This window comes from Streptosporangium nanhuense (genome assembly GCF_059358815.1).
On sequence record NZ_JCADBG010000022.1, the window covers coordinates 114666 to 170506 of the forward strand.

At 70.9% G+C, this 55841-nt stretch carries 53 protein-coding genes, 1 tRNA gene and 2 pseudogenes (2 of these 56 cut by a window edge); 27 read left to right on the forward strand and 29 right to left on the reverse strand.

Annotation, left to right across the window (positions count from 1 at the left end; all coding sequences use genetic code 11):
• The 5 genes from AC5L38_RS33965 to AC5L38_RS33985 form a co-directional block, all read left to right on the forward strand.
• Positions 1-470: the end of a helix-turn-helix transcriptional regulator gene (locus AC5L38_RS33965; RefSeq protein WP_495246889.1), read on the forward strand. The gene continues 490 nt to the left of window position 1, outside the view; 470 of the gene's 960 nt are visible here — the last part of the coding sequence; the start codon falls outside the window, past its left edge; the stop codon is at positions 468-470.
• An 88-nt stretch (positions 471-558) separates the two neighbouring features.
• Positions 559-1362: an inositol monophosphatase family protein gene (locus AC5L38_RS33970; protein WP_495246890.1), complete on the forward strand. Its 804-nt coding sequence runs from the start codon at positions 559-561 to the stop codon at positions 1360-1362.
• Between the two features lie 307 nt (positions 1363-1669).
• Positions 1670-1966, forward strand: a complete 297-nt coding sequence (locus tag AC5L38_RS33975) for a hypothetical protein (protein ID WP_495246891.1) — start codon at positions 1670-1672, stop codon at positions 1964-1966.
• A gap of 89 nt (positions 1967-2055) precedes the next feature.
• Entirely contained in the window at positions 2056-2613 is a 558-nt protein-coding gene (locus AC5L38_RS33980) for a DUF6461 domain-containing protein (protein ID WP_495246892.1), read from the forward strand.
• A gap of 246 nt (positions 2614-2859) precedes the next feature.
• Complete coding sequence (locus AC5L38_RS33985; RefSeq protein ID WP_495246893.1) at positions 2860-3594, forward strand: hypothetical protein; 735 nt, start codon at positions 2860-2862, stop codon at positions 3592-3594.
• Between the two features lie 244 nt (positions 3595-3838).
• Here AC5L38_RS33985 and AC5L38_RS33990 read toward each other — a convergent pair whose 3' ends face one another.
• A complete protein-coding gene (locus tag AC5L38_RS33990; protein ID WP_495246894.1) occupies positions 3839-4429 on the reverse strand; it encodes a hypothetical protein in 591 nt (196 codons plus the stop codon).
• Between the two features lie 1102 nt (positions 4430-5531).
• Between AC5L38_RS33990 and AC5L38_RS33995 the strand changes: the two genes are divergently transcribed.
• On the forward strand, positions 5532-6167 hold the full coding sequence (locus AC5L38_RS33995; RefSeq protein ID WP_495246895.1) for a DUF6461 domain-containing protein: 636 nt from the start codon (positions 5532-5534) through the stop codon (positions 6165-6167).
• A 292-nt stretch (positions 6168-6459) separates the two neighbouring features.
• Here AC5L38_RS33995 and AC5L38_RS34000 read toward each other — a convergent pair whose 3' ends face one another.
• Complete coding sequence (locus AC5L38_RS34000; protein WP_495246896.1) at positions 6460-6930, reverse strand: hypothetical protein; 471 nt, start codon at positions 6928-6930, stop codon at positions 6460-6462.
• Positions 6931-7265: 335 nt separating this feature from the next.
• Here AC5L38_RS34000 and AC5L38_RS34005 point away from each other — a divergent pair, with 335 nt between their 5' ends.
• From AC5L38_RS34005 to AC5L38_RS34015, 3 genes are all read left to right on the forward strand, one after another.
• Positions 7266-7787, forward strand: coding sequence for a hypothetical protein (locus tag AC5L38_RS34005; protein WP_495246897.1), 522 nt, complete (start codon positions 7266-7268; stop codon positions 7785-7787).
• Positions 7788-8006: 219 nt separating this feature from the next.
• Positions 8007-8840, forward strand: a complete 834-nt coding sequence (locus AC5L38_RS34010) for a HEAT repeat domain-containing protein (protein WP_495246898.1) — start codon at positions 8007-8009, stop codon at positions 8838-8840.
• Between the two features lie 321 nt (positions 8841-9161).
• Positions 9162-10100: a hypothetical protein gene (locus AC5L38_RS34015; RefSeq protein WP_495246899.1), complete on the forward strand. Its 939-nt coding sequence runs from the start codon at positions 9162-9164 to the stop codon at positions 10098-10100.
• A 78-nt stretch (positions 10101-10178) separates the two neighbouring features.
• Here the strand turns inward: AC5L38_RS34015 and AC5L38_RS34020 are convergent.
• The 3 genes from AC5L38_RS34020 to AC5L38_RS34030 all read right to left on the reverse strand — a co-directional run bounded on the left by AC5L38_RS34020 (position 10179) and on the right by AC5L38_RS34030 (position 11868).
• Positions 10179-10248: transfer RNA gene (locus AC5L38_RS34020), tRNA-Ser, on the reverse strand.
• Positions 10249-10339: 91 nt separating this feature from the next.
• Entirely contained in the window at positions 10340-10465 is a 126-nt protein-coding gene (locus AC5L38_RS34025) for an MFS transporter small subunit (protein ID WP_495246900.1), read from the reverse strand.
• A complete protein-coding gene (locus tag AC5L38_RS34030) occupies positions 10465-11868 on the reverse strand; it encodes an L-lactate MFS transporter (protein WP_495246901.1) in 1404 nt (467 codons plus the stop codon). Before AC5L38_RS34030 ends, AC5L38_RS34025 begins: the two co-directional genes overlap by 1 nt.
• A gap of 354 nt (positions 11869-12222) precedes the next feature.
• Here AC5L38_RS34030 and AC5L38_RS34035 point away from each other — a divergent pair, with 354 nt between their 5' ends.
• Entirely contained in the window at positions 12223-12618 is a 396-nt protein-coding gene (locus tag AC5L38_RS34035) for a VOC family protein (RefSeq protein ID WP_495246902.1), read from the forward strand.
• Between the two features lie 126 nt (positions 12619-12744).
• Here AC5L38_RS34035 and AC5L38_RS34040 read toward each other — a convergent pair whose 3' ends face one another.
• Together AC5L38_RS34040 and AC5L38_RS34045 are read right to left on the reverse strand one after the other, a co-directional pair.
• Positions 12745-13602 (reverse strand): alpha/beta fold hydrolase, encoded by an 858-nt coding sequence (locus AC5L38_RS34040; protein WP_495246903.1) that lies wholly within the window; start codon positions 13600-13602, stop codon positions 12745-12747.
• Positions 13599-14048, reverse strand: a complete 450-nt coding sequence (locus tag AC5L38_RS34045; protein ID WP_495246904.1) for a hypothetical protein — start codon at positions 14046-14048, stop codon at positions 13599-13601. Before AC5L38_RS34045 ends, AC5L38_RS34040 begins: the two co-directional genes overlap by 4 nt.
• Between AC5L38_RS34045 and AC5L38_RS34050 the strand changes: the two genes are divergently transcribed.
• Positions 14031-14969: a sigma-70 family RNA polymerase sigma factor gene (locus AC5L38_RS34050; RefSeq protein WP_495246905.1), complete on the forward strand. Its 939-nt coding sequence runs from the start codon at positions 14031-14033 to the stop codon at positions 14967-14969. The two genes, AC5L38_RS34045 and AC5L38_RS34050, sit on opposite strands and share 18 nt — an antisense overlap.
• 198 nt (positions 14970-15167) lie before the next feature.
• Here AC5L38_RS34050 and AC5L38_RS34055 read toward each other — a convergent pair whose 3' ends face one another.
• From AC5L38_RS34055 to AC5L38_RS34065, 3 genes are all read right to left on the reverse strand, one after another.
• The gene (locus AC5L38_RS34055; protein WP_495246906.1) at positions 15168-15458 is read right to left on the reverse strand and encodes a DUF1905 domain-containing protein; all 291 of its coding nucleotides are present in this window, start codon (positions 15456-15458) and stop codon (positions 15168-15170) included.
• Positions 15459-15758: 300 nt separating this feature from the next.
• Complete coding sequence (locus tag AC5L38_RS34060) at positions 15759-17555, reverse strand: ABC transporter ATP-binding protein (RefSeq protein ID WP_495246907.1); 1797 nt, start codon at positions 17553-17555, stop codon at positions 15759-15761.
• Positions 17556-17697: 142 nt separating this feature from the next.
• Positions 17698-19647, reverse strand: coding sequence for an ABC transporter ATP-binding protein (locus tag AC5L38_RS34065; RefSeq protein WP_495246954.1), 1950 nt, complete (start codon positions 19645-19647; stop codon positions 17698-17700).
• Positions 19648-19964: 317 nt separating this feature from the next.
• Here AC5L38_RS34065 and AC5L38_RS34070 point away from each other — a divergent pair, with 317 nt between their 5' ends.
• Positions 19965-21125 (forward strand): BUD32 family EKC/KEOPS complex subunit, encoded by a 1161-nt coding sequence (locus AC5L38_RS34070; RefSeq protein WP_495246908.1) that lies wholly within the window; start codon positions 19965-19967, stop codon positions 21123-21125.
• Between the two features lie 69 nt (positions 21126-21194).
• Here the strand turns inward: AC5L38_RS34070 and AC5L38_RS34075 are convergent, their stop codons facing one another.
• The 3 genes from AC5L38_RS34075 to AC5L38_RS34085 all read right to left on the reverse strand — a co-directional run bounded on the left by AC5L38_RS34075 (position 21195) and on the right by AC5L38_RS34085 (position 25301).
• Entirely contained in the window at positions 21195-24458 is a 3264-nt protein-coding gene (locus tag AC5L38_RS34075) for a S41 family peptidase (RefSeq protein WP_495246909.1), read from the reverse strand.
• A gap of 55 nt (positions 24459-24513) precedes the next feature.
• Positions 24514-24708 carry a hypothetical protein gene (locus tag AC5L38_RS34080; protein WP_495246910.1) on the reverse strand — a complete coding sequence of 65 codons (195 nt, stop codon included), beginning with the start codon at positions 24706-24708 and terminating at the stop codon, positions 24514-24516.
• 137 nt (positions 24709-24845) lie between these two features.
• Entirely contained in the window at positions 24846-25301 is a 456-nt protein-coding gene (locus AC5L38_RS34085) for a hypothetical protein (protein ID WP_495246911.1), read from the reverse strand.
• Positions 25302-25622: 321 nt separating this feature from the next.
• Between AC5L38_RS34085 and AC5L38_RS34090 the strand changes: the two genes are divergently transcribed.
• Entirely contained in the window at positions 25623-25913 is a 291-nt protein-coding gene (locus AC5L38_RS34090) for a DUF3040 domain-containing protein (protein ID WP_495246912.1), read from the forward strand.
• A gap of 33 nt (positions 25914-25946) precedes the next feature.
• Here the strand turns inward: AC5L38_RS34090 and atpB are convergent, their stop codons facing one another.
• The 3 genes from atpB to AC5L38_RS34105 all read right to left on the reverse strand — a co-directional run bounded on the left by atpB (position 25947) and on the right by AC5L38_RS34105 (position 29342).
• Positions 25947-26804, reverse strand: coding sequence for a F0F1 ATP synthase subunit A (gene atpB, locus AC5L38_RS34095; protein ID WP_495246913.1), 858 nt, complete (start codon positions 26802-26804; stop codon positions 25947-25949).
• A gap of 184 nt (positions 26805-26988) precedes the next feature.
• On the reverse strand, positions 26989-28620 hold the full coding sequence (locus AC5L38_RS34100; RefSeq protein WP_495246914.1) for a penicillin-binding transpeptidase domain-containing protein: 1632 nt from the start codon (positions 28618-28620) through the stop codon (positions 26989-26991).
• Between the two features lie 71 nt (positions 28621-28691).
• Complete coding sequence (locus AC5L38_RS34105; protein ID WP_495246915.1) at positions 28692-29342, reverse strand: lysophospholipid acyltransferase family protein; 651 nt, start codon at positions 29340-29342, stop codon at positions 28692-28694.
• 1062 nt (positions 29343-30404) lie between these two features.
• Here AC5L38_RS34105 and AC5L38_RS34110 point away from each other — a divergent pair.
• From AC5L38_RS34110 to AC5L38_RS34120, 3 genes are all read left to right on the forward strand, one after another.
• Positions 30405-31868 carry a sugar ABC transporter ATP-binding protein gene (locus tag AC5L38_RS34110; protein ID WP_495246955.1) on the forward strand — a complete coding sequence of 488 codons (1464 nt, stop codon included), beginning with the start codon at positions 30405-30407 and terminating at the stop codon, positions 31866-31868.
• 79 nt (positions 31869-31947) lie between these two features.
• Entirely contained in the window at positions 31948-32970 is a 1023-nt protein-coding gene (locus tag AC5L38_RS34115) for an ABC transporter permease (protein ID WP_495246916.1), read from the forward strand.
• The gene (locus AC5L38_RS34120) at positions 32960-34027 is read left to right on the forward strand and encodes an ABC transporter permease (RefSeq protein WP_495246917.1); all 1068 of its coding nucleotides are present in this window, start codon (positions 32960-32962) and stop codon (positions 34025-34027) included. The genes AC5L38_RS34115 and AC5L38_RS34120 overlap by 11 nt, the downstream gene beginning before the upstream one ends.
• On the opposite strand, the gene AC5L38_RS34125 is transcribed toward AC5L38_RS34120, so the two are convergent.
• The 5 genes from AC5L38_RS34125 to AC5L38_RS34145 all read right to left on the reverse strand — a co-directional run bounded on the left by AC5L38_RS34125 (position 34001) and on the right by AC5L38_RS34145 (position 37890).
• Positions 34001-34702 carry a hypothetical protein gene (locus tag AC5L38_RS34125; RefSeq protein WP_495246918.1) on the reverse strand — a complete coding sequence of 234 codons (702 nt, stop codon included), beginning with the start codon at positions 34700-34702 and terminating at the stop codon, positions 34001-34003. The genes AC5L38_RS34120 and AC5L38_RS34125 overlap by 27 nt on opposite strands.
• A 13-nt stretch (positions 34703-34715) precedes the next feature.
• Positions 34716-35096: a DUF302 domain-containing protein gene (locus AC5L38_RS34130; protein WP_495246919.1), complete on the reverse strand. Its 381-nt coding sequence runs from the start codon at positions 35094-35096 to the stop codon at positions 34716-34718.
• Between the two features lie 103 nt (positions 35097-35199).
• The gene (locus tag AC5L38_RS34135) at positions 35200-36480 is read right to left on the reverse strand and encodes an Nramp family divalent metal transporter (protein WP_495246920.1); all 1281 of its coding nucleotides are present in this window, start codon (positions 36478-36480) and stop codon (positions 35200-35202) included.
• Positions 36481-36878: 398 nt separating this feature from the next.
• Entirely contained in the window at positions 36879-37298 is a 420-nt protein-coding gene (locus AC5L38_RS34140) for a GNAT family N-acetyltransferase (protein ID WP_495246921.1), read from the reverse strand.
• A gap of 49 nt (positions 37299-37347) precedes the next feature.
• The gene (locus AC5L38_RS34145; RefSeq protein ID WP_495246922.1) at positions 37348-37890 is read right to left on the reverse strand and encodes a hypothetical protein; all 543 of its coding nucleotides are present in this window, start codon (positions 37888-37890) and stop codon (positions 37348-37350) included.
• Between the two features lie 468 nt (positions 37891-38358).
• On the opposite strand from AC5L38_RS34145, the gene AC5L38_RS34150 reads away from it, so the two are divergent.
• Complete coding sequence (locus AC5L38_RS34150; RefSeq protein ID WP_495246923.1) at positions 38359-39156, forward strand: GNAT family N-acetyltransferase; 798 nt, start codon at positions 38359-38361, stop codon at positions 39154-39156.
• Positions 39157-39448: 292 nt separating this feature from the next.
• The gene (locus AC5L38_RS34155) at positions 39449-40561 is read left to right on the forward strand and encodes a winged helix DNA-binding domain-containing protein (protein ID WP_495246924.1); all 1113 of its coding nucleotides are present in this window, start codon (positions 39449-39451) and stop codon (positions 40559-40561) included.
• Between the two features lie 178 nt (positions 40562-40739).
• On the opposite strand, the gene AC5L38_RS34160 is transcribed toward AC5L38_RS34155, so the two are convergent.
• Both AC5L38_RS34160 and AC5L38_RS34165 read right to left on the reverse strand, forming a co-directional pair.
• The gene (locus tag AC5L38_RS34160; protein WP_495246925.1) at positions 40740-41306 is read right to left on the reverse strand and encodes a TetR/AcrR family transcriptional regulator; all 567 of its coding nucleotides are present in this window, start codon (positions 41304-41306) and stop codon (positions 40740-40742) included.
• A complete protein-coding gene (locus AC5L38_RS34165) occupies positions 41299-42120 on the reverse strand; it encodes an alpha/beta fold hydrolase (protein WP_495246926.1) in 822 nt (273 codons plus the stop codon). The genes AC5L38_RS34160 and AC5L38_RS34165 overlap by 8 nt, the downstream gene beginning before the upstream one ends.
• Positions 42121-42470: 350 nt before the next feature.
• Between AC5L38_RS34165 and AC5L38_RS34170 the strand changes: the two genes are divergently transcribed.
• The 6 genes from AC5L38_RS34170 (at position 42471) to AC5L38_RS34195 (ending at position 47858) form a co-directional block, all read left to right on the forward strand.
• Positions 42471-42860: a hypothetical protein gene (locus AC5L38_RS34170; protein ID WP_495246927.1), complete on the forward strand. Its 390-nt coding sequence runs from the start codon at positions 42471-42473 to the stop codon at positions 42858-42860.
• Positions 42861-43452: 592 nt separating this feature from the next.
• Entirely contained in the window at positions 43453-44448 is a 996-nt protein-coding gene (locus tag AC5L38_RS34175) for a patatin-like phospholipase family protein (RefSeq protein WP_495246928.1), read from the forward strand.
• On the forward strand, positions 44445-45671 hold the full coding sequence (locus AC5L38_RS34180; protein WP_495246929.1) for a macrolide family glycosyltransferase: 1227 nt from the start codon (positions 44445-44447) through the stop codon (positions 45669-45671). Before AC5L38_RS34175 ends, AC5L38_RS34180 begins: the two co-directional genes overlap by 4 nt.
• A 3-nt stretch (positions 45672-45674) precedes the next feature.
• A complete protein-coding gene (locus AC5L38_RS34185; protein WP_495246930.1) occupies positions 45675-46169 on the forward strand; it encodes a hypothetical protein in 495 nt (164 codons plus the stop codon).
• A complete protein-coding gene (locus tag AC5L38_RS34190; protein WP_495246931.1) occupies positions 46166-47143 on the forward strand; it encodes a hypothetical protein in 978 nt (325 codons plus the stop codon). Before AC5L38_RS34185 ends, AC5L38_RS34190 begins: the two co-directional genes overlap by 4 nt.
• 70 nt (positions 47144-47213) lie before the next feature.
• Positions 47214-47858, forward strand: a complete 645-nt coding sequence (locus AC5L38_RS34195; protein WP_495246932.1) for a LysE family translocator — start codon at positions 47214-47216, stop codon at positions 47856-47858.
• Positions 47859-47872: 14 nt separating this feature from the next.
• Here the strand turns inward: AC5L38_RS34195 and AC5L38_RS34200 are convergent, their stop codons facing one another.
• The 3 genes and pseudogenes from AC5L38_RS34200 to AC5L38_RS34210 all read right to left on the reverse strand — a co-directional run bounded on the left by AC5L38_RS34200 (position 47873) and on the right by AC5L38_RS34210 (position 49239).
• Entirely contained in the window at positions 47873-48463 is a 591-nt protein-coding gene (locus AC5L38_RS34200; RefSeq protein WP_495246933.1) for a DUF4865 family protein, read from the reverse strand.
• A gap of 77 nt (positions 48464-48540) precedes the next feature.
• Positions 48541-48849 (reverse strand): annotated as a pseudogene (locus AC5L38_RS34205) (GNAT family N-acetyltransferase); the annotation flags it as partial.
• A gap of 18 nt (positions 48850-48867) precedes the next feature.
• The gene (locus AC5L38_RS34210; protein WP_495246934.1) at positions 48868-49239 is read right to left on the reverse strand and encodes a VOC family protein; all 372 of its coding nucleotides are present in this window, start codon (positions 49237-49239) and stop codon (positions 48868-48870) included.
• A gap of 306 nt (positions 49240-49545) precedes the next feature.
• Between AC5L38_RS34210 and AC5L38_RS34215 the strand changes: the two genes are divergently transcribed.
• Positions 49546-51249 carry an FAD-dependent monooxygenase gene (locus tag AC5L38_RS34215; protein WP_495246936.1) on the forward strand — a complete coding sequence of 568 codons (1704 nt, stop codon included), beginning with the start codon at positions 49546-49548 and terminating at the stop codon, positions 51247-51249.
• A complete protein-coding gene (locus AC5L38_RS34220; RefSeq protein ID WP_495246937.1) occupies positions 51246-51404 on the forward strand; it encodes a hypothetical protein in 159 nt (52 codons plus the stop codon). The genes AC5L38_RS34215 and AC5L38_RS34220 overlap by 4 nt, the downstream gene beginning before the upstream one ends.
• A 163-nt stretch (positions 51405-51567) precedes the next feature.
• Here the strand turns inward: AC5L38_RS34220 and AC5L38_RS34225 are convergent, their stop codons facing one another.
• Together AC5L38_RS34225 and AC5L38_RS34230 are read right to left on the reverse strand one after the other, a co-directional pair.
• A complete protein-coding gene (locus AC5L38_RS34225; RefSeq protein WP_495246956.1) occupies positions 51568-52770 on the reverse strand; it encodes a cellulase family glycosylhydrolase in 1203 nt (400 codons plus the stop codon).
• A 51-nt stretch (positions 52771-52821) separates the two neighbouring features.
• A pseudogene (locus AC5L38_RS34230) lies at positions 52822-53223 on the reverse strand (cellulose binding domain-containing protein); the annotation flags it as partial.
• Positions 53224-53408: 185 nt separating this feature from the next.
• Between AC5L38_RS34230 and AC5L38_RS34235 the strand changes: the two are divergent.
• Positions 53409-54410: a carbohydrate-binding protein gene (locus AC5L38_RS34235; RefSeq protein ID WP_495246938.1), complete on the forward strand. Its 1002-nt coding sequence runs from the start codon at positions 53409-53411 to the stop codon at positions 54408-54410.
• A gap of 237 nt (positions 54411-54647) precedes the next feature.
• Here the strand turns inward: AC5L38_RS34235 and AC5L38_RS34240 are convergent, their stop codons facing one another.
• Positions 54648-55841: the 3' portion of a leucine-rich repeat domain-containing protein gene (locus AC5L38_RS34240; RefSeq protein WP_495246939.1), read on the reverse strand. 33 nt of this gene lie beyond the right edge of the window; 1194 of the gene's 1227 nt are visible here — the last part of the coding sequence; its start codon lies off the right edge, out of view; the stop codon is at positions 54648-54650.

Genomic DNA, 55841 nt, shown 5'->3' on the forward strand with positions numbered 1-55841 from the left:
GCGGCGACGCCTCCGAGCGCGACCTGGACCCGTACGGCATCGTCTTCCACTCCGGCCGCTGGTACGTCGCCGGGCTCGACCACGGCAGCGGGGAGATCAGGACGTTCCGGGTGGACCGGGTGGCGGACGCCACGCCCACCGAGCGGGGCTTCCAGGTGCCCGGCGGCTTCGACCCGGTGGCCCACGTGGTCGGGTCGCTGTCGGCGGTGCCGTACCGGCACGAGGTCAGGGTGGTGCTGGAGACGACCCTGGAGGAGGCCTCCGCGCGGATCCCGGCCGCCACGGCGACGCTGGCCGAGACCCCCGACGGGGTGCTGCTGACCACCAGGGCCGAGCGGCTGGACGGGATGGCACAGATGCTCGCCGGGCTCGGCTGGCCGTTCACCGTGATCACCCCCGCCGAGCTGCGCGACGAGGTGAAAGCCCTGGCCGCCCGCCTCGTCGCCTTCGCCGACGCCTCCCCGCCCTGACCCCGGCGCCCGGCCGCGGGCAGCCACATGTCCGCCGACCCGTCGACCCCGTCGATCAAGTGGTGGAGATCGCGTCTATCCTGTCCACATGCCGATCACGGACGAGGAGGTGGCCCTCGCGGCAGCGGGATCAGGAGCCGCCGTCGTGAGAGCCATGTACGGTGCGTCGCTGGAGCGCTTCGCGAAGACCGCGACCGACTTCGCCACCTCCGCCGACATCGACGCGGAGAACGCCGTCATCGACGTCATCCGCGCCGCCCGGCCGGACGACGCCGTGACGGGCGAGGAGAGCGGCCGCGCCGGCTCCGCCGGAGCGGAACGCATGTGGCTGGTCGACCCCCTGTGCGGCACGCTGAACTACGCCGCGCGCACCACGCTGGTCGCGGTGAACGTCGCCCTGCGCGTCGGCCGGGACCTCACGGCGGCCGCCTCGGCCGACCCGTTCGCCGACGAGGTGTTCTGGACGGACGGCGGTCGCGCCCACGTCCGCCGCGACGGCGTGGACGAGGAACTCGTGCCGTCGGCCGAGTCGCGGCTGGTGGACCTCAACCTCGACCCGCCCTTCCCGAACGAGCCGGGCTTCCAGGTGGCTCGTCTGCTCACCGATCCCGGCTTCACCGAGCGCTTCCACACACGTGTCCTGTCCACCTCCCTGGCGCTGGCCTGGGTCGCCGCCGGCCGGCGAGCCGCGTACGTCACCGACGGCCACGCGCACGACAACGTGCACTTCGCCGCCGGGATCGCGTTGTGCCGGGCCGCCGGGTGCGTGGTGACGGGCATCCACGGCCAGCCCCTTCACACCGGCGCGGGCGGCCTCGTCGTGTCGGCCGACCATGAGACGCACGCCGCACTGCTCGAACTCATCGGCGATCAGTTCCCAGCGGCTCCGTGAGCACCGGTTCGTGCCATGAGAAAGGATCAAGGCTTGTCGATACAGGGATCGGCCCGCGAGTCCTGGTCACAGATGGATGAGCCGTGGCGGGCTGCTGCGGGCTCGATGCCGTCGCGCCCTCGGGGTTCGAGCCGCGCAGCGTGGTGATACTCGACGAGATCCTGCCGCACCCCGATGGGTGCAGCCACGAGATCGCCCTCCGGCAGGGAACGGTCATGGTGGTCTGCCGGGAGCTGACCGCTACGTGGGTGGAGTCCGAACTGGCCGGCGGTCGGCATGATGACTCGGAGACCTGGAAGGTGATGCCGTGGAGGACCACGAACGAGCTCTCATCAGCCAGATGGCCGCGCGGCTCGACCTGTACGACTCGGGTGGGATCTCCTTGCCCAAGCTGGCCGAGGACCTTCGCGGCCTGTTCGAGGCCGCAGATCCGCGCGAGCCGGGCGTCAGGGACTCGTTCGAGGAGATCTGGGCCGAACTCGACGCCGAGAGCGAGCTCAGAACGGAGGCATGGGCACCTCCAGGCCTCGCCGACGACGCCCACCTGCGCGAGATCCTCCAGCGGCTGCGCTCCTGGATCGAGCCCCTGGCATCCGCTCGGTGAGCCGTACGGCAACGCGTCAGGGCACCGGCGCGGCGACGGCGTCTCGGAACCCGGCGGGTCGTGTCGGTGGGCCCTGCCATGATCGTCGCATGATCACACCCCTTGACGACCACGCCTGGTTCTACGATTCGGGCTTCGCGGAGGCGTACAGCCTCATCTTCGTCCGCGGGCTCACACCCGAGCAGCTCACGGCTCGGACGGGTGGCCCAGGGGAAGGCCTCTCCTGGACGACGCTCGACGCCGGTGCCGGCCACGACCACGAGCCCGGGTCCGGGGCCGGTGGGGTGACGACCGCCGGTGGCTGGGCGTTCGCCGCGCGGTACAACAGCTGGCTCGGCGCCGACGACGAGTTCCTCGGGCCGCTGTCGGCGGGCACCCGCCTGGTCTCCCTGTACCGCCTCGACATCAAGGGCCTGGAGGACTTCCGCTGGATGGAGGACGGGGAGCTCCGGTTCGCCTTCTGGGCTCAGGAGGGCTACTCCGAGGAGGTTCCCGACGAACTCGCGGAGACCATGAGGCGGATCGACCACGACTACGGGCAGGACAAGTACGAGCTCTACCGGGGGCCAGGGCTTGTCCTGATCGAGCGTCTCACCGGGATCAGGCTCACCCCCCGGATCCTGGAGGGGGCCGCTCACCTGTCATGAGCCGTCTCCGAGCCGCCGGCCACCACCGCGTCCAGATCCGTCGCTCCTCCCCGCGATCGCGCTCCAGGCGGTGGCAATGACTCTCACCAGGGTGAGAGTCTCTCCCCGGACCTCGACCACCGAAGATCACCCCGCACATGTTCCGCAACGGCCGTCGATCACAAGGGGCTGCCACGGTACGCATTGCGGCATCCCGAAGTCACCGACAGAGTGATCCGTACGTGTGAGATAGATGGAGGCCAGGGCGTGACCGAACGCGAGCGTGTCAGGGACCTGTTGTCCGTCGCGATCGCCGTCGGGGTCCTGGCCTGGGGCGCCATCGGCGCGTGGACGGCCATCACGGTCGACAACTACCCGTGGAACAAATGGATACCGTTCGCCAACGGGGCCGGCAAGGGTGTGGTTCTCGGCCTGCTCGCCGCCGTCGCCGTCGTCATCGTTTCGGCGAAGGGTTCCCGGACCGGGTGGAGATGGGCCGTGTTCGTCAGCGCCTTCGTCGGCGGCAGCCTGCTGGGCACACTCCGGGATCTTCTCGGCGCACCGACTCCCATGATGTACTTCGCGGAGCCGCTTTCGGACGAGCGGTGGTACGGGACGACGATGTTGCTGCATTGGGCGGGCAAGGTGGCCCTGCCCGCCGTCGTATGTGCCGTCACCCTGACCCTGCTGGCGGCTCGCCCCTATCGGCGGGGGCAGTCGATCGCATCTGGCACGGCGCTCGTCCTCGCGGGTATCGCAGTGCTCCTGCTTCCGGTGATCGCCTCGAACCTCGCGCCCGAGATACAGGGCAACGGCGAGCACACCAACGCGGAGGTCTGGGCGTTCCTGCGTTGCTGGATCGTCGGGCTGCCGACGTTGGCATTCGGGCTGCTCCGAATGCTCTCGCTCCTCCTCAGCCGAAGTGAGTCGCCGTCGGTCCCCTTCCCCTACGGAAACGCTCTTCCAGCGTCGGCTTCCCGGAATCTCCGGCCTGGTTCCTGAGGAGCGGCGAACCGGGAGGTGCTCATACGGAGCTTCTTTGATGTGAGGAGACTCGGATTTGCACGGTTCCGGACTTGCCTGGGCCGCAGCTGACCTTCTGATCCGTGGATTCCCGAACGAGGGAGGCCCGCCTACGTACCTGCTTGGTGAGCCGTACGGCAACGTGTCAGGGCACTGGCGCGACGACGGTGTCTCGAAACTCAGCGGAACACCCAACATACGGACCAGAAGATCAATCTGACGCCTACTCCACCCACCACCAACCGTCTCCGAGATCGTGTGTGGCATTGCCGAGGTCACCGCTTGCCGTGTGGACCGTCGTGCCTCGACCATCCGGACCCGGTATGTGGGCGATGCCCCTGCCGCTCTCCGCTCGCCAGTCCTCGAACACCGGCAGATAGAGAACGTCGCGTTGTGGCCGTACCTGACCGTCTATCGACAGATACCTCATCCACCCGGGCACGGTGAGCGGCCGGTGGTGTTCGTGGTCGGCGGCGAGTTCGGCGAACGCGTCCCGGTGCGACCGGACCAGGCCCTCCGCGTACAGGACTTCCCAGTCAGCGGTTCTGACCACCGCTCCGGCACCGAGGGCGAGCAACAAGGCGGCGACACACCGGCCGTAGTCCCTGGAGGACAGACAGGTCATCACCACCGCGGTCGACCGGCTGATCACCCACAACCAGGCCGCCGTGATCGCAAGCCAGGCGAACAGCTCGGACACCCTGAACACCGGAATCCAGAAGTACTCCAGCGCCACCAGCACGAACCACGCGAGTGACGCCACAGTAAGCGCCCGCCGGCTCATGGGCTTCTTCTCGCTGGATGCGGTCGACACGGCGTGAAGTCTTCTGGGACGACCGGCGGTCACGCTACGTGTGGACAGGTAATTTCACACCGTTTGCATGATTTCCCTACATATCTCCAGTGCTGCTGATCATCCTGTCCACCAATCGCGGAACACTGGTCCGGAGGATCCGCTTCCGGCACTCGGAAACCGTCCGGCCGCACTCCTCTGGGGCCGCCTTCCCGGGCCCGCGCCTGACGCCGGATGGTTGGCGTGTGAGCTCATCGAGGCCGGTCTCGATGCGACCGCGGTCTGGGAGCTTGCGGGCCACGCGTTGTCCGCCGGGCCGATGTCCGGCGTCGAGCCGCTGGTTCGCCAGGTGCCGGTGGAGAGTGGCCGCGTTCGATCTGGTTACCGGCGGGCCGGACGAGGCTGAAAGGGGCGGTTCGCGATCGTTGCATGCTTGGTGCGCGGTGGTCGTTGGGCAAGCCTCCCAGGCCTGAATCCGGAACCTGCGGACTGAAGGTGGAGCGCTGCTCTTTCATCGGATTCGTCGGACAAGGTCTCGGCCTGCGGTCAACGCATGTGATCACCCTTGGTGAGAAGCCGGCGTTCCGCGCATGTTCCGGATCTTGCTCTCGTTTGATCAGCCTCATCACCCGAAGGCACTGCCCAAATGCAGCCAGGTTGGAGCGACCGGTGCTCCGCCACCAAGAGGCTTCGTTGTCCTCTGATCTCGGCCATCTCGCTGATGGCCGGCTCCATCTGAGCGCCGATGATCGTGATTCTGTATCCGTCTCGTCGCCGGAGTTCAAGGGTCTCGCCTGGATTCCAGTCTCCGGAACGCCAGTGACCATGGATTCTGACATTGTCCCCCGGCCCTGCGCTCATCCACATCGCCCAGAAGTGAAACGGCCGGCCTTCCCCGCGAGAGCCCACGCGGTACCGCTCTCCGCACTCGCGGCACACCCGCTCGTAGGACCAAGGCGGGTCATGAGCTATTGGGTCTGCCTCGTGCTGGGTCATTTGTCTGAATCATAGGTGCGCGAATCAGAGATCCGGTCCACGACCATGGAACCCGAGAGCGGTGTGATTGTCGGAACCGCTCGTTACTGTGGCGGCGCATCCAGGAGAACGGTAGGAAGCGTGCAGCATGGAGATCACTCGTGACGATGTCGCCTGGCTTGCCCGTGACTATGCGCTCCTTGGCGTATGGTGTCTGACCTTTGTTCGAGGGCTCGACGAGGCCGAGGCGTTTCGGCGTGTGGGCGTCGAAGAGGGGAGCATCCGGTCACTCACCCATGAGGAGCTGATGAATGAGTGGCCCTTTCCCCCCATCCCCAACAAGATTCTGGCGAGGCATCTGGATGGCTGGACCGTGCTCATCGAGGTGTTCGGCAGAAAGTCGCTGGACGCCTTGCAAGCGCTGTCGGTGGGGACGGAGGCGGTGTCAGTGCAGCGGCATGATGACGCGGCCAACTGTTTTGCGTATGCCGTCGACGGAGAACAGGTAACCGCCTTCGATCCGATAGATCCCACTGAGCGGTATGGGAGTGATCCGGATCGTCTGGTGGACCTGATGAGGGACGTGGGCTTTGATCCTGCGTACGAACTGAGCATCGAAGACGATGAGGAGGACGAGGAGAACGAGGAGGAGAGATTCGATCGCCCGATAGTGGACGGGGCTCTGATGCTCGCGGCGCGGTTGACCGGTGTCATGTTGACTCCAGACGCCTTGAACGGGCCGTTGTCGGGAGCCGATGTCACGGTTCATCGATCTCGGAACTGATGTGGCGGCGTGCCGGTGGTCGGCGAGTTCCTCGGTACGGCGAGTGCGTGGGTCGGTGGACGCCCCGGGTCGCCGCCTGCCGGGACCGGCGCCCACGCCGCACGCCCGGGCGGCGGGCGGCGGAGGACCGGGTACGACGGCGCGGTACGGCGCCGTGCTCGCTACCTGTGAGAACAATTCGGCAACGCCGCTGCGTTTGAGGACGAGACTGTATGTCAAGGAGGGCCGAACAAGGCGGCAAGACGATGCTGGAGCAGCGTAGGACCAGGCTCGTTCGCCAGTCGATTGTGTTCTACGCACGCCAGAACTGCATGCGGAACTCTTCGATGTTGTCCGGCGGGTACTCATCTGTCGGGCCGTGACCGAGCGGACGTACGCTGGCGCGAACGTTCCACTCCTGTCCGCGGGCCTGAAGATTGAGCATTCTGCCCGAGGGCGGGAATCCGCTTCCCGTGACATACACCACGCTGGAACTCAAGAACATGGTCGCATCAACGACCTTGGCCCATCCCTCGTCCCGCGGTGGCTCGCCGTCCCAGCGTTCCAAAAAGACGGTCGCCTTGTGGAAGCCGTATTCGCCGACGACGAAGGCGACGTTCCCACTGGTCAGGAACCAGGCCCCGGAACTCCTCGCCTGGTCGGCAAGGTCGAAGGGCGAAAGGCCACCTTCTGCCTGCCCGTTCCCGCCGTCCCAGTCCAGCAGCATGAACTCACCATGATCGACATACACCTGATCGGTGAGCTCGACGACGCGTTCCGCCACGATGTTCCTCCTCGGCGGCGGACTCCTCACCCGGATACGGATCCCGAGCTCATGCCGCGATTCGATCATGCTAGCAAGCTGTTCCTTACCGCGGTTCGGGTGGATTTTCCCGGTCAGCGGCGTGGGCGCGGCGCGAACCCCTTCTCCATGACCATGACCTCAGTGCGCAGAGTGTATGTCCGCGTGGACGCGGGGTGCTTGCCGAAGTTGGGGGACATACTTGCTGACTTCCGCCCGGGAAGCATCATGGTGGTCTGCCGGGACCTGACCGCCACATGGGTGGAGGCCGACTGCTCCGAGGAGTCCCAAGCGACGGCATCGGGCACAATCGCTGGATGTTCAACTTCGGAATTCCCGGATACCAGCCGGAGTGGTTAAGCGGACGCTCGGCGATCGCTGCCGTTCACGGAGCGAGGCTTGCCCGCCTCGTCGGCCGGCGGCTGACCCGTACGCTGTTGATGTGGGATCTCGACGAGGACGAGTGGTTCGCTGACTGCCCGGTTCTCCTGGATTTCGAAGGCGAACAGGTCGAGATCAATCATTGGAAGTTCGACGAGCTCTCCATCACCTGGAACACCATCAATCCGGCACACGCACCGGACTGGCCGGAATTCCACCTGGCATGGCGAGACGACGTACCGGACGAACTCACCGCACTGGCTGGGCAACCTTGTTCGGCAGTGGAACTACTGATGTGGAGAAACAGGGATTTTGTGGAGGAACCGATCGTGTCCCTGGGGTTCGGCTTCCCGAACGGCCAGGTGACGATACACAACGCGCTTGATGAAAACGGTATGGAGTTCGTGCCGCCTGGCGACCACTACACGCGGTACAGGCTCGGAACATCTGATTCATAGCCTCCCGAACGATGTGCAGAACCGTTCGCTCTGCTGCTCGCCCGGACTTCGGCCGTTCGGATCCGTCCGACCCAGTTCATGATCGTCCCTGTGGGTGGCTCCCAAGGTGGCTCCCCGAAATGCGATCGACTTCTCCCGTCTCACATCGGCATACTCCTAGTCCCGCCTGGGATGTCCGTTCGGTCACTGTCTCCGGCACCGGTCATGGAGGGCGAAGACATGTCGACACCGCAGCTCCCTGACAGCCTGCTCACCGAACTACTCGACTGGGACGAAAGCTCTCACCGTGAGCATTTCGACGCGATGGACCGGCTGTTCGAGTCCCTCTCCAGCCCCGAGGAGATCATCGCCCTGGCCCAGGCCTGGTGGGCTGATGCCGACCATAACGTGCGGGCACTCGGATTCGACCTGCTGGCGGTTCAAGCGCTCGACTTCGCCTGGCACGTCCCGCCCCTGATCGAAGCGGCGAACACCCTCAATCTGGACACAGCCCACGAGGACGTCCGGTGGTCCGCCGCCCACGCGCTCGCCGCGATCTGTGACGACGAACGCGTCTTGTCCTCGCTCCTGCGGTTCGCCGGTGACCTGGACCCTGATGTCCGCCGGCAGGTGGCATACGGGATTCCGGCCGGGATCGATCCGCTTCCCGAGGATGCGGTCCAGGTCCTGCTGAAGCTGATGCGCGACCCGGACGCCCAGGTGCGGGACTGGGCCACCATGGCGCTGGGCGGCCGTGAAGACAGCGACTCCCCAGCGATCCGAGACGCCTTCGTCGAACGCCTGCAGGATCCCGAGGCAGATACGGCGGGCGAAGCCGCGGTGGCACTGGCGATACGGCGCGATGTCCGGATCCTGCCCACATTGAAACGAGTGCTCGCCACTCCGAACGTGGGCAACCTCTATGTCGAGGCCGCGGCGGAGTTGGGTGATCCGCAACTCTTGCCGCTGTTGCAGAAGCTCAAGACCGATGGCTGGCAGGATGACGAGCCGCGCCCCCATGTCCTTGATCAGGCTCTGAATGCTTGCGCTTCAGGCAGACCCCTACTCGCCTGATCTCTTTATCTGCAGCGCCCCGTCTCCAGGAACAATCAGCGAGGACGACCCCGTGTCCAAACCGCATCAGCAGCTCTGACCCTGCCCGTCCCGATCAGTTTCACCTGGACCAGCAGGGTTCCGTGGTTCACCTGGAACGAGGTTGGACGGCGCTGAATCGCACCTGGAAAGAGAATCACGACGTACGCGGACGCACGCGCCTCTCCATCCGATCACCTCGGAGCCGAATGTTCCCCTCGCAGGTATGACCGTGCCGGCATCGTCGCGTCCAGCCTTGACAACCTCGGGATGCCAACGTGAGCTTGGGACGGGAGGCAGCCGGTGACGAGGCAGACAGCGACCAAGCACGACGACAAGGATGATGACGTCGTGGCGCCGGAGGGCGGGCGTTTCCTCTACCCGATATGCCGGTGGACCGTCACGGTGATCCTGCTGCAGTACGGCTTCGCCAAGCTCTTCGGCGCCCAGTTCACCGTGCTCGACTCCGAGCTCGACAAGCCGATGGGCGCGGTGAGTGGATTCTGGCTGACCTGGTACTACTTCGGTTACTCGCCGCTCTTTGGCAATCTGATCGCGCTCTTGCAGATCGGCTTCGGCCTGGCGTTGGCGTTCCGTCGCACCACGCTGCTCGGGGCCGCGGGTGCCGCACCGTTGCTCGCCGGGATCACCGTGCTCAACGTCTCCTACGGGATCGCCTACGACGCCCTGGTCATCGCTCTGATCGGGGCCTGCTGCGCGAGCTACCTGTTGTGGAAGCACCGCCGGGAACTGGCGGCGGTGTTCTGGGACGGCCAAAACCGGGTCGCGCCCCGCTCGCGACGTACGCGCCCCTGGTGGGTGCACGCCGTGCTCGTGGCGCTCCTGCTCGCTATTCCGGCTTCATGCTCGTACTACGTCGCCAACTACAACAACCGGTCGCCCACCCCGCTCGACGGCACATGGGACGTGACGGCGGGCACCTTCCGGCCCTCGGGCCTGTCCGGTCCGGCCGAGCGCGTCTACTTCGAACACAACCGCGCCCACCAGCTCGTCCTGCGCAGCGGACAGACGCAGCAGACCCACCACTTCGAAGTCGATCCGGTCACCGCAACGATCGGGATCTGGCGGACGTGGCTCAGTAAAGATGAACAGCTGCTGTCCGGGCGATACGACCTCACCGATGACCGGCTGGTGGTCACCGCCACGGATCTGACCTCCGGACAGCGGCTGCGCTGGGAGTTGCGCCGGGTGCCCCCTGAGCAGATCCGCCGAGCCCCGTAGCCGATGGCGTGGCCCCCAGGGACCGAACCCCCGCCCCGCAGTTGATCGGCACGATTACCCGTAGCTCTCCGGCGACAGCGCGCCCCGCAGGATTCGAACCTGCGACCGTCGGATTAGAAGTCCGATGTTCCGTCCAGCTGAGGGTCGCAGCTTGTCCAGTTCCTTGGCGGTATGAACGAGCGAGACCAAACGGGGATGGTGTCCGGTAGGCGCACGCTTCGCATGACCGCCGATGGCGATCAGCCGAAGAGCTGGGTGAGCTTCTGGAACAGCTCGTAGACGCCGTAGGCGAAGGGGAGGCCGACCCAGGTCCAGGCCAGGATCATCAAGGGGGTGTTCCCGGCCGGGGCGCGGTCGTCCGCCATCACGCGTGGCCTCCTCTTTCGTGCCGGATTTCGGGGGGTACGGGCTTCTCGTGGTGGACGGGATTCACCGGGCGGATCAGCTCGTTGGCCAGGAAGCCGACCGCGAGCAGCCCGATCATGATGTAGAGGGATGTCGTGTAGAGCTCCGGCCCCGACCGGCCCGCGGCCTTCTGGGCGTCGGCGATGGCGTTGACGATCAGTGGTCCGAGGACGCCGGCGGTGGACCAGGCCGTGAGCAGCCGGCCGTGGATGGCCCCCACCTGGTACGTCCCGAACAGGTCCTTCAGGTAGGCCGGCACGGTGGCGAATCCTCCACCGTAGAAGGACAGGATGCCGAGCGCGCAGAGGATGAACAGGAACTTGTGGGAGTCCCCGGCCAGGGCGATCGCCAGGTAGAAGAGGGCGCCCACGCCGAGGTAGACGCGGTACATGTTCCTGCGGCCGATCAGGTCCGAGGTCGAGGACCACACGAAGCGTCCCGCCATGTTCGCCAGGGAGAGCAGGGCCACGAAGCCCGCCGCCGCGGCGGTCGTGACCGGCACGGTGGTGTTCGCGAAGAAGTCCTTGATCATCGGCGCGGCCTTCTCCAGGATGCCGATGCCCGCGGTGACGTTGAAGCACAGCACGACCCACAGGAGCCAGAACTGCGGTGTGCGGATCGCGTTGCGCGCGGAGACGTCGGCGGTGGTGACCAGCGGGCGGGCGGCGGCCTTCGCCGGTTCCCAGCCCCGTGGCCGCCAGCCCTCCGGCGGGACCCTGATCAGGAACACGCCCATCGACATGAAGACCGCGTACACCAGGCCGTGCACCAGGAAGGTCGTGGCTATCCCGCCGGTGCCGGTACCGAACGTCTCGAGCATCTGGTTGGACCACGGTGAGGCGATGAGGGCCCCGCCGCCGAATCCCATGATGGCGATGCCCGTGGCCATGCCGGGCCGGTCGGGGAACCACTTGATCAGTGTGGACACCGGCGAGATGTAGCCGATGCCGAGACCGATCCCGCCCACGAAGCCGTACCCCAGGACGACCAGCCAGTACTGCCCGACGGCCACGCCCAGCGCGGAGATCAGGAAGCCGAGGGAGAAGCAGGTCGCGGAGACGGACATCGCCCAGCGCGGGCCGTTGCGCTCGACCAGCGTTCCCCCGAACGCGGCCGACAGGCCGAGCATGACGATGCCCACCTGGAACGGCAGCGCGCTGGCCGTGCCGGAGAGGTGGAGCGCCGACTCCAGGGGCGGCTTGAAGACGCTCCAGGCGTAGGCCTGGCCGATGGCGAGGTGCACCGAGAGCGCCGCCGGGGGGATCAGCCAGCGGCTCCAGGTCGGCGGCGCCACCGTACGCGCACGGCTGAAGAAACCAGAGGAGACGGTAAATATGGGGGTTTTTACCTTTTCGTCCGGCATGCAGACAACCGTATTCCGTAGTGATCGCTTCGTCGAGAGTGGCCGGTGGGGCAATTGAAACGATTCGACGGGTGGTGTCCAAGGTTCCGGCCGCCGTGATCCGGATCGCTCAAGGTCCGGCGGGGATCGCGGTGCCGGCGACAGGGGAGGTCGGCGTCCCCGGTCGGCGGTGGAACATGACCTCGCCGACTTTCGCGTAGGAGCACACGGGTATCGCTCGCCCACGCATCGTGTTGACTTGTGATCTGTTCCTGAAATAGTTGTCGAGCGCACGTTCGAGATTTCCGGCGAGCAGGTCGTTCCCGTGGCCGGGGGCGCCCTCGTCCTTCACGCCCCCTGCCAGGAGTTCACCCGATGTCGCAGAAGATCACTACTTTCCTGATGTTCCAGGGCACCGCCGAGGAGGCGATCACCTTCTACACGTCGCTGTTCGACGACGCCGAGATCCTCGGCATCGTCCGCTACGGACCCGAGGGGCCCGGTGCGGAGGGCAGCGTGCAGCACGCCACGTTCACGCTGGCGGGCGGGGAGTACATGGCCATCGACAGCAACGTGCAGCACGCCTTCGGCTTCACCCCGTCGGTCTCGCTGTATGTGCGGTGCGACTCGGAGGCGGAGATCGAGCGCCTGTACGCGGCCCTGTCGGAGAACGGCGAGCCGCTGATGCCGCTCGGCTCCTACGGCTTCAGCAAGCGCTTCGGCTGGACCAACGACCGCTTCGGCGTCTCCTGGCAGCTGAACCTCGCCTAAACCCCCGCCCCGCCGTGACGGATCCCGCCCCCGCCGGTGGGATCCGTCACACGCGAGCAAGCGGCCGTGCGTTCCCGCGCGCCCGGTGCGTTCCCGCACGTCCGTACGTGTTCACGGCGTCATCGCTCAGTCCTCCCGCAGGACCTCGTTCTCCCGCAGGACCTCGCGCAGCCGGGGGACGAATCCGGCGGGGTCGTCGGCGAAGGCGATGTGGCCGCCGGGGAAGTACGTCGGCTTCGTGCCGAGCGCCGCGGCGAGTGCGGTCGACGCGCGGTCGCAGAGCTGGCCGGCCGACTCCTCCCCGATACCGACCACGACGGAGCCCGGCCCGGCACGCAGGGCGGCGATGTCGGGCTGCCAGCGGGTGGTCGCGCGCATCTCGTGCAGGAACCAGAAGCGCTCGTCCGCCACCTGCTGCGGGTCGGGCTCGGCCGGGGCCTCCGCGGGAGCCCCGGCGGGCTCCTCGAACGCGGGCAGCGGGATATTGGCGTTGATCATGAACTTGACCCAGGCCCCCGCGACGTCGCCGGACACGTAGGTGGCGATGATGTCCTCGACCGCGGCGTCGTGCTGCTCGGGATCGTCGAGCAGGCGGTTCAGCGGGGGCTCGTGCGCGATCACGGTACGCACCTGCTCGGGGTGGGCGACGGCGAGCGCCAGCGCGGTGACGGCGCCGCCGCTGGACCCGAAGACCGCGGCCGGACCGGCGTCGAGGTGGGTCAGGAGCCGGGAGAGGTCGTCGGCGCGCATCCGCGGGGTCGAGTCCTGACCGGGTTCGTCGAGGGAACTGCGGTTGACGCCCCGGGGGTCGGTGGTGAGCACGGTGTGGTCGTCGGCGAGCAGGGTGGCCAGCGGCGCGAAGTGCGCGGCGTGCATCGGTGCGCCGACGAGGACTATGAGGGGTCCCCGGCCCCGTACCTCGTAGTAGAGCGTGGCGTCGGGGACCTTGAGGTAAGCGGTGGTGACGGTGGGAGTGGGGTTCATGGCGGCCTCCTGCGACGGTTCGGAACGGTGCCGTGGTGCTCGGTCGAAGGGAAGACTGTCGACGTGAGGCAGAATCGTCGTTCGTGAGGGAGATTTCTTCGCGGTCCGTGGACAAGGCGACGCCAGGCGTCGGGGACGCCGGCCCGATCCGGGCACGCGACGGTGACGAGGGTCTGACCCGGGCGCGTGGCGCGGATGTGGTCCTGGTCCAGGAGCACGACGCGGACCCGGTCCGGGCGCGTGGCGGTGACGAGGGTCTGACTCCGGCGCGCGGCGGTGACGATGGTTTGACCTCGGCGCGCGACGGTGATGAGGGTCTGATCCGGGCGCGCGACGATGATGATCTGACCTCGGCGCGTGGCGGTGACGACGATCTGATCCGGGCGCGCGACGGTGACGACGCCGCGTTCACCCGTCTCGTGGAGCCGTTGCGTCGCGAGCTGCACGCCCACTGTTACCGCATGCTCGGCTCCACCCACGACGCCGACGACGCCCTGCAGGACGCCCTGCTGCGGGCCTGGCGAGGGCTCGCGCGCTTCGAGGGCCGCAGCTCGTTGCGCTCGTGGCTCTACACCGTGGCCACCCGCACCTGCCTGGACGTCGTCGCCACCCGGGGCAGGCGGGCGATGCCCGTCGACCTCGGCCCCTCCAGCGAGCACGCCGTGCTCGGCGACGCCCCGCTGGCCGACGTCGCCTGGCTGGGGCCCTACCCCGACGCGGGCCTCACCGACGACCCGGCCGGTCCGGGCGCACGCTACGAGCAGCGCGAAGCCGTCGAGCTCGCCTTCGTCGCGGCCCTGCAGCACCTGCCGGGCAACCAGCGGGCCGCGCTGTTGCTGTTCGAGGTCCTCGGCTTCTCGGCCGCCGAGATCGCCACCACGATGGACACCACCACCACGTCGGTGAACAGCGCCCTGGCGCGAGCGCGCAGGGTCGTCGCGGACAAGGTCTTCCCCCGCACCCAGCAGCTGACGCTGCGGAAGATCGGCGACGCCCGCGTACGGGAGATCGTCGCCGGCTACTCCTCCGCGCTGGAACGCGGGGACGCCGACGCCCTGGTCGCGTTGCTGACCGAGGACGTCACCTGGTCGATGCCGCCCATGGCGCACTGGTATCGCGGCCTGGAGGCCGTCACCGACTTCGCCGTGCGGGTCCCGCTGACCAGCTGCGGAAGCTGGCGGCACCTCCCGGCCACCGCGAACGGCCAGCCCGGGGTGGGCTCCTACCGCTGGGACGACGACGCCGGCGCCCACCTCGCCTGGTCGATCAACGTGTTCACCCTGCGGGGCGAGCGGATCGCCGACATCACCTCGTTCATCGGCCTCGACCACTTCGTCTCTCTCGGCCTGCCCGCCTCGCTGTCCTGAGCCGTCCTGAGCCGTCCCGAGCCGCTCTGGTTCGGGAACGCGCCGATACCCACGCCCGGGTACGGCCACCGGGACGACGGGCGGGCCGACGCCGCGCGACCTCGGCCGGGCTCGCCGCCGACGCGTCGCGGGAACCCGGCCGCCCCTGACGGTGGGACCGCCTCTTGCGGATCCTCCGGGCGCACCGGCCCGCCCGGCTCAGCTGAAGCGCTGATCGAGGTGGAACGTCACCTCGGCGCCGGCCTGGCTCTTGCCGATGAGCTTGCACAGCGCGGCCCTGATGGGAAGCCAGTGCGGGCCGTTGCCCGACGGCATGAGGGTGGCGGTGAACGGGTGGCCGTCGATCGTCCCGCCGACCTTCACGGCTCGCCTCGTCCCGAGGAGTTCGGCGGAGTCCGGCACGGTCACGAAGGTGGCGAAGGCCCCGTCCTTCTCGATCGGCGCGGTGAAGGTGTGGTCGAGCGGTCGCGCGGGGTCCTGTGCGGACATGTTGGTCTCCTGAAGTCGTCTGCCGATGGTGTCATGGCCTCTCGAAGAGGTGACTCACGGGGTGAGACGGAATCGTCGCTCGTGAGGGGAAATTCTTCGTGGATCGGTGGCGCGGTGGCGGTGCCGAGCGCCCCCGCCAAGCCGGACGCCGCGCGGCCGTCCGCCGTCCGGTGTCCGCCGTCCGGTGTCCGCCGTCCGGTGTCCGCCGTCCGGTGTCCGCCGTCCGGTGTCCGCCGTCCGGTGTCCGCCGTCCGGTGTCCGCCGTCCGGTGTCCGCCGTCCGGTGTCCGCCGTCCGGCGGTCACCCGGTCTCGGCGACGTGTTCCTCGTTCCACAGCCGCCGCATCTCCGGGCAGGTCTCCAGCAGCTCGCCGAGCGGGCCGTGACCGGCGACCCGGCCGCGGTCGAGGACGATGACCTGGTCGGCCCGCTCCAGCACCGCCCGCCGGTGGGAGACCACCAGCAGCGTTCCCGGCCCGCGCCCGTCGCGGGCGGCACCGGCGATCCGCTCCCACAGCAGCCTCTCGGTCCCCACGTCCAGGGCCGACGACAGGTCGTCGACGACCAGCAGGTCCGGCGCCCGGACCAGTGCCCGTGCCGCCGTCACACGCTGCGCCTGGCCGCCGGACAGCCGTACGCCGCGCGGGCCGACGACCGTGTCCATGCCCTCCGGCATCCCGGCCAGGTCCTTCTCGAACGTCGCCAGCTCCAGCGCCAGGCCGAGCCGGTCGCCGTCCGCGGACCGGCCCAGGAGCAGGTTCTCCCGCAGAGACTCGGAGAACAGCCGGGGGACCTGGCTCGCGTACGCCACGCGGCCGGGGACCATGAACGTCCCCGGGTCCTCGACGGGCCCGCCGTTCCAGGTGATCGTCCCGGCGTCCAGCGGTACCAGGCCGAGCAGGGCGCGCACCAGCGTCGTCTTGCCCGAGCCGACGGCGCCGGTGATCACCGTGAACGACCCCCGCGCCACCCGCAGGTCGACCGCTTGCACGCCGCGGCCGCTCCCGCCGTGGCGCACGGTCAGCCCGCGCGCCTCGACGACCCGGAGCGCGTCGCCGTGATCCGGCGGCGTCGTGGCGGGAGGCGGTTCCCGGTGGAACCAGACGTCGCTCCCGCGCGACAGGTGGTCGGCGTCCTCGTGCGGCGCCATCAGCCGGGTGAGCCGTTCGGTGGCGACCGCGCCCTGGGGCAGGCGGTGGAGGATCACCCCGATGGTGCGCGGCAGCGCCGTCAGCCAGCTGACATAGGTGGTGAACAGTGCGAGATCGCCCACCGTGAAGTCGCCCCTGCGCATCGCCGACGCGCACAGCAGCAGCACGAGACCGATGCTGATCTCGACGGTCGCGCCCGTCGCGGTGTCCAGCATGTCGGTCGCCAGCCGGTCCTTGACGGCCGCGTCGCGCCGCCCCCGGTTGCGCTCGCGCAGCCGCTCCAGCACCGCGTCCTCGGCCCCGGCGGTCTTGATCGCCAGTACGCCGCCGAAAGTGTCGCCGACATGGGCCGTGACGGCCGCGCCGAGCACCCGGGCACGGTGGTGCAGCCGCCGGATCACCTCGTTCAGCGACCGGCTCAGCACGCCGGCCGCGACCATCGGCACCAGCAGCACCAGGGTGATGACGGGGTCGATCGAGGCCATGATCACCAGGGCGGCGCCGCCGAAGAGGGCCGAACCGGCCAGCGGGACGCTCTCGTCGGTGAGGTTGACCAGGTCGCTCACGTCGTCTCGGAAGCGGGCGACGGCCTCGCCCGGCGAGTGCGGCAGCCGGGTCGCCGCGGGCCCGCGCGCGGTGAGGATCGAGCGCAACGCGTTGGCCCGCAGGAGGGTCGCGGCGGCGGTCCACCAGTAGACCCCGTAGGACCACGCGACGACGAGCACCAGGCCGCGGACCACCTCCACGCCCACGAACGCCGCGCACAGCCACAGCGACTGCTCCAGGCTCGCGGCTCGATGCCCGCTGATCTGGTCGAAGAGCCGCTGCAGCACCAGCCCACCGGCGAGCGGGATGACGCTGACCGGCATCCACAGCAGGGCGCCGATCAGGTACCGGCGCAGGTCGAAGCGGACGAGCCGGGCGACCACCAGCATCACGGGCCTCATCGGACCACCTCCGGGGCGTTCGGCGTCGCGTGTCTCATCGGAGCGCCTTCGACGGCATCGGGTCTCATGGGACCACCCCTGATGGCGTCCGGTGTCGTGGGCTTCGTCGGAGCGCCTTCGACGGCATCGGGCGTCGCGGATCTCATCGGAGGACCACCCCCGCGACGTCCAGCATCCGGGCGAACCGGCTCCGCGGGTCCGCGACGAGGTCCTCGCGATCGCCGTACTCGACGACCCTGCCGCGGTCGATGACGGCGATCTTGTCCACCCGCGACAGGGAGGAGAGCCGGTGCGCGATGAGCACGCCGGTCCGGCCGGCGAGCAGCCGGTCGACGCTCTCCTCGACGCGCCGCTCGGTGGCCGGGTCGAGCCGGCTGGACGCCTCGTCCAGCACGACGAGCCCGGGGTCGGCCAGGAACGCCCGAGCGAACGCGAGCAGCTGCGCCTCCCCGGCGGAGACGCCGCCCACCGGCCCGCCCACCGCCCCATCCACCGACCCGCTCACCGACCCGCCAACCGGCCCGCTTCGTGGAACGCCCTCCGAACCGTCTCCTGAACCGTCTCCGTATCCCGGACCCGGACCGCCGCCCAGCCGGGTGTCGAGCCCGTCGGGCAGGCCGGCCAGCCAGTCGCCGAGGCCGACGCCGGCCAGGACGTCGCGCAGCCGGTCGTCGTCGGCGAGCGGCCTGAAGAGGGTGAGGTTGTCCCTGACGCTGGCGGAGAAGAGCTGCACGTCCTGGGTGACCACGCACATCCGTCCGCGCACCGACGCGGGATCGACGTCCCGCAGGTCCAGCCCGCCGACCCGGACGGTGCCCTCGGTCGGGTCGTACAGACGCAGCACCAGCCGGGCGAGGGTCGTCTTGCCGCTGCCCGTACGGCCCACCAGGCCGAGCGTCTCGCCCGGTGCCAGTGCGATCGTGACGTCCGAGAGCACCGGCTCGTCGTCGTCGGCGTACGCGAAGCCCACGCCCTCGAGGCGCAGGGCGAGCGGTCCGGACGCGGGCAGCGGCAGCGGGTCGGCGGGCGCGGGGAGCGTGCGCCGCTCGGCCAGCAGGTCGCCGATGCGCGCGATGCCGGCCAGCGCCGCCTGGTACCGCCTCAGCTGGTCGATCAGCCGCTCGAACGGCGCGCGCACCATCTGCGTGTACTGGAAGAGCAGCACGGCGGTACCGACCGTGAGCGTGCCGGACTCCCGGGTCCACGCGGCGAGGCCGAGCAGGATCGCCGTACCGGCCGCGAACGCCACCGTCGTGCCCGCGAGGATGACGGTCCCGACCCGCGCGTCCCGGAACTCCGCGTGGTACAGGGTCGCGGAGGCCCGGTGGAAGCGGTTCACGGCGTGCTCCCCGGCGCCGTTGGCCCGGATGTCCTCGACGCCGGCCAGCCGTTCCTCAAGGCCGCCGAAGAGCGCCGCGCTCTCCGCCCGCGAGCGGGTGGCCGACGGTACGGCGAGCCGCTGCGCGCGGGCCATGCCGAACCCGATCAGCGCGCAGTACGCCAGCAGCACGCCGCCGAGACGCGCGTCGACGGTGAACACGACGACGAGCACCCCGGCCAGGAGCAGGAGACCGGCCACGACGTCCAGCAGGAAGGCGACGACGAACTCGGCCACCGCGACCACGTCGCCGTCCACCCGTTCGATCATCTCGCCGGGCGTCCGGCGGCCGTGGTAGGCCATGTCGAGGCCGAGCGCGTGCTCGGCGAGGCTCTCCCGCAGCCGGTTCGTGCCGTCCCAGGCGAGACGGCTCGCGAGCCAGGCGGTGACCACGCGGGCGGCCTGCCCGGCGACGGCGAGCACGAGGTAGCCGAGGGCGATCAGCGTGAGGTGACGGGTGCTCGCCCCGCCGATCGCGTCGTCGACGAAACGACGGGTGATCTGGGGTGCCGCCAGCGGCAGCGCCGTCGTGGCGGCGACGGCGGCGACGAGGGCCGCGGCGGAGCGGCGTCCCGGGCGAAGGTGGCGCAGGACGGCGCGCCGGGCCGCGGCGCCGGTCTCGTCGCCGGCCCCGGCGGCGTGGAGCGGCCGCCGGGCCAGGCTTGTCCTACCGGCGTCCGCGCGCGCCGAAGTCGTCGGGTCGGGTGTTCTCACCAAGCGTCATGTCCTCTGGATGGATGGGATTTCCGTTCCGGGAAAACATGAACGCTTCGCGCATTTCCTTCTCCTTGATCGATCGGCTGTCGTCAGAAGTCCAGCAGAAGGCCGTCCGGGAGGGCAACCGATTTGTTGGGGCGTGGCGGCCCCGCCCCCTCGGCCGTCCCTCCGCCCGGTCCGGCCCGGGACGGGGCGGTCGTGGCGAGGAGGCGCCGGTGTGTAGAGTCCGGCGCGATCAGACGCACGCCGGATGTACGCCGGATGTATGCAGGATGTACGCCGGCACACCCGGCCCAGCGCACCGAGGAGCCCCGATGACCCGTCCGGACCCGACGCGTGCCGCGCGCGTGGCCGCGTACTCGAAGGTGTCCACCCACCTCGCCCTGCTCGGCGACCGCCGGCTCGGGGACCTCGTGGAGGGGGCGGCCGGGCTGGGGGCGGGGATCGGCGGCGCGTCGGCGGCGCTGGAGATCGAGGGGGTGCGGGTCTTCGTCAAGAAGGTGCCCCTGACCGAGCCCGAGCTGCGTCCCGAGAACGTCATGTCCACCGCGAACCTCTTCGGCCTGCCTGGCTTCTACCAGTACGGACTGGGGTCGGCCGGTTTCGGGGCCTGGCGTGAGCTGGCCGCCCACACCATGGCGACCAACTGGGTGCTGGGGGAGGAGCACCAGGGCTTCCCGCTGCTGTACCACTGGCGGGTGCTGCCGGGCCCGCCTCCCCCCGAGAGCGCCGTGTTCGCCGAGTTCGGCGACCTGGAGGGCGCGGTCGGCCACTGGGAGGGCTCACCGGCCGTGCGGGAGCGGCTGGAGGCGATCCGCCGCTCCCCGGCGAGCGTGGTCCTCTTCCTGGAGCACGTTCCCCAGACCCTCTCCGCGTGGCTGCCCGGACAGGACCTTTCCGCGTACGCGCGGGTGGACGCGGAACTGGCGGAGACGGTCGCCTTCATGCGGAGCCGGCGCCTCGTCCACTTCGACGCCCACTTCCACAACGTCCTGACGGACGGCCACCGCCTGTACCTCTCCGACTTCGGCCTCGCCCTCAGCGCCCGGTTCGAGCTCTCCGCGGAGGAGGCGGCCTTCCTCACCCGGCACCGCGACTACGACCGTGCCTACACCGCGGCGCACCTGGTCAACCACCACCTGGCCGAGCGCGTACGCGGCGGCGTGGACCGTGACCGGTTCGTCCGTGCCTGGGCCGACGGCGACAGGCCCCCGGGCGTCCCCGCCGCCGCGGCCTCGATCCTCACCGGGCACGCCCGTACGGCCGTCGTGATGGACGAGTTCCATCGGCGCCTGTGCGACGAGAGCAAGGAGTCCCCCTACCCGGAGACCGAGATCGCGCGCTGCCACGCCCTGTCCGACAGGGCCCGAGCGCGGTCGCGGCGGACGGGCACGGCGTCCCCGGCGTCCCCGGAGTCGCCGGGCGGGAGCGCCGCCGGTTCCCGCCCGGAGGCTCCGGACCGTGACCGCCGGTGACCGGGGCGAGGCCGTTCCCGGGGGTCTCGGACCGCCAGGCCGTGCGAAGGCCGGGAGCGCCCCGGAGGGTCACGTGGAGGAGGGCGGGAACCCGAGGGGGAACTGGCGGGGCGGCAGGCGCGGCACCGCGAGCCGGGGTCTGGCCGCCGGGTTGGGGGTGTGGGGCGGCTGCAGGACCAGGCGTTCCTTGGCGGCCTCGATCGCCCGGTCCAGCTGGGTGTCCACCCCCGCCGCGTAGTCCTGCGGGGTGATGTCGACCTCGATGTCGGGATCGGTGCCGTAGTTCTCCACCCGCCAGCCCACGTCGTCGAAGGCGAAGGAGAACTCCGGCTGGGTGGTGACCGTGCCGTCGGCCAGGTTGTGCCGGGGCCAGATGCCGATCACCCCGCCCCAGGTGCGCTTGCCGATCAGGGGCCCCAGGCCCAGCAGCTTGAAGGTGTGACTGAAGATGTCGCCGTCGGAACCGGCCCACTCGTTGGTGATGGCCACCATCGGGCCGCGCGGCGACTCGTCGGGGTAGGGCTCGGGCACGCCCCAGCGGGGGAAGTCGTAGCCCAGGCGGCGCCGGGCCAGCTTCTCCAGCAGCAGCGCCGACACGTGGCCGCCGCCGTTGAAGCGGACGTCCACCACCAGGGCCTCGCGGTCGTACTCGGCGAGGAAGCCCCGGTGGAACTCGGCGTAGCCCTCCGGCCCCATGTCCGGGATGTGCAGGTAGCCGATCCGGCCGCCGCCGAGCTCGTGGCAGCGGGCCCGGTTGGCCTCCACCCAGTCGCGGTAGCGGCCCGGCTGCTCGTCGCCGATGGCCCGCACGGTGACGGTCCGCCGCTCGTCCCCGCGCCGGATCGTCAGCTGGACCTCCTGGTCGGCCTGGTTGACCAGCAGCTCGTCCGGGCTCGCGTCCGCGCCGACGGGCTGGCCGTTGACGGCGAGCACCGCGTCACCCGGCCGTACGTCCACCCCGAGGCGGTTGAGCGGCGAGGTCGCCTCGGGGTCCCACCGGTCGCCGCCGACGATCCTCGCGATCCGGTAGACGCCGTCCGCGAAGGCCCAGTCGACGCCCAGCTTGCCCTGCCGGTAGTGCGGCCGGGACCGGTAGGCGCCGCCGCTCTCGTAGGCGTGGGAGGTGCCCAGCTCGCCGAGCAGCTCCCACAGCAGGTCGGAGAACTCGCCCCGGGTGGTGACCCGGTCGACCAGCGGCAGGTAGCGCCGGTAGACGTCGTTCCAGTCGAGCCCGGCCATGTCCTCGGTCCAGAAGTTCTCCCGCTGCAGCCGCCAGGCCTCCCTGAACATCTGCCGCCACTCCGCCTCGGGCCTGATGGACACCTTCACCCTGGACAGGTCCAGCCACCCGCTCGTACGGCCGGGCGCGTCGTCGTCCTCGGGCTCCTCGCCCGCCTTGACCATCCGCAGCCGCTTGCCCGACTGGTAGAGCAGCGTGCTCCCGTCGCGGCCGAGCGCGAACTCGGACACGTCCCCGACCAGGGTCTCCTGCTTCTGCTTGGCGAAGTCGTAGACGTGCAGGGTGCCGTCGGAGGAGTCGGCGTAGTCGTCGCCCAGGCTGCCCTCGACGGGAAAGGTCAGGTAGACGGCCTTGCCCTTGATGCCGGCGATGGCCTCGTAGCGCCCCTCGGGGACGGGGAAGGCGACGACCCGGTTCTCGATGCCCTCCAGGTCGATGACCACCTCGGGCGGCCCGTCGCCCTCGCCCTCGTTCTCGCCGCCGCCGCTGTCAGCGCCGCCGTCACCGCCGCTGTCGCCGTCGTCATCGTCGTCCCCGAGCGGCCGGGGCTCCGGGACGAAGGGCGAGGTGACGTCGGCGCGGAGCGCGATCGCGTAGGGACGGGAGCCCAGGGGGAACCCCAGGTCGAAGTGGAGCTCGTCGTAGACCGGGTTGAAGACGCGCCGCCCGACGAAGTAGAGGTAGTCGCCGCCCGGGTCGAAGGCCGGGCGGGCGTCCCACAGCACCGGCCGGGTGGCGAGGAAGGTCTCGCCCGTCTCGACCCGGCACAGCTTCACCGCTGTCGTCTGCGCGGTGTCGCGGCAGGCGTACGCCAGCCAGCGGCCGTCGGGGGACCAGGCCAGGTCCTCGATCGCGCCGAACCTGCTGGAGTCGATCACCCTGCCCCGGGCCCGGCCCTCCTCTCCCGTACGGCCGGGCGTGAGGTCGACCAGGATCAGCTCGTTGCGGTGGTTGGCCACCGCGACGAGGTCGGCCGTGGGGGAGACCTCCAGCTCGATGGCGCGGCCGGTGTCGAGGTGGTCGAGCCTGGCCGGCTCGGTGCCGCCGTCGGCGGTGAGCACCGTCAGCACCTCGCGGTCGCCCTCGTCGCTGGCCGCCGCCACCAGCCGCTCGCCGTCGTTGAGCCAGTTCAGCAGCCGGTACCGCACCCCGTACAGCGCCCCGTGCTGGCGCACCGGACCCTCCCAGGCGGCGAAGGAGAACGCCTTGCCCCGGGTGGTGACGGCCAGGCCGACGCCGTCGGGGCTGAGGGTCGCGCTGTCCAGGAAGTCCTCGGCCGGGGCGAAACGCCGGTTGCGCTGGGTGCGCGAGCTGCGCAGCCGCACCTCGATCGGGCGCGACTCCCCGTCCTCCACCAGGTAGAGCTCGCCCCCGGCGTGGTAGACCAGCCTGCGGCCGTCGCCCGACAGGTTGCGGGCGTAGTAGTCGGTGTGGTCGGAGTGCCTGAGCAGGCCGGCGCCGTCCGCGTCGCAGGAGTAGATGTTGCCGACCCCCTCGTGGTCGGAGATGAAGTAGACCCGGTCGCCGACCCAGCGGGGCGAGGCGAGGTTGCCGGGCAGCGCGGTGAGCCGCCGGAACCGCCCGTCCTCGCCGGTCTCGATCCACAGGTCGCCCATGGTGCCGCCCCGGTAGCGCTTCCAGCGGGCGGGGTCGGCGGTGTTGCGGCCGAGCACGATCCGCGGGCCGTACGAGATGGTGTTGGCCGGGCCGTACGGCAGGCGCTCGGGCACCCCGCCCGGCTCCACCCGGTGCAGCCAGGTGCGGCCGTCGAAGGGCTGGCCCTGGTCGCTGGCGTAGACGACGCCGCCCCGGGGATCCCAGCCGGTGACGCTGGAGCGCGCCCCGTGGTAGGTCACCCGCTGTGCCGCGCCGCCGTCGGCGGGCATCACGTAGACCTCCTCGGGCCCCTCCTCGCGGCCGACGAAGGCGAGCAGGTCGCCGCCGGGGGAGAAGCGCGGGTATCCCGCCTCGGCCACCCCGGCGGTCAGCCGGAAGGCCCGCCCGCCACCGGCGGTGACCATCCACAGGTCGTCCTCGGCGGCGAAGACGACCATGTCACCGAAGATCGTGGGAAATCGAAGGTAGGCGGGCATCGTGTCACTCCATGATCGGGTGACCGGGTCTCACCCCGGTCACCCGATCATGATTTCACGCCCTCGGCGGCTGGACGGCCCGCCCGCCCTGGTGGGCGGGACCCGTCTCGGGCACCCTGGCCTCGGGCTGCCCGCTCTGTTTCTTCGCCTCCTTGGCCGAGCGTGTCGCCTTGATCGCGGCCTTCTTGCTCTTCCCCGAGCCCTTCGCGGCCTTGTTCTTGGAATCCTTGGTGTCCTTGGAGTCCGTCATCGTTTCCCCCGTTGTGCTTGATGGACGATGCCGTTGATTAGGCATTCAAAGAGGTTTAATACCCTTTTGGCCATCACTAATCCACGATCCGTGGCGACTCGAACACGGAATGTGACGGAGTGTCGCGGCGCCCCCGCTCAGGCCCTGCCCTCGCCGTCGAGGTCTCCCGCGAGGGCGCGCGCGGCCGCCGCGTCGCGCTCGCTCATGCCCTCGTAGCCGCTGTGCCGGTGCTGCTCGGCCTGGTCGTCGATCCACCGGCCGTGCGCCTCCCACGCGGCCTGCTTGCTCGTGCCCAGCGCCGCGCCGATCTGCGACCACGACGCCCCCGCGGCCCGTGCGGACCGCACGGCGAGCTGGCGCCCGTAACCCGCCTTGCGCGCGACCACCTCCCCGAGCGCGAGGAGCTCCAGCACCTCGTCGCGGGTGAGGGGGGGCGTCTCGGGATCGGCGGGGTCGTTGAGGTCGTCGGGATGCTCTCCGCCGGTGGCGTCGCCCGCCGCCGGGGCCAGGGCGTCGCGCACGCGGAGCTCGTCGTAGCGGGCGGCGGCGGTCAGGAGCGTGAAGTCACCTTCGAGGTTGTCGGGTGTGAACATGCTCCCCAGCATTTCGTCAAGCTGCCCTGACGTCAAGCCACCCTGACGACGGACGTGGAGAGAGGCGTCACGGAAAGTGCTCCCGGCCTGCCGGACGGTACGACGGGTGAGGTCCGGGGCGGCGGAATGTCGAGATCGCGGAGAAGGCTGGGAATCGCCCGACACCCCCGGCGGTGCCGCGCCGCCCCCGTGCGAGGGCATGATCGCGTGCTCGGATTGCGTCCGCGAAAAGAAGAGGTAAATCGAAGCCCTCGGAAAGGATAACGATCTTCACGATTGGGCAGAACGTCGGCACACGGCTTGCGTTCCGGGAGGTGATGCATGGCCTGGTCACAAGACGAGGAGCGCATGCTGCTGCAGATCGAGCGCCACCTCATCGATGAGGATCCACGGCTCGCCGCGCGGCTGGAATCGTTCAACGAGCGTGTCCAGCGCAAGGAGGGCGGCGGCGCCCGCGCGCGTGGCGCCAGGAAGGGGCGAGGGCGCTCCTCCAGGCGTCTGCGCCGCTCCACGGTCATCATCATGTTCAGCTGGTTGCTGATCGCCACGCTGATCGCCACGCTCCTCGTCATGGTCCTGCGTCACGAGGCGGTCGCGGCTCTCCCGCTGTGACCGCGTCCGCCGCCACCCCCGGGGGCGTCGGCGTCAGTGGTCGGGGTTGAGCGCGCCGCCGATGAACATCGCGGTCAGCAGCGTGAACAGGAACGCCTGCAGGAACTGGACGAACATCTCCAGGGCCGTGATGGCGATCGTCATCAGCACGCCCGCCACGCCGACCGGCACGCCCAGCGGGGTGGGATGCTCGAACAGGAACCAGAAGCCGACCATGCTGAAGAACGCCAGGATGAGATGGCCCGCGAACATGTTGGCGGCCAGCCGCAGCATGTGCGCGAACAGCGAGGTCACGAAGGTGTAGAGCAGCTCCAGCGGGATCACCAGCACGTACGCCAGGACGGGCAGCCCGCGCGGGATCAGCCCCCGGACGTAGCCGGCGGCACCGTGCCGCCTGACGCCGAGATAGATCTTCAGCACGTAGACGCTCACCGCGATCACCGCGGGGAAGGCCAGGAACGAGGAGACGGGGATCTGGACGAGCGGGACCACGCCCATCAGGTTCCAGATCCAGACCAGGAGGAAAACGCTGAGCAGCAGGCCCATCCACCGGTCGGCGTCCTTGCCGAGGAACGGGCGGGCCACCTGGTCGCGGACGAACACGTACCCCAGCTCGACCACGTTCTGCAGGCCGCGCGGCACCACCTTGGGGTCGGCGAAGGCGGCCCAGCAGACGCCGCAGACCAGGGCCGCGGCCAGGACGGCCATCAGGATCGGTTTGGTCAGCCAGTACGGCGCGCCCGCCCACAGCGGGGGGAAGTCGAACAGCTCCAGGCCGGGCGCCTGGAACCCGGGCGACCCGGGCGACCCGGGCGACCCGGGCGACCCGGGTGAACCGGCTGATCCGGGTGACGCGGGCGAGGTGAACGATGAGGTGATCAGGATCGTCATGAGGCGGTCCCAACGGCAGGGGGATTCTTTGTGAAGGTTTTCACATGACCCCGCCGACGCGGAAATACCTGGGAGGTAAAACCGGCTCCGGGGCGGACGCGCCCTCAGGACTCCCGTCGTCGCGGATGCCTGCGGGGAGCTTCCGGGAAAAGCCCTTGAGGAAACCCCCCGGGGAGGGCCGCCGTCAGCCCAGGGCGCGCAGGAAGTCGGCGGCCACCGGGGCGGCGACCGCGCCGCCGCCCGACCCCTCCTCGACGATCACCGCGAAGGCCACCTCGCCGCGGAAGCCGATGAACCAGGCGTGGGTCTTCAGGTCGTCCTGCTCGCCGTACTCGGCGGTCCCGGTCTTGCCGCGGGTTCCCCGGGGCAGGCCCGCGTCCTTGGCGGTGCCCTTGGTGACGACCGCGGACATCATCCGGTGCATGTTCGACATGACGGCCTCGGGCAGGGCCTGGGGCTGCGTCTCCTGCTTGATCGAGGGGACCAGGGTCGGCGGGCGCCAGGTGCCGTCGGCCAGCGCGGCGGCGACCGAGGCCATCATCAGCGGGCTGGCGGTGATCCGCCCCTGCCCGAACGACTCGGCGGCCAGTTCCGCGTCGCTCTCGGCCTTGGGGAAGCTGCCCTTGGCGGCCGTGACGCCGATGTCGAGCGGCTTGTTGAAACCGAACAGCTCCGCGGTGCTCAGCAGCTTGTCGGCGCTCAGCCGCTCCTTGGTCAGCGGGGCGAAGGTGGTGTTGCAGGAGTAGGCGAACGAGTCGGACAGCGACACCGAGCCGTAGGCGGCGTGGTGGGAGTTGCGGATCGGCAGGCCGCCGACCGTGACGTCCTTGGGGCAGGTGACCCGGTCGCCGGGGCTCATCCCCTCGGCCAGCAGCCCCACGGCGGTGACCGCCTTGAAGGTCGAGCCGGGAGGGTAGTTGCCGTCCAGGGCCCGGTTGAAGCCGCCCTGGTTGTTCACCACCGCGAGGATCTCGCCGGACGAGGGCCTGATCGCGACCAGGGCGGCGGTCTTCTTCAGGTCGCGGACGGCCTCGACCGCGGCCCGCTGGACCCGCATGTCCAGGGTGGTCTCCAGGGACTCGCCGTCCTTGCCCTCGACCGTGCCGAGCGTCTTGACCGTCTTCTTGTCCGGGCCGACGAGCTCGATCTCGGTGTCCGGGGTGCCGGCGAGGCGCTCCTGGAAGGTGTGCTGCAGCCCGCTCGCGCCGACCGCGTCACCCACCTTGTAGGGGACGCCCAGCTTCGCGACGCTCTTCGCCGTGGCCTTCTCCAGGTAGCCGACGAGCTGCTGCACCGAGCCGCCCACGTCGGAGCCGTCGATGCGGTCGCCGTCGGCCGAGGTGATCGCGGCCCGTTCCGGCCACTTCGTCTTCAGCGCGAAGGCGGTGGTCGCGGTCAGGTCGGGGTGGACGGCCTTGGGCGACCACTTGACCCGCCAGTGCCGGTCGACGACCGCGAGGTCGACGGTGCCGGAGTAACTCCACTCCCCGACGTCCTTGAGCTTCAGCGTGGCGGTGTAGGCGGCCTGCCCCGTGCCGTCCCCGGTCTCGCGCACCCCGTCGAGCCGCACCGTCGTGCCCTCCACCGCCAGAGCCTTGCGCATGGCGTCGTACGTCGTGGCGAACGCCGGGTCCGGAGTCCCCAGCTCGGCGCGCATGCCCGCCAGGTTGCCGCTCTGCCAGGCGCCGACGAACCGCTCCGCGGTCTCCTGGGGGGTGCCCCTGGTGTGCAGGTACCACCAGGCGCCGCCCCCGGCGGCCCCCGCCACCAGGACGACGGCGGCCGATGTGATCGCGATCGTCTTGCCTCGTGCCACGTGATCCCCCAGTTCTCTCTTCCCCAGGGCCGCAGCCTAGCGTGACCAAAGCGACATATACCGACAAAGGATCATTTGGTCTGTGTACGGCTGGGTGCGTAGCTCGTCACGTATTCCTGGCCGGACAGCTCCTGGATCGCGAACATGATCTCGTCGGTCACGCCGCGCCGGTCACGCGCGCTCGTCTCCGAGCCGGAGAAGGTCATCGGCTTGCCGATGCGCACGTTCACCCGGCCGAGCCTGGGCCTGGTGGCACCGATCGGCAGCACCTCGCCGGTGCCCTCCATCGCCACCGGGATCACCGGCGCGCCGGTGGCCAGGGCCAGCCAGGCGACGCCGACCTTGCCCCGGTAGAGGCGTCCGTCGGGGGAGCGGGTGCCCTCCGGGTAGATGCCGAACAGCTCGCCGTTCCTGAGCACCTCCGCCGCCGCGTCGAGCATGTCCTGGGCGGAGGTGGGGCTCTGCCGGTCGATGCTGATCTGGCCGGTGGCGCGCATCCACATCGCGGTGACGGGATTACCGGTGAAGTACTCGGACTTGGCGACGAAGCGGACCTGGCGCTTGAGCACCAGCGGCAGGAAGGTCGAGTCGAGGATCGACAGGTGGTTGGAGGCCATGATGGCCGGACCCGTGACGGGAACGTGCTCGTGCCCGGTGACCGAGGTCGGCCAGAGCAGGTGCAGGATCGGGCCGCCGACAATCTTGGTCAGGCGATAGAGCACGGACTCTCCTCATGAGACGGGTTACCCAACACTAGGTGGTGGCCCGGCGGCCGACGGTTGTACGCACCCGCACAAGCGAGGCCGTCAGGTTTGTAGCCCTCCTCCATCGCCACCGCTCTTTTCCGGGGCGAGTCCGGTGAAAAACCCCACCGGACCGGTCACGGAGGAAATGAAACACCCCGCGAGCCGGGTGGGCTCGCGGGGCGTGACGTTTGGTGCCGATGTGGCGGTCGCCTCCTCGGCGAGAGGCACAACACGGCTCCAGCCGAACGGTATTCCGTGAAGGCGGTAATTTGCGGCCCGGGGGACACAAACCACATCGGCACGATCACTCTAACGGACGTCTGTCGCTGGTTATTCCGTTTTGAGGTCGACGGCGTGTCCGGCGGGACCGCGCGGCCCGGGTATCCGCAGGTCACAACCGCGGGAGTTCGCCCGGAGAACACCGGCCGACGCTTTCGGTCCTCGACCCGGGGGCGGGGTCGCGGGGCTGCAGGGCTGCTGGGCTGCGGCCAAGGTTCACGAAGAAAGCTCATGGCCAAGGTCCACGGCCAAGGCTCACGGCCAAGGCTCACGGCCAAGGCTCACGGCCAAGGCTCACGGCCAAGGTTCGCGATCGCGGCTCGCGGTCCGGGTTCGCCCGGGGAGCCGCCGGCGGGTGCGCCCGACATGCCCGTGTGGCGCCGTGGCCACCCGTCCCGCCGGTCGGGCGGGGCCGGTGGGGCGGGCCGGCGACCGTGGCGGGCCATCTCGTGTACCTCGCCGGTCGCCGTGACCACCCCGATTCCGGCAACGATTAAAACGTGTTACTCGATCTAGGTGGAACCTTCTCCAAGGTGGTGCCGGACCCGGTCGCGCCCCACCTGCGAGATGGCGTAACGCATTGGAAACGAGGCTTTCATCCCCCATTGACAAGGGAGGCGGCCGGGATTAGCGTCCGCTCATTCTACTAAAACGTTTTTAGGGGATGGAAGGGGTGGCACGGTGACCGTACCGGACGAGGGAGAGGCGCCACTTCGGCCACCCTCCGGCGAGCCCCCTCCGGTCCTGGCGCTGGCCGGGGTGAGCAAGGCGTTCGGCGCCGTGCGGGCGTTGCGCGACGTCTCCCTCGACCTGCACGCGGGAGAGGCGCACGCGCTCGCGGGGGAGAACGGCGCGGGCAAGTCCACCCTGGTGAAGATCCTGGCGGGCGTGCACCGCCCGGACACCGGGCAGGTCCTGCTCGACGGCGAGCCGGTGGAGTTCGGCAACCCCGCCGACGCCCAGCGGGCGGGCGTGGCCGTGATCTACCAGGAGCCCACGATGTTCCCCGACCTGTCGGTCGCCGAGAACATCTTCATCGGCCGCCAGCCCAGGAGCACGCTCGGCCGGATCGACCGCGGGGCCATGCACGCCCGCGCCGCGGAGCTGTTCGCCGGGCTCGGCGTGGCCCTGGACCCCGAGCAGCCGGCCCGCGGCCTGTCCATCGCCGACCAGCAGCTCGTCGAGATCGCCAAGGCGCTGTCGCGGGACGCGCGGGTGCTGGTCATGGACGAGCCCACCGCGGCGCTGTCGGGCAACGAGGTGGCCCGGCTGTTCAACGTGGTCAAGACGCTGCGCGAGCAGGGGTGCGCGGTCCTGTTCATCTCGCACCGCCTGGACGAGATCTTCGAGCTCTGCCAGCGGGTCACCACGCTGCGCGACGGCGCCTGGATCGCCGGCGAGCCGGTCGCGGGCCTGACGCACGAGCATCTGATCCGCCGGATGGTCGGCCGCGACCTCGACACCCTCTACCCCAAGCAGGAGACCGAGGTCGGCGAGGTGGCGCTCAAGGTCGGCCGGCTCACCCGGGAGGGCGTGTTCACCGACGTCTCCTTCGAGGTGCGGCGGGGCGAGATCGTGGCCCTCGCCGGGCTGGTCGGCGCGGGACGCAGCGAGGTCGCCCGGGCGATCTTCGGCGTGGACCGCTGGGACGCCGGGACCGTCGAGGTGAACGGGAAGCGGCTGCCCGCCGCGTCCCCGACCGCCGCGATGTCCGCGGGCCTCGCCCTGGTCCCCGAGGACCGGCGCCAGCAGGGCCTGGTGATGGACCACTCCATCGAGCGCAACATCGGGATCACCGGCCTGAGGGCGCTGCGCCGCGGCCCGGTGATCTCCCGCGCCGCCGAGCGCGACCGGGCCCGCGACTGGGCGATCCGGCTCCAGCTCAAGTTCAACCGGCTGTCGGACACGGTCAACGTGCTCTCCGGCGGCAACCAGCAGAAGGTCGTGCTGGGCAAGTGGCTCTCCACCGGCCCCGACGTGCTCATCATCGACGAGCCCACCCGGGGCATCGACGTGGGCACCAAGGCCGAGGTGCACCGGCTCCTGTCCCAGCTGGCCGCCGACGGTCTCGCCGTACTGATGATCTCCTCCGACCTGCCCGAGGTGCTCGGCATGGCAGACCGGGTCCTGGTCATGCAGGAGGGGCGGCTCGTCGCCGAGATCCCGCGCGAGCGGGCCACAGAGGAGAGTGTCATGTCAGCGGCGACCGGGAGGGCCTCGTGACCGGACGGAACGAGAGCCCCCGAGGACGGCGGGGCACGGGGGGACGTGTCCGGAACACGCGACCGGAGGGGGAGGGCGCATGAGCGCCGTCACCGCCGGGCGGAGCACCCGCGGCCTGGTGGACCTGGTGTTCCGGGCCCGCGAGCTGAGCATCGTGGCGGCGCTGGCCGTCCTGGTGGCGGTGACCGCGAGCACCAACGGCAACTTCCTGTCCGGCCAGGGCCTGACCGACATCTTCCTCAACGCCTCCATCCTGGTGCTGCTCGCCGTCGGCCAGTCCGTCGTCGTCATCACCCGCAACATCGACCTGTCCGTCGGCTCGATCGTCGGCCTGGTGGCCTTCACCGTCGGCGACCTCCTCTCCGCCGACCACGGCAGGGGCATCGTCTTCGCGGTCGTGCTGGGCGTCGCGATCGGCGCGCTCTGCGGCATGATCAACGGCCTGCTGGTCAGCTTCGGCCGGGTACCGGCCCTGGTGGTGACCCTCGGCACGCTGTACGTGATCCAGGGCGTCGACCACTACATCGCCCACGGGCGGCAGATCAACGCCGTCGACCTGCCCCCGGCGCTGCTGTCCCTGGGCAACGGCTCGGTGTTCGGGGTGCCGTACCTGCCGGTGATCGCCGTCGTGGTGATGCTGGCCGTCGGCTACTACCTGCGCTCCTACGCCTCGGGCCGCGACTTCTACGCCATCGGCTCCAGCCCGGAGGCCGCGAGCCTGGCGGGCGTGCCGGTGCGGCGCCGCGTGATGGGGGCCTACCTCTTCAGCGGCGCGCTCGCGGGCCTGGCCGGGGTGCTCTGGCTGTCGCGGTTCGGCACCGTGGTCGCCGACGCCGCCAACGGCTGGGAGCTCCAGGTGGTCAGCGCCGTCGTGGTCGGCGGGGTGGCGATCACCGGCGGCGTCGGCACCGTGTACGGCGCGGCGCTCGGCGCGCTGCTGCTCACCACCATCACCAGCGCGCTGGTCGTGCTCAAGGTCAACCCGTTCTGGCAGCAGGCCATCACCGGAGCGCTGCTGCTCCTGGCGATCAGCGTCGACCGGCTGCTCGCGCTGCGGGTCGCGCGGCTACTGCGGAGGAGGAACTCCCGACATGGCTCCTGACGTGACGACCGTGAAGCCCGAGGCGCGGGCCGTACCGCCGGCCGGACGGCCGGAGCGCGGCTCGCTCGGCCGCCTGCTCCGCTGGGACGTGTTCGTCGGCCTGCTGCTGGTGCTCGTCTTCATCGCCGGTTCGGCCGGATCGCCCGGGTTCGCCAGCGTCGGCAACCTGTCGTTCGCGCTCGGCGACCTGGGGGAGATCGCGCTGATCGCGCTGGCCATGACCATGCTGGTGGTGGCCGCAGAGGTGGACCTGTCGGTGGCCTCGGTGCTGGGCCTGTCCAGCGCGCTGGTCGGCTCGCTCTGGGACGCGGGCTGGGCGATCGAGACGATCATCCCGCTGGTGGTCGTGGTGGGGGCGGTGTGCGGGCTGGTCAACGGCCTCCTGGTGACCCGGCTGGGGCTGCCCTCGCTCGCCGTCACCATCGGCACGCTGGCGCTCTACCGCGGCCTCGCCTACGTGGTGCTGGGCGACAGGGCGATCGCGGAGTTCCCTGCGCAGTACACGGAGCTGGCGGTGGGCGACGTGCCGGGCACGCCGATCCCGTACCCGGTGGCGCTGTTCGTGCTGCTGGCCGTGATCACCGCCGTGGTGCTGCACGCCACCGGCTTCGGCCGCTCGCTGTTCGCGATCGGCGCGCAGGAGGAGGCGGCGCGGTTCGCCGGCATCCGGGTCAAGCGGATCAAGCTGATCCTGTTCGTGCTCTCGGGCACCGTCGCGGCCTTCGCCGGGGTGATCTTCACCCTGCGGTACGGCAGCGCCCGCGCCGACAACGGCATCGGGCTGGAGCTGGCCGTCATCGCCGCCGTCCTCCTGGGCGGCGTCGACTTCGACGGGGGCAGGGGCACCCTCGGGGGCGTGATCGCCGGAGTGCTGCTCATCGGCCTGCTGCGCAACCTGCTCATGCTCAACGACGTGGCGACCGAGATCCAGTCGATCGTCACCGGCCTGCTCCTGATCATCTCGGTGATCACCCCGCGTCTCGTCGGCGCGGTGGGGCGGCGCAGGCACGCCAGGGCCGTCCGGGAGGCGTCACCCCAGCAGGCCGACACCTCGTGAGATGACGAGCACCGACAGGATGAGCGCCGACACCGACTCCACGGCCATCAGGAACTTCGCCCGTACCGACAGCGGCATGGTGTCGGTGGGGCTGAACGCGGAGGAGTTCGTCACCGACACGTAGAGGTAGTCGGCGAAGCCGGGCGTCCACCCCGACCTCGCCGACGACCGGGCGGCCACCTCGGCGACGGCGTCGTGGTCCTCGTCCTGCGGGAAGCGGAAGTCGGCCACCGGCAGGTTCCCGCCCTTCGTCTGGGTGCGCCGCACGGGTCCTCCCCGGTCGAGCTCCCAGAAGGCCAGCCCGAAGATGATGATGTTGGTCACCCACACCTGGACGGCGGCGAGCAGCAGCTGCTTGCCCTCCCTGACCTCGCCGGACACCAGCTCGATGATGAGCAGGACCAGCGACACCCCGTTGGCCACCGCGATGAGCAGGACGAGGGCGATGGACAGCCGCCTCATCAACCGGTTCTCCCGGACCATCCGCCGGGGGTTGATCGCTATCAGGGGCACCAGCAGCAGCAGTTCCAGGGTCGGGATGACGAACCGCGGCCCGACGATGAGCTTGCCCGGCAGCGCCGCGTACAGCGCCGCGGCGACCACCACCGCGCACGCGGCGGGGAGCCGGGGCTCGCCCGGGTGCCCGCGCCGCTCCGACCGCTGCCTCGCGTTCACGCCGTCAGGACCGTCAGGCGCCGGTGGCCGCGGAGGCCAGGAGCGCGACCCTGCGCAGCGGCGCCACCTGATCCTCGGTCAGGCCGTACCGCTCCTGGAGCTCGGCGACGCTGCCGTGGCTGACCAGGGTACGGCCGGACTCGTCCTGCCAGACGAGGATCTTCAGGGGCAGGTCGAGGGCGAGCAGCGGCGCGGCGACCATCAGCGGGGTGCCCGCCGCGGGGTCGCCGAAGATCACCAGCTTGGCGGGCCGCATGCTCAGCCCGGCCTCCGCGGCGGCCACGTCGTGCTCGATGACGGCGAAGAGCCTCAGCCCCCCGCTCGTGATCAGCTCTTCGAGCCGGTCGAGCGTCTCGGTGACGGAGGCGGGCGAGACGCGGGTGACGGTGTTCAACGATGCCTCCGGTGCGGGAGTCCCGGCCCCCGGTCCCTGAGAACGGGTTCCCTGAGAGCGGTTCTCCGCGAGAGCGGGTGGGAGTGGAACAGGCGGGGGTTTCTCAGAACAGGAAGGTCAGCGGCAGGCAGCACCCGAGGACGGCGACCGCGGCGCCCGCGCAGGCCGCTATCCGGGTGGTCAGCGGATCGTTGACCAGGGGGCCCATCACCGCCCGGTCGCGGCAGAAGTGGACGAGCAGGAACAACGCGACGGGCACGCCGAGCGAGATGACCACCTGGCTCACGATCAGCAGGCTGGTCAGCGGCACGCCGAGCACCAGGGCGAGGACGGCCGGTGTCATCGTCACGACGCGCCGCAGCTGGATCGGTACTCGGAGGTTCAAAAAGCCCCGCATCACCACGTCCCCGGCCAGGGTGCCCACCCCGCAGGACGAGACCCCCGACGACAGGAGCATGACGGCGAACGCGAGGGCGGCGGCGCCGCCGGCCAGGTCCAGCAACTCCGCGTGGGCGGCGAACAGGTCGCCGGTCCAGGCCCCGCCCGTCGCCGCCCCGAGCCCGGCGCCGAGGGCGATCATCGACACGTTGACGACCGTGGCGGTGCCGAGGCCGAGCAGGCAGTCGATCCGCAGCGCCCGCCGGACGAGCGCGGGCCGCCGCCAGGCCGCGCCGACCGGCCACCCCCGGCCCTGCACCAGCGCGGAGTGCAGGTAGATGGCGTGCGGCATGACGGTGGCTCCGACGATCCCCATGGCGAGGATGAGCGAGCCGCTGCCGTCCAGGCGGGGGATCAGCCCACCGGCCAGCCCGGCGGCGGACTGCCGGCCCACCGCGACGATGTCGTAGACGACACCCGCCCCGACGAGCAGGAGGCTCGCGGCGCTGACGAGCTCGAACCGCCGCGTCCGGCCGTGCCGCCGCAGTTGCAGCATGAGCAGCGCCACCACGGCGGTGACCACCGCCGACATCGCGGGCGGCATCCCGAAGAGCAGTTGCATCCCGATGGCCGCGCCGACGAACTCGGCCAGGTCCGTGGCCAGCACCACCACCTCGGCCTGGAGCCACAGCAGGAGGCTGCCGCGGCGGGAGAAACGCTCGCGGCACAGCCGGGGCAGGCTCTTGCCGGTCGCCATGCCGAGCTTCGCCGCCTGGAACTGCACGAGGAGCGCCACGAGGCTGGCCAGCACGACCACCCACACGAGCAGGTAGCCCGACGTGGCCCCGGCCGTCAGGTTGGTGGCCACGTTGCCGGGATCCACGTAGGCGATCGCCGCGACGAACGCCGGTCCCAGGATCGGGGCCACCCGCGAGCCGCCCGGCCGTGAGGGGGACCGGGGGGGCGAGGCGGGCGGGGGCAGCGTCAGCGTGCCGTCGTCGTTCATCCATGCCTCCCGGCGTGCCGTGCCTGCCGTCACCCGTGTTCGGCGGGCGTTCATCGGCGAGCGGGCATCGAGCTCCGCCTTGGCAGTGCGAAACCGCGCGACGTCCCGTGCTCGCGAGCGCATAATCGGAAAGTGTGAATTAGCGGTATATCGCAGCCTCAGTGCCGCAAACCAAAGATTACTCAGCCAAAGAATGAAGACAAGCGGCCGAGGTCTGGTGGGGGCAAATAAATAACCTGCCTCGGGAATCCGCCTCTTATATTCCTAAAGACGGCAAGTCGCATAAATGGTGATGGTCTCAAGGGGGCGGCGACCTACGCCTGGAGCGCCCGGTTGGGGCACCGAGCCGCCGAATCGTCGAGGAGCCGTGGTCCCGGACGGATCGGTCATGCGGGCGGTCACCCCAGTGGCTTGACCCAGCGGGACCACTGGGGTTGCGGCGCGTAGCCCGCGGCGCCCCAGGCGTGATGGGCCTGCTCGTTGTCGCGCAGCACCATCGCGTCGACCCGGAACGCGCCGAACGCCGCGAAGCGCTCCTCGGCCGCCCGGATCAGCGCGGTCCCCACTCCCCGCCGCCGGAGGGCGGGATCCACGGCCAGCCGGTAGAGGTGGGCTCGCCAGCCGTCCCAGCCCGCGAGCAGCGTGCCGGCCATCCTCCCGCCGATCTCGGCGATGAGGACGGCCTCGGGGTCTCGTTGGATCAGCGCGACCACCTTGGCCGGGTCGTCGTGCCTGTCGGTCCCCTCGGCGGCCACCAGCCAGAAGGCGAGCAGCGCCTCGACATCCTCGATCCGCCCGTACCGGATGTTCACGTCCACGGACGGGAAGCTACCAGCCGGCCGGGGCGGGCGGGCCTCGCTCCCGGTGTCAGGCGGGGGCGCTCAGGAACGGCACCGTCTCGGTCAGGGGCTCCGGCCCGGTCGGGGGCTCCGTCTTGGACGGGCGCTCCGGCCCGAGCAGGGGCTTCGGGTTCGGGAGGGGGCTCGCCGTCTCCGATCCCACCGTGATGGCCGCTCGGGGGGTGCGCTCGCGCACGTCCTCGCTGCGGATCGCCATCACGGCCGGTGGGCTGCCCAGGTCGCCGTACCGGGCGGCGACGGCGGCGGTGATCGCCCGGCCCGCGTCGGCGACCGTCTCCTTCGCCGAACCCGGTGGGTGGGCGGCCGACAGGTGGCCCAGCAGCGCGGCGAACCGCAACTCCTCGGCCGCCGCTCGGGGAACCCCGTCGTCGGACGGAGGCAGCGGCCGGTCCAGCCAGAACACCCCGCCGCGCAGGAGCGCGGGATACGTCACCTCGCCCCGCTGGAGCGTGAGCACGGAGTCGACCAGTAACCGCCCGAACTCCTTCAGGTCGGTATCGGGCGGCAGATCGGTCGTGACCAGCAGCGAAACCCTCAGCGCGTCAACCATGAGCGGCTATCCCTCCTTGAGGGGCTCATAGTAGGGGGCGCCACCGACAGTTACGGCGCGGCCGGTGGAACGTGTCGGAATCAGGTACCTGTCGCAGCGCCGGAAAGGCGGTGCCGAGAGAGACGGTGCCGAGGGAGACGGGCCTGAAATGGAGCTGGGGAGATGGAGTTGGGGCGACGGTGCCGAGGAGACCACGCCGTCCGGGAAATGCGCGGCGGGAGTCCGCTCCGGGAGCCGGGAAATGCGTGGCGGGAGTCCGCTCCGGGAGCCGGGACATGTCCGGCGGAGGTCTCTCGCGGGCTCGGCGGAGGAGCGGGCGGGGCGGGGAGGGCACGCGTGCCGTACGGAACCCGCGGGCCATTAAGAATCTACATTGTAAAGGCGGCGGGGCGGGTTGGAGGACTTTGGGTCGTGTCTAGGTCCATAACGCCATGTCGGAGCCGATGAGTGTGTGATTGGCTGTTCGCAATGGACATCTCATCGCGGGCTTCCGCCTACCTCGCGGCATACGACGAGCAGCTCCGGGCCAGGCCGATGCCGGGCCGTACCGCCGAGCGGATCGGGCCGCTGCTGAGGACCGTGTCGAACGGCCACGGCCAGGGGTTCCTCACGTATCGGGACCTGGGCGGTCTGGAGGGCGCCGAGCTGGACGCCTTCATCGCGCGCCAGCGAGACTTCTTCACCCGGGTCGGGCGCGAGGTCGAGTGGAAGTACCACGGCTACGACCTGCCCGCCGACCTGCCCGAGCGGCTCGTGGCGGCCGGGTTCGAGCCGCAGGAGCGGGAGACGGTGTTCGTCGGCGAGGCGGGCGAGCTGGCCGGTGCCAAGGCGGCGCCCGCCGGGGTACGGCTGCGCGAGGCGGCCGGGCGGGACGACCTGGAGCGCATCCGCGAGCTGGAGGAGACGGTCTGGGACGCGGACCACGGCTGGCTGCCCGGCATGCTGGAGCGCGACCTCGCCGGACCCGGGGACCCGTGCGCGGTGGTGATCGCCGAGGCTGACGGGCAGGTGGTGTGCGCGGCGTGGGCGCGCTTCCACGAGGGCACCGACTTCGCCTCGCTGTGGGGCGGCTCGACGCTGAAGGAGTGGCGGGGCAGGGGCGTCTACCGGGCGATGGTGTCGTACCGGGCGGAGCTGGCGGTGGCGCGGGGGTTCCCCCTGGTGCAGGTGGACGCCTCCGACGCCAGCCGCCCGATCCTCGCCAGGCTGGGCCTGGAGGCGATCACGACGACGACGCCGTACGTGTGGGTGCCGCCGACGCTCTGATCGCCGGCGAGGTGGCGGTTGCGCACGAGCACCGGTCCCGGCGCCGGGAGGGGGTGTCGACCGGCCGGAAGTGCTCGGGGCCCGGGTTTCCCGCGGGGCGGTGGGCGAGGTGGACCTCGCGTGCGGTGACGGTCGTCGATGTCTCCCGTCGAGCCGTTCCCGGCGGTGGTCGGGAGGCTGGACGTCGACCTTCGCGTGAAGGTCGAGCGCCGGGCGGATTTGGATATTCTGGCGCGGATCCGGGAACGGACGTCGTGCTCCGGCGTCGCGGCTCGCCCACGAGAGGACACGCATGCCCGAGGTGCTCAGCAGGCGCGCGCTCAACCGGGCCACCCTGGAGCGGCAGCTGCTGCTGACCCGTGCGGAGCTGCCCGCGCTGGAGGCGGTCCGCCACCTGTACGGCATGCAGGCCCAGGCGCCGAACCCTCCCTACATCGGGCTGTGGACCCGCCTGTCCGGGTTCGCCCCCGACGATCTCGCCCGGCTGATCGACGAGCGCCAGGTGGTGCGGCTGTCGCTGATGCGCTCCACCATCCACCTGGTCACCGCCGACGACTGCCTGGCGCTGCGCCCGCTGCTGGGGCCGATGCTGGCGCGGGGCCTGCGGGGGACGGCGCACGGCAGGGGACTGGCGGGCGTGGACCTGGACGAGCTCGCCGCCCTGGGGCGGAAGCTGGTCGAGGAGCGCCCGCTGACCTTCCGCGAGCTCGGCGCGCTGTTGCGCGAGCGCTGGCCGGAGGCTCCCGCCGCCGACCTGGTCGCCGGGGTACGCAACACGCTGGCGCTGGTCCAGGTGCCGCCCAGGGGGATCTGGGGGGTGGGAGGGCAGGCCGCCCACACCACGGCGGAGGCGTGGCTGGGCCGGTCCCAGGACCGGCGGCCCGGCCGCGTTCTGGCCGAGGAGGCGATCGGCCGCTATCTCGCCGCCTACGGTCCCGCCACGGTGATGGACGCCCAGCAGTGGTCGGGCATGACCCGCCTGGGAGAGGTCTTCGGCGAGATGGACCTGCGGGCCTTCGTGACCGAGGACGGCGCGGAGCTGTTCGACCTGCCGGAGGCGTCGCGCCCCGACCCCGAGACCCCCGCCCCGGTCCGCTACCTGTCGGAGTTCGACAACACGCTGCTGTCGTTCGCCCAGCGGACCAGGACCCGGATCAGCGATGAGGAGTACCGGGGGCGGATCTTCACCGTCAACGGCATCATCAAGGCGACGGTGCTGGTCGACGGCTTCGTACGGGGCATGTGGAAGGTGACGCGGAAACGGGACGAGGCGACCTTGGAGGTCGAGCTCTTCGCGCCGGTGAGCGAGGGGGAGCGGGCGGAGCTGGAGGTGGAGGGGGCGCGCATGCTCGACCTCGTCGCCCCGGCGGCGACGTCCCGCGACATCCGCTTCCAGGAGGCCTGAGCTCGGCGAACCGGCTTCCCTTCCGGGAGGTCCGGGCCCGGCGGACCGGTTCTCCCCCCGGGAGGTCCGAGCCCGCTCGGCGGGCCGTTCCCCTTGCGGGAAGTCATCGGGCACTCGCCCGGCCCTGCCGAGGAACCCTTGGGGGCCTGTCCGACGGGCCGGGGCCTTCGCCGTCCGCTCAGGGGGCGGGCGCCCGGGGCAGGCCCGAGACGACCATGGCGATCAGCATCTCGTAGCTGGTGTTCAGGTCCTCGTCCAGGCCGAACCCGCCGGCCGCCTCCAGGGAGGCGAAACCGTGCACGGCCGCGCGGACGCAGCGGGTGGTGTGGAGCGCCGCCGACCCCTCCAGCCCGTAGCCGCGCAGCACGGCGAGGATCACCTCCAGCAGGCGGGTCGCCGTGCCGACCAGGTCGGGATCGGTCAGCGGGTTGTCGGGGAAGGCCGCGTAGCGGTGCGGGAAGTCGACCACGTAACTCCGCCAGGCACGCATCAGGGCCGCCATCGCCTCGTCGCGGCTCTTGCCCATCGCCGCCGTGCCGAGCCGTGCCGCCATGTCGTCCATCACGCGCAGGCCGACGAGCTTGCGCAGCTCGGGCAGGCCGCGGACGTGCTTGTAGAGGGAGGGGGCCGCGACCCCGGTGCGAGCGGCCACCGCGGCCAGCGTCAGCGCGCCGGGACCCTCCTCGTCGATCAGGGCCAGCGCCGCGTCCACCACCGAGCCGGAGGTCAGGCCCGCCCTAGGCACGGACCGCTCCGGCGAGGAAACCCGCCAGGGCGGCGAAGGTGGCCTCGGGCATCTCGGCGTGCGGGTAGTGGCCGGCACCCTCGATCATCGCGACCCCGGCCGTGGCGGCGTACGGCCTCAGCACCTCCTCGGCCAGGCGGGCCTCCGCGGCGGGATCGGGGAAGTCGGGGTCCTTCGACCCCATGACGATCAGCACGGGACAGGTCATGCGAGGGGCGCAGTCGGTCCAGTGGCCCTCGGAGGGGGCGACCACCCCGGAGACGGCGGCCATCCTGCCGGGCTCGCGCAGTGTCGCCTTCAGCTCGCGCAGGTAGCCGGGGAGGTCGGCGGGCCTGGCCGTGGGATAGAGCGAGCGGTAGTACGTCCCCCACAGGAGCGGGCTGGCCATGACGAGATTCTGCGCCAGCCGCAGCATCAGGCCGAGCTGTGGCCGTCCGACGAAGGGCGCCAGCATGGCCACGGCGCTCACCTCGCCCTCGGCGGCGGTCGCCGTGGTCCACGCCACCGCCCCCGCGCTGGAGGAGCTGCCGACCAGGACGGCGGGGCCGCCCAGGTGGCGGACCAGGGCCAGCAGGTCGGCGCCGACCGACCGGGGGGCGTAGTCGGGCCAGCCCGTGCTGGACTCGCCGTGGCCGCGCACGTCGACCGCGGCGACCCGGTAGCCCGCCTCCGCCAGCCGCGGCGCCAGGAACCGGAACACCTTGCGGGTGTCGCCCATGCCGTGCGCGCACACCACCAGCGGCCCGTCCTGCGGCCCGGCGACCTCGTACGCCAGCCGCCCGCCGGCCACCTCCAGGAACTTCGTACCCGTCATGCGCACTCCTTGGCTACTGGTCATAGCTTCAAAGCTATGGTGAGTAGCTTCTGTCGTCAAGTGTTCGTCCGCGATGAGGGGTGGAGGGGATGCGGCGGGTAGCCGATGTGGAGGTCGCCGCGGGTACCGGCCTGTCCGGTACCGGTTCACGGGGTGTGGGTGGAGCCTGCCGCGACCGTCGGATCGTTCTCGCCGGGAGTTGAAGGTTCGCGGCGAATTGATCACCGAAATTGTCGGAATAGTGAATTTCGGCGAAGCTCTTTTAGGCTACTAAAAGCTATTATTGTCCTAAATATGGCTATATGGAATTATCGAGGGACACGGGGCAATTTTCTGGCTTGGGGTATGCCATGAGACGTTCGATCGCATTCGTATGCGCTCTCCTGCTCGCCGCTTCTCTCGTCGCCACTCCCGCCGCCGCGGCGGCCCAGGCGCCTGCCGTCCGGCTCAAACTGAGTTTCGGGTGGTGCGAGACGGCCTGTGAGATCCGTATCACCGTCACGAACAAGAGCCGCTACCACATCGACTGGGTGGGAGGCAGGTGCACTCTCCGGGTCAACGGGCGCGTGGTGGGGAAGGGGCACGTCTATCTGGGGGCCATCAAGCGCGGCCATTCTCGCAGCAGCAAGTGCTACGTCGTCGACTCGCGGCTGAAGAGGGCCTGGTCGAAGTACGAGAACGGCGATGCCGACTTCAATACGTACGCCTCCGTCAGGGCCACCTATCACTACCGCTACTAGAACCCGCCGCCGTCACGGAAATTCGCGGCGGCCACCGGGATTCGCCGGGATTCGCCGGGATTCATCCGCCGCATCGGATCCGCTGAGCGGCGTGAAGTCACCGAGCCCCGTCCGGCCGCGGCGCGGGGCCGGGGCCGGTGGCGCCGCCGCCGGTTTCGTCTCGCGCTACGGACCGCGTCGTTGCCCTCCCATGAGAAAAGGCCCTGTAACCTGGGCCTCAACCACGCCGGTTCCAGAACGAAACCGCCGGCCCGTCACCGGGCCTCCTGGCAGCCTCCCCGACAGCGATCGTCGTCACCGGTCACGGCGACGACTCGAACGGACATGTCGGCCGACGGCGTCGATGATTCAGCGGCCGCTCGGTCCCGGCCTGGAAACGCAGCCGAGAAACGTAGCTCGGGAACGCAGTCCGGGAACGCAGCCGAGAAACGCATCCCAGGAAACGCAGCAGAAGAACGCATCCGATCAGGCGCCGTAGTGGGAGAGGACGGACCATGAATGCCGCATATCGCCGGAGACCGGTCTCCTCAGCTCTCCGTGGCGTCAGCGAGGGCGACGGGCCGGGGGTCACGGTGATGAGCAGCGTCAAGCCATGACGGGCGACGAGGGAACGCTCTCCCCGGCGTCGAACCGTCCGGAGACGTCGAACCGTCCGGAGGCGCCGGACCGCCCGGACCCGGGACCGGTGGGCCTGCGTGCCCTTCCCCGTCCAGTGGCGGCGGTGGTGGGGGGCGGGGGGGTGCTCGGCGCCGCGCAGGTCGGTGTCGGGTACGCGCTGGAGCAGCGGGGATTCGTCCCGGACCTGATCATCGGAACCTCGGTGGGCGCCTTCAACGGGGCGATAGCGGCCGCCAACCCCGGCAGGGCCGCACCGTGGCTGGAACTCGTGTGGACCCGCGCGCGTCGCCGTGAGGTGTTTCCGCTCGGCTACCTGTCCTCGCGGGCCAGCGTCTTCGCCGACCGCGGCCTGCGCAGGCTGATCGCCCAGGCCGAACTGCCGTCGCGGATCGAACAACTGAAGATCCCCTTCACCGCGGTGGCGATGGACCTGGCCACCGGCGCCCAGGCGCTGCTCGACCACGGGGATCTGGAGTCCGCGCTGCTGGCCAGCGCGGCCATCCCGGGGATCCTGCCCCCGGTGAATCGGGAGGGGCGGACGCTCGTCGACGGCGGAGTGATCGCCTTTGTTCCGGTACGGGCGGCCCTGCAGGCGGGAGCGGCCAGCGTGGTGGTGCTGTCGACCGGGCAGAAGAGCTGGTCACCGCCTCCGGCAGGCCCGCCCCGGCGGGCCGGCGCGGTCGCAGCCAGGGCGGGGCTGCTGCTGTTGGAGCATCAGATCGAGCGCGACCTGCGCGAGGTGGCCGAGCGGGTCCCGACCGTCGTGGTGCCGACCGGCATCGATGCCTGGCCCGCCCCGTGGGACTTCGGCCACTCCCGGCGGCTGATCACCACCGCCGCCCTCGCGGCGGGCCGCTTCCTCGACGGGCTGCGCGTCGACGGACCCGGCCTGTACCGGATCGACGGTCCCTCGTCGATGCCCGCCGCTCCTGCCGGGACGCGGGCGATCGTCCGGGAGGCCGACCGGTGAGCACCGTCGCGTTCGTCAACATCGCCATGCACGGGCACGTCAACCCGACGCTGCCGGTCGTCGCCGAGCTCGTCCGCCGCGGCCACTCCGTCGTCTACCACACCTCGCCCGCGTTCTCGGAGGAGATCGAGGCCACCGGTGCGGCCGTGTGCCTCTACCCCGGGGGCGACCGGCCGCTCCCCGGTCCGCCGATGCCGCTCACGATGCTGGACGGGCTCGCCCGCGCCGCCGTCGGCCTGCTGCCCGCCGTGCTCTCCGACCTGCGTCGCGTCCGGCCGGACCTGGTGGTCCACGGTGCCATGTGCCCCTGGGGCGCGGTCGCCGCCCGGGAGCTCAGGGTGCCGGCGGCGGCGACGTTCACCACGTTCGCGTTCGACCGGCACGCGCCCAGCCCCACCCACGCCTCGTGGGAGTTGCTGGCCTCGGCGGCGAGGCGGCCCCGCAACGCTCTGGGCTACCTGCGGTCGCGGTGGGAGTTGTACCGCCGCCACGACACCCGCGGGCTGCCGCTGCTCGACCTGGCGAACGCGCGCCAGCCGCTCAACCTGGTCTTCACCTCGCGCGCGTTCCAGCCGGGTGCCGACGCCTTCGACGGGTCGTACCGCTTCGTCGGCCCGAGCCTCGGCGCCCGTCCGCCCGACCCGTCGTTCCCGGCCGATCAGCTGCGCGACCCGGTGCTGTACGCCTCGCTGGGCACGGTGTTCGACGCCACACCGGAGCTGCTGCGCACCTTCGCCGCCGCGCTCGCACCGCTGGGCGGCACCGTGATCGTCTCCACCGGGCGCACCGATCCGGCCGCGCTGGATCCGCTGCCGGCCAACGTGCTCGCCCGCCGCTTCGTACCGCAACCGGAGGTGCTGGCCCGCGCGGCGCTGTTCGTCACCCACGGCGGGATGAACAGCGTCAACGAGGCCATGCACGCGGGGGTTCCGATGCTGGTGGTCCCTCAGGGCGCGGATCAGCCACTGGTGGCCCGGCGGGTGGTCGAGCTCGGCGCCGGCCTGTCGATCCGTACCCGTGACGTCGCCGTGGAGCCGGTGAACGCCCTCGCCCGGCACCTGCTCCGCGAGCCGCGCTTCCGGGCCGCGTCGGCCACCTTGCGGGTCGCCCAGCGCGAGGCCGGCGGCCATCTGCGCGCCGCCGACGAGCTCGAGCGCTACCTGTACCGGGGCGGGAGGGGCGGCCGACCGGCCGCTCCGGCGGACTCGCCGCGGGAGCGCTGACCGATGTCACCCGCCGTGGTCGTCCTGCTGCTGCTCGCGGGGCTGTCCGAGGCCGCGGGGCGGATCCTGCCCCTGCTGGCTCGCCGGTCCTGCGGCGTGTCGCGGTCCGTCGCGATCAGGCTCCTGCTGACCGGCGCCCTGGTGGAGGGCGCCGTGTTCGCGCTGTGGCCGGTGATCGCATGGACCCTCGCCGAGCTGCTGGTGCCCGCCCCGCCCTCGGCCGAGGCCGCGCCCATCTGGACACCCGGCCGGGTCGCCCCGCTGGTCCTCGCCGCCGTCCTCGCGTTCCCCCTGCTCGGGCCCCTGCTGCACCTGCTGCTCGTCGTGGGGGTCGGTGCCGGGCTCGCCGCCCCGCTCGCCGAGGTGACGGGGCTGGGCTGGTGGGCCGCCGCGGGCTGCCTGGCCGTCGCCGGAGCCGGGCTCGCCGTCGCCGTCGAGGGCGTCCGGCGGCTGGTCGTGAGGATCGGCACCCCCGGGACGCGGGAGCCGGTCACATGACCGACTTCCCGTTTCTCGTCCTCGTCCTCGTCCTGGTGGTCGGGCTGGTCCTGCTCGCCGAAGCCCTGCTCGCCCGCTACGAGGTGCTGGCCTACACCGCGGGCTGGCGGGCCCCCACCGCCGAGCTGCCCCAGGACGTGCCCTACGCGAGAGGCGCGGACCCCGGCCGTCCTCCGGACGCCTACCTGGTCTATCTGGACGGCATCGGGAAACGTCGCTTCCGCGACACCCGTGACGGGGGCCGGCTGGTCGAGGCCCTGATCGCCGGAGCGCCGGAGCTGCGGGTGCTGGGTCAGGTGCAGCCCTACTCCCCGCTGGCCGACCCGCTCGCCGACCGGCCCGTGTGGGAGTGGCTCCGCCACCGCGTCGGGCTGCTGCTGTTCCTGCACAACGTCATGCAGATCTTCGTCGCCGCCGACCGCAGGTACCGGCCCCTGTACAACCGTGCGGTGGGCGCCCAGATCGCCGCCCAGCTGCGCCTCGCCGGTTACCCGGCCGGCGGCGGCACGCCCGTGGTGCTGCTCAGCTACAGCGGCGGCGCCCAGGTCGCCACCGGCGCTGTCGAGGAACTGCGTACCCACCTGCGTGCCCCGCTCCTGCTGATCACCGTCGGCGGGTTCCACAACGGCGCCAACGACCTCACCCACGCCCACCACCTGCACCAGCTCACCAGCGGCCTCGACTGGATCGAGCGGAGCGGCACCTGGCTCTTCCCCCAGCGCTGGCGGCTGTTGCGCCGCAGCGGATGGAACCGGGCCCGCCGCGCCGGGAAGATCACCGTGCACCGGCTCGACCCGGCCACTCACGTGGGGCCGTGCAGCTACATCAGCCCCGAGGCGCGGCTGCCCGACGGCCGCACCCACCTCGACCGCACCGCCGGCACGGTGATCGCGCTCATCCGCGCCCACTGCGGCACGCCCGCCGCGACAGACGGCCCGCTGACCGAGGGACCGGCAGGGAGGCGGGAGGTGTAGAACTTCGGTTCCGGGCCAATCTCGGTGATTGGCCGTTCTTTTGGCGGGGAGGCTGTCCGATGATGGGCTCATGATCTCTGTCAGCGCTCTCGCGGGCATCGCCGCGGTCGCCCTCGGCCTGGTGCTCACCCCCGGACCCAACATGATCTACCTGGTGTCGCGGTCGGTGACGCAGGGACGCCTGGCCGGCATGATCTCGCTGGCGGGCGTCGCGGCGGGCTTCCTGGTCTACCTGCTGGCGGCGACGGCCGGAATCACCGCGATCTTCGAGATGGTGCCCGCCCTCTACGTCGCGATCAAACTCGCGGGCGCGGCGTACCTGCTGTGGCTGGCCTGGACGACGATCCGGCCCGGAGCCGAGCCGATCTTCGCGCCCGGCGCCCTCCCGGTGGACCCGCCGTGGCGGCTGTTCTCCATGGGGCTGGTCACCAACCTGCTCAACCCCAAGATCGCCATCCTGTACGTGTCGCTGCTGCCGCAGTTCGTCGATCCCGCGCGCGGTGACGTCGGCACGCAGAGCCTCCTGCTGGGGGTCACCCAGATCGCCGTCGCCCTGTCGGTCAACGCGCTGATCGTGCTGACCGCGGGCTCGGTCGCGGCCTTCCTCGGCGGGCGGCCCACCTGGATGCGCGTGCAGCGCTATCTGATGGGCGCCGTACTCGGCGGGCTCGCCCTTCGCATCGCCACCGACCGCTCGCCCGCCGCGGCCGCGTAGGGCGAGCGGTCCGGTCACCAGTGGCGGCCCGTCGCGATGTCGTCCAGATGCGGTGTCGACAGGTGCAGCACCCGGTAGGCGGTCCCCTCGTCCTCCCCGGGCACCTCGTGCTCCCACAGCGTGAAGCGCACCAGCTCCCAGTGCCGGGGGTCGACGGCGAGGGCGGCGGAGTGCACGCCCGCCGTGGCGGCGTGGCGGCGCAGCTCGGCCAGGGCCCGCTCGACCACGGGCCCGGGGTCGACGTCGGCGGGGATCGGGTCGATGCGGCGCGAGGCCGCGCGGGGGGCCGACGCCGCCGAAGGCCCCCGCTCGTAGCCGGCGCCGGTCCAGTGCCGGACCACGGGCCTGCCGAAGTCACGCACGATGTTCTGGAAGCCGTCCCCGCCCCACAGGAAGCCGTTCATGCCGGTCAGGGAGCTCCACAGGTAGAACGGCGCGTACCGGTTGACCACGGAACCGTCCACGCCCCGCTCCCTGACCAGGTACGCCTTGAGTCCCAGCCCGGCGTAGCCGTCGAGCGCGTGGCCCCTGGTCGCCACCCGCTCGCGGATGATCCCCATGTCGTAGTCGGCGGGCAGGCCGATCTCGTACTGCATGGCGTGCATGGAAGGGGCCTCCTGGTGATGGCGTGGTGCGGGACGGGTGCCGGGCGATCCGCGGATGACCTCAGGGCCGCGGCCTCGGTGACCAGGCCCTGTCCCCACCGGTCGGGGGAGAGGCTGTAGAGCAGCTCGACCTCGCCGTCGGGGGTTTCGCGCAGGCCGCACACCCCCGCCATGGCGGAGTCCGGGACGAGCGCCCACAGGCCGTAGCCCCGCTCGGCGAAGTCGCGGCGGCTGTCCTCGACCAGCCGGTTCACGAGTGCGGGAAGGACGGGCTCGTTGTCGAACAGGTGGCGCCGGACGAGAGGGTGGTCCCAGTGCTCGCGCAGCACCTCGATGTCGCCCGCCTCGACCGGGCGCAGCGTCAGGCGGCCGGTGGTGAGAATCACGCCGGGAACCTCCGGTGCTCAGCCGTGGTCGAGGTCGATGACGCAGAAGAGGTTGCCCTCGGGGTCGGCGAGGACCACGAAGTCGGGGTCGTCCGGGTAGAGGTCCCAGGCGACCCGCTCGGCGCCCAGTGACACCAGCCGCTCCACCTCGGCCGCCTGTGCGGCGGCGTCGGGGGCGAACAGGTCGAGGTGCATCCGGGGGTGCTCCTGAACGGGCGTCGGCGTGACGCCGAGCGCCAGCGGGACGCCGTCGCCCTCCACGGGCTCGATCACGGTCCAGCCGTCGCGGGCCCGGCCCTCGCGGGGCGCGTAGTCCAGTGCCCGCGTCCAGAACCCGACGGCGCGTCTCATGTCGGTGACGCCCAGCACCACCTGCCCGATCCTCACCATGTCCCAATCCTGGCAGGAACCCCCGTCCCGGGGGAATCCGATATCCCGGCGCCACGGCCGCGCCCGGCCGTCCTCGCGGGGGAATCCCCGCCTTCCGTCAACCATGGTTGACGCGAACATGGTGTCAACTTATATTGACGGAAGTGGGGGTGTGCGGGCCCGGAGCGGGTCTCCTCACCTGGTCGCGTACGGGCTCCGTGCCCGCTTCCGGCCGCCCCGCCTCCCGGCGGGTGGTGTGTCGCCGCGCCCGTTCCCCCGTCCGGGCAAGTCCGTGCAGTTCGACCGATCTGATGAAGGAGGTGCCCGATGTCCGTTGACGTCGTGATCGCCGGTGGCGGCCCGAACGGGCTGATGCTGGCCTGCGAACTGAGCCTGGCCGGTGTCCGCCCGGTGCTGCTGGAGCGGCTGCCGGAACCGGGAGACGAGCCCAGGGCCAACGGCCTGGTGGGGGAGGTGGTCAGGGTTCTCGACGGCCGGGGCCTGTACCGGCGCTTCACCGGCGCCTCCGAACCCCCGAAGCCGGTGCCGTTCTTCATGTTCGGCGGCATGCTCCTGGACCTGAGCGCGCTGGATCCCGGCCCGCTGCACACCCTCCCGATCCCGCAGCGCCGCCTGGAGCGGCTGCTGCAGGAACGGGCGCTCGAACTCGGGGTGGAGATCCGGCGCGGCCACGAGCTGGTCGGCATGTCGCAGGACGAGGACGGCGTCACCGTCACCGTCCGCACCCCCGAGGGCGACCACGAGCTGCGCACCCGCTACCTGGTCGGCTGCGACGGCGCCCACAGCCTTGTACGCAAGAAGGCGGGCATCGGCTTCCCCGGCGTCACCACCGAGGACGTCGTGTCCCGCACCGCCCACGCCGTCCTGCCCGCCTCCCTGCTCGACCCCGGGACCGGCGAGCTGCTGCTGGCGGGGGAGCGGTGGAGCCCGTTCATGATCCATCGCACCGCGCACGGCGTGTTCAGCCTCGCCTCGTTCGAGCCCGGCGTGCACCTGCTGAGCACCATGGAGTGGGGGCAGGGGGAACAGGTCGACGAGCGGGTGCCGATGACCCTGGAGGAGTTGCGCGACAGCGTGCGCAGGGTGCTCGGGGCCGACCTGCCGATGAGCCCGCCCGGGGGGCCGGGTCCCCACGTGCTCCGCCGCGTCACCGGAGGCAACACCCGCCTGGCCGACCGCTACCGCGCCGGTCGCGTGCTGGTGGCCGGGGACGCCGCGCACGTCCACTCGGCGGCAGGTGGCCCCGGTCTCAACCTCGGCCTGCAGGATGTCGTGAACCTCGGCTGGAAGCTCGCCGCCGAGGTCCACGGCTGGGCGCCGCCGGGACTGCTCGACACCTACCACGGCGAGCGGTACCCCGTGGGCGAGCGGGTCGTCATGCACACCCAGGCGCAGTCCGCCCTGCTCGCGCCCGGGGGAGAGGTCACCGCGCTGCGCACGCTCTTCGCCGAGCTGCTCGAACACGACGAGAACCGGCGTCGCGTCGCCGAGCTCATGGCGGGTTCCGACATCCGCTACGACATGACCGGCTTCGACGCCCGCCACGACACGGCAGGCACCGGGAAGCCCTCCGGTACGGGCGGCCCCGGCACGGACCGTTCCGGCACGGACGGCGGGGACGTTCGCCCTGACACGGCCGGTGCCGGTCCTGTGCCGCGTACCCTGCTCGGAGGTCCGGCGCCGGAGCTGTCGCTCGCCACGGACGCGGGCACCGTGCGGCTCGCCGACCTGACGCACGGCGCCCGCCCGCTCCTGCTCGACCTCGGCGGCGGGAACGCGCTGGCCGGGACGGCGGCGGGCTGGAAGGACCGGGTGGACATCGTCGCCGCCACCGTCGCCGCCACCGTCGCCGCCACCGTCGCCGCCACCGCCGACCGGCACGTTCCAGCCGGGCTCCTGATCCGCCCTGACGGCTACGTCGCCTGGACGGCCCCGGACGAGGAGGCGGGCGTCCCGGCGGACCTCGGCCTTCACGAAGCGCTGTCCACCTGGTTCGGCGCCCCCGCGTGACCCGCCGGCACCCGAAGCGCGAAGGCGGGGCGTTCGGCGGGTTCGGCGGGTTCACCGGGGAGATCGCGCACGACGAGGTCCGGCACGGTGACCGCGCGGTCTCGTGGGCCACCCTCACGCCGACCGGCACCCCTTTCGCGCTGTCCGGCGGGTGACGGAGGAGGCAAAAGGCAGAAAGCGGAAAGAGGAGGGAGACCGGCTGTCGTGCCGGTCTCCCTCCCTGTCATCCCGGTCGTCCCCGATCCTTCCGGGTCCGCCGGTCCTTCAACGTCCTTCCCACGCCTTCAGGGTCCTGAAGGCCCCGAAGGCCCTTTCGGGTCAGAAGTCGTCGGCGGTGCGGATCCGGTCACGGATCCACACGCCGGCCTCCTTCAGCGACGAGGTGCCGGTCCAGGGGCCGCCGGCGTTGCAGGTGCCGACCTTGAAGACCGCGCCGGAGCGGTGGTCGTCGGAGAAGTTCCAGTTCACCCAGCTGATCTTCTTGCTCGCCATCAGGTCGAGGTAGCGCTGGGACATGGTGAAGTCGTTGGCGTCCTCCCCGGCGTAGTTCTGCGTGCCGAACTCGGTGACGAACATCGGGATGCGGTCGGCCGCGCGGGACAGCGCGTTGAGGTACTCGGTGCCGTGCGAGGCCGCGTAGAAGTGGAAGGTGTACATGATGTTCGAGGCGTTGACCGGGTTGCTCGTCACCTCGGTCTCCGTGGCGCCGTCGGACACCCCGAGGGAGGACCAGGCGCGGGTGCCGACCAGGACGATCCCGTCGGGGTCCTGTGCCCGGATCACCGGGATGATCTGCTCGGCGTAGCCCTTGATGGTGCTCCAGCTCACGCCGTTCGGCTCGTTGGCGACCTCGTAGATGATGTTCGGCCTGGCGGCGTGCCGCTGGGCGATCTCGGTGAAGAAGGTCCTGGCACGGGCGAGGTTGTAGTTGGGGTCACCGGGGGAGAGCATGTGCCAGTCGACGATGACGTACATGCCCTGCGCGCTGACCTGCTCGATGAGCGTGTGCGCGAGGTCGGTGAACGCCCTCGGGTTCGTCTCGTAGCCGCCCTCCTGGACGTACGTGGACAGGCGCACCACGTCGGCCTTCCAGTCGGTCGCCAGCGCGTTCAGCGAGCCGGTCGTGACGCACTGCCGGTACCACTGCAGGCCGTGGGTGCTCATGCCGCGCAGCTGGATCTGCTTGCCGTTCGTGTTGCACAGCTTGGTGCCGCAGACCCGCAGCTGGCCGTTGGCCGCGACCGGCGTGCCGCCCCCGCCGCCCGCCTGGGTCGTCGCCGTGACGGACGCGCTCTTCGCCGACTCGTTGTTCGCGGCGTCGCGGGCGGTGACGGTGTAGGTGTGGGTCGTCGAGGCGGCCAGCCCCGAGACGGTGGCGGTCGTGCCGGTCACGGTGGCGACCACGGCGGAGCCCTCGTAGACCCGGTAGTCCTTGACCGTGCCGCTGTTGTCGGTCGAGGCGTTCCAGGCCAGGCTGATGGAGGAGGACGTCGTGCCGGTGCTGCGCGGGGACGACGGCACGCTCGGCGGCGTGGTGTCGCCGGGGTTCTGCCCGCCGCCGCAGGGAGCGCCGTTGAGCGTGCAGTTGACCGGCGAGCCCGAGCCGGAGGCGGTGAAGCCGAAGGTGGTGCTCGCTCCGGGGGCCAGGGTGCCGTTGTACTCGCGGTTCTTGAAGGTGTAGCGGCCGCCGCTGCTGGTCATCAGGGAATCCCAGTACGTGCCGAGGCTCGTGCCCGACGGGAGGTCGAAGGAGACCGTCCAGCCGTTCAGCGTGGAGGTCCCGGTGTTCTTGACCGTGTACTGGCCGCTGTAGCCGCTGCCCCAGTCTTGTGCCTTGGTGAACGTCGCGGTGTCCGCGTGCGCGGCGGACGGGACGATCAGGGTGAACAGTAACGTCAGCAGCCCGGTCAGCACCAGGGCTGGGGTGGTGCGCCGCATCATCGCTCCTTGAGGTGGGGGGTCGGGGCACATCATGGCGCTTTATTAGGAAACTTTCCTAACGTGACACGTGACGTTAGGTGGCGCGGGCCTGTCATGCAAGCCCCCCGCCCCCTTTGCCGGATTAAGAAAATTTAATCGTTAGGAAGCTTTCCTAACGGTTTTTGCCGGGGCAGGATGGCGTTCACCCCCCGAAACGCCGCGACTCAGAGGTGGCCGCCATGAAACGTTCGCGCACGGCTCTGCTGGTCCTCGCGACCCTCCTGCTCTCGACCTCCTCCCTGCCCGTGTCGGCGGGGACCGCTCCCACCTGGCGGCTCCGCTGGGCGCCGCAGGCCGCGCAGACGGGCCTGTCGGCCTTCGAGACCATCGAGGACGACCGGGCGGGCTCCCATCCGGCCGCCGCCCCGCACATCAAGGTGGCGGGCGGCGACTTCCGCTTCGACATGCACACGGCCGACCGCGACACCGCCGCCGACCGGCAGCGCCACGAGGTCACCGGCATGCGCGAGGGCGGCTCGTACCTGCAGTGGCGGCTCGGCGAGACCTGGCGGGTCACCTACTCGATGTACATCCCGAGCACGTTGAAGGCCACCACCACCTTCACCCACATCATGCAGACCAAGCAGCCGGGCAACGGCACCTCTCCCATCACGGTGACCTCGCTGCGCAGGGTCGGCGGCAAGCAGACCATCGAACACAAGATCTTCGCCGAGGACGTCCTGGTGGGCCGGACCGACCTCGAACCGCTGCAGAACAGGTGGGTCGACGTCGAGTACGAGATCAAGATCGGGAACGGCACCGCCGGGTCGGTGCGCTGGGTCCTGCGCAGCGGCGGGACCACGGTGATCGACGCCACGAAGACCGGCGTCGACACCTTCCTGGCCGACCGCGTCCGTCCCAAGTGGGGCATCTACCGCTCCCTGGGCGACACCTCGGGCTCGCTGCAGAACACCTACCTGCTCCTGCGCGACATGCGCGGCTACCAGCTGGAGGGCGGGACCACCCCGCCCACCCCCACCCCGACGCCCACCCCCACCCGGACGCCGACGCCCACCCCCACGCCCACGCAGACGGGCGCCACGTCCTGGAAGGCCGGCGCCGCCTACGCCGTCGGCGCCCAGGTCACCTACTCCGGCGTGGGCTACCGGTGCCTGCAGGCGCACACCGCCCAGGTCGGCTGGGAGCCGTCCACCACCCCCGCGCTCTGGCAGCGCCTCTGAGCCGTACGCGCCGAGGGCGCCCGAGTTCGTGCGCGCGAGGAGCCTGAACCGTGTGCGCGGGGCGCCTGAGCGTGCGCGCGAGGAGCCTGAACCGTGTGCGTGGGGCGCCTGAGCGTGCGCGCGGGGCGCCCGAACCGTGCGCGCCACCGGGATCGGGCCCGGCTCGGCCGGTTCTGGCTCGGCCGCTTCCGGCTCGGTCCGGACCGGCCTGTCCTGGCAGGGCGCGGGCACGGCCGGTCAGCCGGCCGGGCCCGCGCCCTGCCCGATGATCCGGTCTCCCAGCCTGGCGACGAGCTGCGCGCGTACGTGCGCCGGGAGAGCGCAGCCGTGCGCGACGAGCGTGTCGAGCGCGGGCAGGTCGAGGAGCACGGCCCAGTCCTGGACGTCGTCGCAGTAGGAGACGTCGAGGTGGCGGAGGTCCTTCAGCGACTGGAGCGGGGCCAGCGCCCGCACGGGCGTGTTCCTGATCGACAGGTGCTCCAGGGTGCGCAGGCCCTCGATGCCGTCCAGGCCGGTCAGCGGCGTGTGCTCCAGATCCAGCCGGGTCAGCGAGGTGAGGGCCGAGATGTCCTCCGGGACCCGGTGCAGGCGGCTGCCGGACAGGTCGAGCTCCTCCACCCCCGAGGGCGATGCCAGGGCCGAGAGCAGGAGCGCCGGGGGCGGGAGTATCACCGGCCGGGGCTGGGCGAGCACCGGCGAGCGTCCCGCGGCGGCCTCCTGCAGGACACGCCACCTGTCCACCGGCGCGCCGTACCCGCCGAGCCGGACGTAGCCCGAGGGCAGCCACGGCGCCAGCCGCTCGGCCACGATGTCGTCGCGGTCACCGGCGCCGATGACCCCGGCAAGCAGCCGGCCGTAGTGCTCGTACGCGTGCTCGGAGGGCACGAACAGGTCCGCCACGATGTCCCCGCCCGTGACGAGGACCCCGTCGTTGCCCGAACAGAAGATCACTCCCGCGGCGACGTTGCCGAGCACGAGGTTGTCCGCCGCGCTGTGGATCGCGCGGGCCCGCAGGTCACCGGTGACCGCGAGATAGCTCTCCGAGACGTCACCGTCGTCGAGGAGCCCCTCCACCGCCAATCCGCCGATCACGATCAGCGGCGCCTTCACGTCGAGCCAGCCGGGAACGTAGGTGTCGCCGAACCAGATCGTGGCCCGGTGCACGATCCACCCCGCCTCCGTCCGCTCCGCGCCGTCGGGGAAGACCGGCGGCGTCTCGCCGGGAAAGGCCAGCGCCCACGCCTGGGCGAACAGCAGGCCGTAAACGGGAGGCATGATGTGGTGCGGCCACTCCCCGGCCTGGGCCGGTCGCCGTAGCCAGGATCCGATCGGGTGCAACTCCTCCGCGATGTCGCCAAAATAGTCCAGTGCCTCCGCGCCGGCCCCGGCCTGTTGCCGGAGCACCGCCAACGCGTCGCCGAGACGCTCCGA

What these genes read in the sequence shown, in the direction of transcription:
- AC5L38_RS33970 (WP_495246890.1), top strand. Translation starts at nt 559, where the DNA reads ATGCCGATCACGGACGAGGAGGTGGCCCTCGCGGCAGCGGGATCAGGA.
- AC5L38_RS33980 (WP_495246892.1), top strand. Translation starts at nt 2,056, where the DNA reads ATGATCACACCCCTTGACGACCACGCCTGGTTCTACGATTCGGGCTTC.
- AC5L38_RS33995 (WP_495246895.1), top strand. Translation starts at nt 5,532, where the DNA reads ATGGAGATCACTCGTGACGATGTCGCCTGGCTTGCCCGTGACTATGCG.
- AC5L38_RS34005 (WP_495246897.1), top strand. Translation starts at nt 7,266, where the DNA reads ATGTTCAACTTCGGAATTCCCGGATACCAGCCGGAGTGGTTAAGCGGA.
- AC5L38_RS34010 (WP_495246898.1), top strand. Translation starts at nt 8,007, where the DNA reads ATGTCGACACCGCAGCTCCCTGACAGCCTGCTCACCGAACTACTCGAC.
- AC5L38_RS34025 (WP_495246900.1), bottom strand. Translation starts at nt 10,465, where the DNA reads ATGGCGGACGACCGCGCCCCGGCCGGGAACACCCCCTTGATGATCCTG.
- AC5L38_RS34030 (WP_495246901.1), bottom strand. Translation starts at nt 11,868, where the DNA reads ATGCCGGACGAAAAGGTAAAAACCCCCATATTTACCGTCTCCTCTGGT.
- AC5L38_RS34035 (WP_495246902.1), top strand. Translation starts at nt 12,223, where the DNA reads ATGTCGCAGAAGATCACTACTTTCCTGATGTTCCAGGGCACCGCCGAG.
- AC5L38_RS34040 (WP_495246903.1), bottom strand. Translation starts at nt 13,602, where the DNA reads ATGAACCCCACTCCCACCGTCACCACCGCTTACCTCAAGGTCCCCGAC.
- AC5L38_RS34055 (WP_495246906.1), bottom strand. Translation starts at nt 15,458, where the DNA reads ATGTCCGCACAGGACCCCGCGCGACCGCTCGACCACACCTTCACCGCG.
- AC5L38_RS34060 (WP_495246907.1), bottom strand. Translation starts at nt 17,555, where the DNA reads ATGAGGCCCGTGATGCTGGTGGTCGCCCGGCTCGTCCGCTTCGACCTG.
- AC5L38_RS34070 (WP_495246908.1), top strand. Translation starts at nt 19,965, where the DNA reads ATGACCCGTCCGGACCCGACGCGTGCCGCGCGCGTGGCCGCGTACTCG.
- AC5L38_RS34075 (WP_495246909.1), bottom strand. Translation starts at nt 24,458, where the DNA reads ATGCCCGCCTACCTTCGATTTCCCACGATCTTCGGTGACATGGTCGTC.
- AC5L38_RS34080 (WP_495246910.1), bottom strand. Translation starts at nt 24,708, where the DNA reads ATGACGGACTCCAAGGACACCAAGGATTCCAAGAACAAGGCCGCGAAG.
- AC5L38_RS34085 (WP_495246911.1), bottom strand. Translation starts at nt 25,301, where the DNA reads ATGTTCACACCCGACAACCTCGAAGGTGACTTCACGCTCCTGACCGCC.
- AC5L38_RS34090 (WP_495246912.1), top strand. Translation starts at nt 25,623, where the DNA reads ATGGCCTGGTCACAAGACGAGGAGCGCATGCTGCTGCAGATCGAGCGC.
- atpB (WP_495246913.1), bottom strand. Translation starts at nt 26,804, where the DNA reads ATGACGATCCTGATCACCTCATCGTTCACCTCGCCCGCGTCACCCGGA.
- AC5L38_RS34115 (WP_495246916.1), top strand. Translation starts at nt 31,948, where the DNA reads ATGAGCGCCGTCACCGCCGGGCGGAGCACCCGCGGCCTGGTGGACCTG.
- AC5L38_RS34120 (WP_495246917.1), top strand. Translation starts at nt 32,960, where the DNA reads ATGGCTCCTGACGTGACGACCGTGAAGCCCGAGGCGCGGGCCGTACCG.
- AC5L38_RS34135 (WP_495246920.1), bottom strand. Translation starts at nt 36,480, where the DNA reads ATGAACGACGACGGCACGCTGACGCTGCCCCCGCCCGCCTCGCCCCCC.
- AC5L38_RS34145 (WP_495246922.1), bottom strand. Translation starts at nt 37,890, where the DNA reads ATGGTTGACGCGCTGAGGGTTTCGCTGCTGGTCACGACCGATCTGCCG.
- AC5L38_RS34150 (WP_495246923.1), top strand. Translation starts at nt 38,359, where the DNA reads ATGGACATCTCATCGCGGGCTTCCGCCTACCTCGCGGCATACGACGAG.
- AC5L38_RS34155 (WP_495246924.1), top strand. Translation starts at nt 39,449, where the DNA reads ATGCCCGAGGTGCTCAGCAGGCGCGCGCTCAACCGGGCCACCCTGGAG.
- AC5L38_RS34165 (WP_495246926.1), bottom strand. Translation starts at nt 42,120, where the DNA reads ATGACGGGTACGAAGTTCCTGGAGGTGGCCGGCGGGCGGCTGGCGTAC.
- AC5L38_RS34170 (WP_495246927.1), top strand. Translation starts at nt 42,471, where the DNA reads ATGAGACGTTCGATCGCATTCGTATGCGCTCTCCTGCTCGCCGCTTCT.
- AC5L38_RS34175 (WP_495246928.1), top strand. Translation starts at nt 43,453, where the DNA reads ATGACGGGCGACGAGGGAACGCTCTCCCCGGCGTCGAACCGTCCGGAG.
- AC5L38_RS34185 (WP_495246930.1), top strand. Translation starts at nt 45,675, where the DNA reads ATGTCACCCGCCGTGGTCGTCCTGCTGCTGCTCGCGGGGCTGTCCGAG.
- AC5L38_RS34190 (WP_495246931.1), top strand. Translation starts at nt 46,166, where the DNA reads ATGACCGACTTCCCGTTTCTCGTCCTCGTCCTCGTCCTGGTGGTCGGG.
- AC5L38_RS34195 (WP_495246932.1), top strand. Translation starts at nt 47,214, where the DNA reads ATGATCTCTGTCAGCGCTCTCGCGGGCATCGCCGCGGTCGCCCTCGGC.
- AC5L38_RS34200 (WP_495246933.1), bottom strand. Translation starts at nt 48,463, where the DNA reads ATGCACGCCATGCAGTACGAGATCGGCCTGCCCGCCGACTACGACATG.
- AC5L38_RS34210 (WP_495246934.1), bottom strand. Translation starts at nt 49,239, where the DNA reads ATGGTGAGGATCGGGCAGGTGGTGCTGGGCGTCACCGACATGAGACGC.
- AC5L38_RS34215 (WP_495246936.1), top strand. Translation starts at nt 49,546, where the DNA reads ATGTCCGTTGACGTCGTGATCGCCGGTGGCGGCCCGAACGGGCTGATG.
- AC5L38_RS34235 (WP_495246938.1), top strand. Translation starts at nt 53,409, where the DNA reads ATGAAACGTTCGCGCACGGCTCTGCTGGTCCTCGCGACCCTCCTGCTC.